The organism is Streptomyces sp. NPDC007875 (assembly GCF_042868035.1).
Lineage (GTDB): Bacteria > Actinomycetota > Actinomycetes > Streptomycetales > Streptomycetaceae > Streptomyces > Streptomyces antimycoticus.
The window spans coordinates 161,406-219,076 of record NZ_JBIADZ010000003.1; the positions used below are offsets into that span (position 1 = coordinate 161,406).

Below are 57,671 nucleotides of genomic sequence, written 5' to 3' on the forward strand. Positions count from 1 at the left end.
CGGGGGCTAACCCCACCTCCCGGGGCCCCCCGCGCCCCCCCCCCGCGCCCCCCCCGCCCCCGCACCCAACCCGCGGGGGGCCCCCCGCCCCCCGCCCCGGGGGGCCCCCCCCCGCCGTCGTATCGGCCGGATCAGCGGATCGACATCAGCCGCCGAACTCCTGCAGACCCTTCAGCGCCTGGTCCAGCAGCGCCTGCCGGCCCTCGAGCTCCTTGGAGAGCTTGTCGGCCTTCGCGTTGTTCCCCGCCGCGCGGGCCGCGTCGATCTGGGCACGCAGCTTGTCGACGGCGTCCTGCAGCTGCCCGGTGAGCCCCTGGGCGCGCGCCCGCGCCTCGGGGTTGGTCCGCCGCCACTCCGCCTCCTCGGCTTCCTGGATGGCGCGCTCCACCGCGTGGATCCGGCCCTCGATCCGGGCCCGGGCGTCCCTCGGCACATGGCCGATGGCCTCCCACCGCTCGTTGACCGACCGGAAGGCCGCGCGGGCCGCCTTCAGGTCCGAGATCGGCAGCAGCTTCTCGGCCTCGACGACGAGCTCCTCCTTACGGGTGAGATTCTCCCGCTGCTCGGCGTCGCGCTCCGCGAAGACCTCGCTGCGCCCCTGGAAGAAGATGTCCTGCGCACCGCGGAAGCGGTTCCACAGGTCCTCCTCGGCCTCGCGCTGCGCACGGCCCGCGGCCTTCCAGTCCGCCATCAGCTCCCGGTACCGGGCGGCGGTCGGACCCCAGTCGGTGGAGCCGGAGAGCGACTCGGCCTCGGCGACCAGCTTCTCCTTGGTCTGACGGGCCTCCTCGCGCTGTGCGTCCAGGGCCGCGAAATGCGCCTTGCGGCGCTTGGAGAACGCCGAGCGGGCGTGCGAGAAGCGGTGCCACAGCTCGTCGTCCGTCTTGCGGTCCAGGCGCGGCAGGCCCTTCCAGGTGTCCACCAGGGCGCGCAGCCGCTCCCCGGCCGCCCGCCACTGCTCGCTGGCCGCCAGCTGCTCGGCCTCGGCGACCAGGTCCTCCTTGGCCCTGCGGGCCTCGTCGGCCTGGACCGCCTTGGCCGCCTTGCGCTGCTCGCGGCGGGCCTCGACGTCCCCGGCGAGCTTGTCGAGCCGCTTCCTCAGCGCGTCCAGATCGCCGACCACGTGATGCTCGTCGACCTGGTGCCGGATGTGGTCGATGGCCGCCGTCGCGTCCTTGGCCGACAGATCGGTGGTCTTGACCCGGCGCTCGAGGAGACCGATCTCGACGACCAGACCGTCGTACTTGCGCTCGAAGTAGGCGAGGGCCTCTTCCGGCGATCCCGCCTGCCACGATCCGACGACCTGCTCACCGTCGGCCGTCCGCACGTATACGGTCCCCGCCTCGTCGACGCGGCCCCAAGGCTCGCTGCTCACAGCGCCTCCTCCACATGATGCCGGGGCGGGCGCGCGGCCCGCCGGCATCGTCCACAGTTTCTTCCGGCCGGGATGCGCCCTGGCCGGTCTCACGGCAGGGTGGCGGCCTCCGGGGCAGGCACCCTACACAACGCCAACATAGGCGACCGGTGCCCCGGCTGTCCGTATCCTGCGCGACCGAAATTTCGCAGTACGCGCGTCGGCGACCTCAGGACTTGCCGACCGTCGCCTTGTTGATCACGACGCTGGCGTTGGGGGCGGTGTTCATCGTCTGGTCCGGGGCTCCCGCCCCGGCGTCGGCGATCTTCTTCAGGACCTTCATCCCCGCCTTGTCCACGGTGCCGAAGGGCGTGTAGTACGGCGGGAGCTCGCTCTCCTTGTAGACCAGGAAGAACTGGCTGCCGCCGGTGTTCTTGCCCTGCTTGGTCTGCGGGTTGTACTGGTTGGCCATGGCTACGGTCCCGGCCGGGTACTTGCCGCTCTTGATCGAGGGGTCCTTCAGGTTCTCGTCCGGCAGGGTGTACCCGGGGCCGCCCGCGCCGGTGCCCTGCGGGTCACCGCACTGCAGCACGTAGATCCCCGAGTTCACCAGCCGGTGGCACTTGGTGTGATCGAAGTAGCCCTTGCCCGCCAGGAAGCCGAAGGAGTTGACCGTGTGCGGAGCCTTGCCGGCGTCCATGGCCACGGAGATGTCCCCGCAGGTCGTCTCCAGCTTCATCGTGTAGGAGGCCGACTTGTCGACCGTGAGCGCCGGCTCCTTCTTCCACGACAGCTTCTTCGGCTTCTTGTCCGCGACCGCCTTCGCCTCCTTGGCACAGGGATCCGGCGCCTTGCTGGTGGGGGCGGCCGAGGGGGTGCCGGACGCGGCGGCGTCGTCCTTCGTCTTGTCCTTGTCGCTCCCGGACAGCGCGCCCGTGGCCGCGATGGCACCGCCACCGGCCAGGACCACGGCCAGTACGGCGGCGATCACGACATTGCGCTGGCGCGTCTTGTGCCGGGCGGATTCGCGCCGCTGCTGCTGGCGAAGGTACTTCTCCCGGGCGAGTTGCCGCCGCCGCTGCTCGTTACTGACCACCGGGTCGTCTCCTCAAGGCGTGTGCCGTCAGTGTCCTGCTGTTGTGCGTGAGGGCTCGGCCGTACCGTATACGGGTTCGCTGTGGTGGGGGCGCCGCCGGTAGGCTCTGAAGCCGCCGACAATCTTCCACCGGACGACTTCTAAGGACGATCGTGCTCATTGCCGGGTTCCCCGCCGGGGCCTGGGGGACCAATTGCTATCTGGTCGCCCCCGCCGCCGGTGAGGAGTGCGTGATCATCGACCCGGGCCATCAGGCGGCCCAAGGCGTCGAGGAGGCGGTCGCCAAGCACCGGCTCAAGCCCGTCGCCGTCGTCCTCACCCACGGCCATATCGACCATGTCGCCTCGGTCGTCCCGGTCTGCGGCGCGCATGACGTACCGGCCTGGATCCACCCGTCCGACCGCTTCATGATGAGCGACCCCGAGAAGGCATTCGGACGCTCCATCGGCATGCCGCTGATGGGTGAACTCACCGTGGGCGAGCCGGACGACGTCAAGGAGCTGGCCGACGGCGCCGAGCTGCAGCTGGCCGGTCTCGAGCTCACCGTCGCGCACGCCCCGGGCCATACCAAGGGGTCGGTGACCTTCCGGATGCCCGAGCAGGCGGACGTCCCGTCCGTCTTCTTCTCGGGCGATCTGCTCTTCGCCGGCTCCATCGGACGCACCGATCTGCCCGGCGGCGATCACGCCGAGATACTCGAGTCGCTGGCCCGTGTGGTCCTGCCGCTCGACGACTCGACCGTGGTGCTGTCCGGCCATGGCCCCCAGACCAGCATCGGCCGTGAGCGCGCCACCAACCCGTATCTGCGCGAGGTGGCCGCCGGCCTGGGAGACGGCGCGCAGCGCCCGGCTCCGCGACGAGGAATGTGACGAGAGACTTCCGTTGAGCACCTTCAAAGCCCCCCGGGGCACGTATGACCTGATCCCGCCGGCCTCCGCGGCGTACCTGGCGGTGCGCGAGGCGATCGCCGCACCGCTCAAGCGCTCCGGCTACGGCTACATCGAGACCCCCGGTTTCGAGAACGTGGAGCTCTTCGCGCGCGGCGTCGGCGAGTCCACCGACATCGTGACCAAGGAGATGTACACCCTCACCACCAAGGGCGGCGACGAGCTCGCGCTCCGCCCCGAGGGCACCGCCTCGGTGCTGCGCGCCGCACTGGAGGCCAATCTGCACAAGGCCGGATCCCTGCCGGTCAAGCTCTGGTACTCGGGCTCGTACTACCGCTACGAACGGCCGCAGAAGGGCCGCTACCGCCACTTCTCGCAGGTCGGCGCGGAGGCGATCGGAGCCGAGGACCCGGCCCTGGACGCCGAGCTGATCATCCTGGCCCACGACGCGTACCGCTCGCTGGGGCTGCGGAACTTCCGCATCCTGCTGAACTCGCTGGGCGACGCCACCTGCCGCCCCGTCTACCGGGCCGCCCTCCAGGACTTCCTGCGCGGCCTCGACCTGGACGAGGACACCCGGGCGCGCGTCGAGATCAACCCGCTGCGGGTGCTGGACGACAAGCGCGAGGCGGTGCGCGAGCAACTGACCGGCGCCCCGCTGCTGCGCGACTACCTGTGCGAGGAGTGCAAGGCGTACCACGCGGAGGTCCGCGAGCTGATCACCGCGCGGGGCGTGGTCTTCGAGGACGATGCGAAGCTGGTGCGCGGCCTGGACTACTACACCCGCACCACCTTCGAGTTCGTCCACGACGGGCTGGGCTCGCAGTCCGCGGTCGGCGGCGGCGGCCGCTACGACGGGCTGTCCGAGATGATCGGCGGCCCGGCGCTGCCCTCGGTGGGCTGGGCGCTCGGCGTGGACCGTACGGTGCTGGCGCTGGAGGCCGAGGGCATCGAGCTGAACCTGCCCGATGCGGTCAGCGTCTTCGCGGTGCCGCTGGGGGACGAGGCCAGGAAGGTCCTGTTCGGCGTGGTCGGCGAGCTCCGCACGGCGGGTGTCGCCACGGACTTCGCCTACGGCGGCAAGGGCCTCAAAGCCGCGATGAAGGCGGCCAACCGCAGCGGTGCGCGCTACGCGATCGTGGCGGGCGAGCGCGACCTCGCCGAGGACGTGGTCCAGCTGAAGGACATGGAGTCCGGCGAGCAGGCGCCGGTGCCCCTGGCCGAGGTCGTCGAGGCGCTCCGCTCGCGCCTCGCCTGAACGACGCTCGAAGGGGGCCCGGCGAATCCCCGGGCCCCCTTTCGCTGCCCCTACAGCAGGCCCAGCCGCATCGCGCTGGTGACCGCCGCGGTGCGGTCGTCCACGCCCAACTTGCCGAAGACCCGCAGCAAATGGGTCTTCACCGTCGATTCGCCGATGAACAGACGTCGTCCGATCTCCGCGTTGGTGCACCCCTGCGCGACCAGCCGCAGCACGGCCGTCTCCCGTTCGGAGAGACGGGGGCGCTCGGGCCGGTCGCGCAGCTGGTCCATGAGCCGGGCAGCGACGGACGGGGCCAGGACCGTCTCGCCGCGAGCGGCGGAGCGTACGGCCTCGGCCAGTTCGGCACGGGCCATGTCCTTGAGCAGATAGCCTGCCGCGCCCGCCTCCACCGCGCGCAGGATGTCCCCGTCCGTCTCGTACGTGGTCAGCACGATCACGCGGGACGGCAGCCCGGCGGCGGTCATCCGGGCGATCGACTCCACGCCGCCCCCGTCCGGCATCCGCAGGTCCATCAGCACCACATCGGGCCGCAGCGAGGCGCACAGTGCCTCCGCCCGCGGCCCGCTGTCCGCCTCGCCGACGACCGTCAGATCGGGTTCGGCGCCGAGCATGCCGCGCAGCCCCTCTCGCACCACCGGGTGGTCGTCCGCGATCAGGATCCGGATCACCGTGTGCTCCTCGTTCATACCGTCGGCGTTCATGGCGCCGGCCGGGTGGGATGGGGGGACGGGGCGGTCGGCCGGACGGGCAGTTCGAGCGCGACCGTCGTGCCCTCACCCGGGGCGGCGGCCACCTCCGCCGTGCCGCCCACCTCGCCCGCCCGTGCGCGCAGCCCGGCCAGGCCGTAGCCCTCGCGCGGGGCGCCCGGATCGAAGCCGCGGCCGGTGTCCCGGACCCGCAGCCGCAGCGCGTCCCCGCCGTAGCCGAGCGCGATGGTGACGGCGGCGCCCGGCCCCGCGTGCCGCCGGGCGTTGGACAGCGCCTCCTGGCAGCCGCGCAGCGCCACCACCTCCACGGCGGCGGGCAGCGGCCGGACCGCCCCCGAGACCTCGACGCGGGCGGGGGAGCCGGTCTGCTCCCCGTGCCGCGCGGCCAGCCGCCGCAGCGCGTCGGGGAGTGAACTGCCGTCCAGGTCGGCCGGGCCCACCCCGGCGACCAGGGCGCGGGCCTCCGCGAGGTTCTCCCGGGCCGTAGCGGCCATGAGGCCCAAGTGGCGGCGGGCCAGCGGCATGTCGTGGTCCAGCTCCGACTCCACGGCCTGAACGAGCATCAGCAGGCTGGTGAAGCCCTGGGCGAGGGTGTCGTGGATCTCCCGGGTCAGCCGCTCCCGCTCCGCGAGGGCGCCGTGCGCGGCCGACAGCCGGGCCACCTCCTCGCGGCTGGCATCCAGTTCGGCGATCAGCCGGGCGCGCTCGGTGCTCTGCTGGAGGACCATGATGATCCAGCTGCCGATGATCAGCGAGAAGGCCCATGAGACCGCCGCGAAGAGGGAGTTGAAGAACAGATCCCCGGAACCCGGTCGCTCCACGAGCGCCCAGACCACCACCGGGACGACGTTGATCACGGTGACGGCGATCAATGCCCTGCGCATCCGCAGCAGCATGAAGCACTGGGGCGTCAGCGCGAAGATGGCGATCCGGGTCTCCCCGACCAGCGCCGCGGGCACCACGAACAGCAGGAACACCCCCACCAGATAGACCAGCGCGCGGGACTGGTCCTCGCCCTCCGTCAGCAGCACCGGCCGGCCCACCAGCACGTACCACGGCGCGGTCGCGGCGAAGAAGGCCGCCGCGACCGCGCGCGGTCCGGTCCCGGGGTCCGATCCGCTCAGGACGAACAGGAACGTGGCCGCGAACACGATCGCGAAATAGACGTCCCAGCGGCGGTAGGTGTGGTTGTACACGTCCGGATCGCGAGGGCCGGCCGGTCCGCTCAGCCGTCCCGGTGGCTCTTCCAACGGAAGGTCAGCAGACACAGCACCAATCCTCCGACGCACCACGCGCCCAGCACCAGGGCGATCCGCCCGTACTCCCAGGAGCCCGCCTGCTCCAGCACGGCCGCCGACTCCGGCAGGAACACCCCGCGGAAACCCTGGCACATCCACTTCAGCGGGAAGAAGGCGGCCACATTCAGCATCCAGCCGGGCAGCGTGTCGATCGAGATGAAGACGCCGGAGACGAACTGCAGCACCAGGAACGGCAGGACCACCACCGAAGTGGCGCTCTTACCGGAGCGCGGCACACTGCTGATCGCGATGCCCAGCAGCGCACAACCGGTCAGCCCGAGGGCGAAGACCCAGGCGAAGGTGAACCACGTGGCCGCGCCCGTGGGCAGATCGAGGTCGAAGAGCGCGGCGCCGACGGCCAGCAGCAGCACCGTCTCGGCGATCCCGGAGACCAGGACCAGCCACAGCTTGCCGAGGAAGTACGCGGCCGGGGGCATCGGCGTACCGCGCAGCCGCCGCAGCACCTTCTCGTCCCGTTCGAGCGCGATGGAGACGCCCAGCGACTGGAAGCTGGTCGACATCACCCCCGACGCGATCATCGCCGCGGCATACAGCTGAGAGGCGGTCACGCCCGCGCCCCGCACATCGTTCCGGAAGATCGAGGCGAACAGGGCCAGGAAGACGACGGGGAAGGCGAAGGTGAAAACCACCTGTTCGCGCTGGCGGAAGAACTGCCTGAGCTCGAGGCCGCCCCGGTGCAGCCCGAGGGTCCAGGCGCCGGGCAGCCGCGCGGGGGCGGCCGCGGCGGTGTGCCGGGCACCGGAGGAGGTGGTGCGCGTGGTGGTCATCGCGTGCCCTCCCCGGGCTGCTCGTCGAGTTGTCCGGTGAGCCGCAGATAGACGTCCTCCAGGGTCGGCCGGGAGATCCGCAGCCCCGGAACCTCCCCGTCGAAGCGGCGCATCAGCTCCGCGACGGTACGGGTCGGGGTCTCCGTCTCCTCCTGGTGCGCCCCGTCGCCGGGCTCGATCCAGTGGACCGTCGGCCGGCTTCCGTGCCGCTCGCGCAGCTCGGCCGGTGCGCCTTCGGCGACGACCTTGCCCTTGGCGATGACCGCGAGCCGGTCGGACAGCGCCTCCGCCTCGTCGAGATAGTGCGTGGTGAGCACGATCGTGGTGCCCTCGTCGGCCAGCCGCCGGATCAGCTCCCAGAACCGCCGCCGCGCCGCCGGATCGAAGCCCGTCGTCGGCTCGTCCAGCAGCAACAGCTCCGGATCGCCGATCACCCCGAGTGCCACGTCCAGCCGGCGCCGCTGGCCACCCGACAGCGCCTTGACCCGGCTGCCCGCCTTGGCCTCCAGTCCGACCAGGCCGATGACCTCGTCGGGGTCGCGCGGGCGCGGGTAGTAGCGGGCGAAATGCCGCACGGTCTCGCGCACCGTCAACTCGGCCGGGGCGGATTCATCCTGCCAAACGATGCCGATCCGGGAACGCCATTCCCGTCCCCCGGAGGCGGGGTCCCGGCCCAGCACCGTGACCTCCCCCGCGTCCCGGCTCCGATGGCCCTGGAGGATCTCCACCGCGGTGCTCTTGCCCGCCCCGTTGGGCCCCAGGACGCCGAGTACCTCGCCCTGCCGGATGCCCAGGTCAACGCCGTCCAGCGCGGTCACGGCGCCATAGCGCTTGCGCAGTCCGCGCACGCGTATCGCTTCGTCTGCCATATCCATGAGCGTGACGGTGCCCCGTCGGTCCCCGGGACGACCGGGAAGCCCGTCTTATGTCCTCCGAACGGGGGACAGGGCACCATGGCATGGCCTGGATGAGCGGGCCGTACGGCGGGGGCGGGTGCGGCACAATGGCCGTGCCCGGCGGGGCTGAACACGGTGGAGAGCGACGGACGGCGAGTATGGCGACGACAGTGGTGGACGACGTGGAGTCCGGCGAGGCGCGGGAGGGCGTGCGGACCGGGACGGGGGGCAGTCGCGCCTTCGCCCTTCTGCTCGTGATCACCGGTGCGCTGGGGCTCCTCGCCGCCTGGGTCATCACGATCGACAAGAACAAGATCCTCGAGTACAAGGCCGACGGTAAGGTCTTCACGCCCGGCTGCAGCCTCAACCCCGTCGTCTCCTGCGGCAACATCATGGAGAGCGACCAGGCGCAGGCGTTCGGCTTCCCGAACCCGATGCTCGGCCTGGTCGCCTACGGCATCGTGATCTGCGTGGGCATGTCCCTGCTGACCGGGGCGCGCTTCCCGCGCTGGTACTGGCTGACCTTCAACGCGGGCACGCTCTTCGGCGTCGGCTTCGTGACCTGGCTGCAGTACGAGTCGCTGTACGTCATCGGCTCGCTGTGCCTGTGGTGTTGCCTCGCCTGGGTCGCCACCATCGTGATGTTCTGCTACGTCACCGGCCACAACCTCAAGCACGGATACCTTCCCGCCCCCGACGGCCTGCGGCGCGGGCTCATGGAGTTCCACTGGGTGGTCCCGGTGATGTGGATCGGGGTCATCGGGATGCTGATCCTGACCCGCTGGTGGGATTTCTGGACGGGCGCTCAGGGCTGAAGCCCGCGCTTTCCGAACCCTGGGCCCGGCGGCTGAACCCCCGGGCCCGGCGGCGGGCCGGCGGCGTTGTCGGAGGGTTGGCATAGGCTTCCCGTCGTGGAGCCAGACCTGTTCACCGCCGCCGCAGAGGACCGCCAGGAGAAAGATCCGGCCAGCAGCCCGCTGGCCGTGCGGATGCGTCCGCGCACCCTCGACGAGGTCGTGGGCCAGCAGCATCTGCTGCGCCCCGGATCGCCGCTGCGCCGGCTCGTGGGCGAGGGCGGTGGAGGTCCGGCCGGGCCGTCGTCGGTGATCCTCTGGGGCCCGCCGGGCATCGGCAAGACGACGCTGGCGTATGTGGTCAGCCAGGCCACCCAGAAGCGTTTCGTCGAGCTGTCGGCCATCACCGCGGGGGTCAAGGAGGTCCGGGCCGTCATCGACGGCGCGCGCCGCTCCTCCGGGGCGTACGGGCGGGACACCGTCCTCTTCCTGGACGAGATCCACCGCTTCAGCAAGGCCCAGCAGGACTCGCTGCTGCCCGCCGTGGAGAACCGCTGGGTGACGCTGATCGCGGCCACCACCGAGAATCCGTACTTCTCCGTGATCTCCCCGCTGCTCTCCCGCTCGCTGCTGCTCACCCTGGAGCCGCTGACCGACGACGATCTGCGCGGGCTGCTGCGGCGCGCGCTCACCGACGAGCGCGGGCTCGGCGGAGCGGTCACCCTCCCCGAGGACGCCGAGGCGCATTTGCTGCGCATAGCGGGCGGCGACGCCCGGCGGGCGCTCACCGCGCTGGAGGCGGGCGCCGGGGCGGCCCTGGACAAGGGCGAGTCCGAGGTCACCCTCACCTCGCTGGAGGAGGCGGTCGACCGGGCCGCGGTGAAGTACGACCGCGCGGGCGACCAGCACTACGACGTGGCCAGCGCCCTCATCAAGTCCATCCGCGGCTCGGACGTGGACGCGGCCCTGCACTATCTGGCCCGGATGATCGAGGCGGGGGAGGACCCGCGGTTCATCGCCCGCCGGCTGATGATCTCGGCCAGCGAGGACATCGGCCTCGCCGATCCGACCGCCCTGCCCACCGCCGTGGCGGCGGCGCAGGCGGTCGCCCTGATCGGCTTCCCGGAGGCCGCGCTCACCCTGAGCCACGCCACGATCGCCCTGGCGCTCGCGCCCAAGTCCAACGCCGCGACCACGGCGATCGGCGCGGCGCTGGCGGATGTGCGGGCGGGCCTGGCCGGGCCGGTGCCGCCGCATCTGCGCGACGGCCACTACCAGGGCGCCAAGAAACTCGGCCACGCACAGGGCTATCTCTACCCGCACGATCTGCCGGGCGGCATCGCGGCGCAGCAGTACGCACCGGACACGATCCACGGCAAGCGGTACTACGAGCCCACGCGGTACGGCGCCGAGGCGCGGTACGCGGATGTGGTGGAGCGGGTGCGGGCGCGGCTGCGGGGCGACCCGCCGCCGTCCGCCGACGGTCCGGCCCCGGCCTCGTCGTAGCGAACCGCCCGGCGGCCGCCGCACCCGCTCACCCCGCCGATCACCTCACTTGCAGGCTCAGCTCGTCGCCGCGTCGAACAGGGCGTGCATCGCGTACCGCAGCTCGGACACGTTGCGCACCGGCTCGGGGAAGTCGAAGCGCGCGTCGAACGGCCGGTCCGCCTCGTCCGTGAAGCGCACCCGCAGGCCGAAGCGGTCCAGCGCCACCGGGGTGGCCGCGCCCCGGGTGCAGACCACGTCGGAGCGGTCGCCGAGCAGTGCGCACAGCCCGCGCACCTGCTCGCTGTGGGCGGCGTGCAGATGCTGGAGCAGATCGGCCTCGTGCCGCACGAGCGGATCGGGGTCGGCGGTCGTGAAGTCGTCCGGCTCGACGCCGTCCGCACCCCACAGGTCGTCCACGCACGCCTCGCCGACCTCCAGCCGCAGCAGCGTCCAGGCGGCTCTCCCGGCGGGCCCCACACCGGCGGCCGGCCCACCGGACCGCCGGGGCCGGGGAGCCTGGTCGAGGCCGAGCAGCTCGCCCACCGGATGCCGCTCGGCCAGCAGCGCCGCCGCGGCGCGCGTGCGCTCACCGCAGGGGACGGGGGAGAGCCAGCCGGCCACCCAGGCGCGGCCGCGGATCCGCTGGGGCATCGCGACGGGGGCGACGTCGGTGATCTCCATCACGCAGGTCAGCTCGTCGTCCTGGGCGTGTGCGGCGGCCCGGGCGGCGGGGGAGCCGCTGGGGACCAGCAGCAGCACATCTCCGTCCGGGGCGACCGTCCGGGCGGCCGGACAGTCGGCCCCCAGGTCATCCGGGGCCTCGATTCCGGGAATCGTCAACGAAGCCGTAGCCTTGGATTCAACGAGAGTACGTACGCGCTCTGCCGGCGACGGCCGCAGGGCGTCTTCCATGGGACGCGGCTGACCCTCCTCGGGGCTCTGACCAGTGCTGGGCAGGGGGATCCCAGGTCGAAACATGCGTCCTCCTCGGCTAAGGTAAGGCTCACCTAACTTACATGGAGGTTCGTTCCCCGTGAACCAGTCGCGTCCCAAGGTCAAGAAGTCGCGGGCGCTGGGCATTGCTCTGACCCCGAAGGCCGTCAAGTACTTCGAGGCCCGCCCGTACCCGCCGGGCGAGCACGGCCGTGGCCGCAAGCAGACCAGTGACTACAAGGTCCGGCTGCTGGAGAAGCAGCGCCTGCGCGCCCAGTACGACATCAGCGAGCGCCAGATGGCCCGTGCCTACGACCGCGCTCGGAAGGCCGGAGGCAAGACGGGCGAGGCACTGGTCATCGAGCTCGAGCGCCGTCTGGACGCGCTCGTCCTGCGGTCGGGCATCGCCCGCACCATCTACCAGTCCCGCCAGATGGTCACCCACGGCCACATCGAGGTCAACGGCCGTAAGGTCGACAAGCCGTCCTTCCGGGTCCGCCCGGACGACGTGGTGATGGTCCGCGAGCGCAGCCGCGACAAGCACCCCTTCCAGGTGGCGCGCGAGGGTGGTTACGCCCCCGACGGCGAGACCCCGCGCTACCTCCAGGTCAACCTGATGGCGCTCGCCTTCCGCCTCGACCGGGACCCCAACCGCAAGGAGATTCCGGTCATCTGCGACGAGCAGCTCGTCGTCGAGTACTACGCCCGCTGATACGGCGGAGCGGACAGTACCCAGCCAAGCCCGCGGGTTCCCCTCGACACCGGTCGACGGGGAACCCGCGGGCTTGTCCGGTGGCGGGTCCGGGAGCGCGCCCGGCGGCCGTTATCCGTTTCGGGTGCGCGTCCGTGGCGCGATAAGGTCGATACCTGCCGCCCGCGCCCGGATACCGCCCGAGAGCGGCGGGCGACGAACGACGAGCACGACCAACACGACCAACGACGACGAGCGGCGACAGGGAGCGGTGCGACGTGTCCGGTGGAGAGGTGGCCGGGATCCTCGTGGCCGTCTTCTGGGCGATCCTGGTGTCCTTCCTCGCCCTGGCGCTGGTGAGGCTGGCCCAGACGCTCAAGGCGGCCACCAGGCTGCTGGCGGAGGTCACCGATCAGGCGGTCCCGCTGCTCAGCGAGGCGTCCGCGACCGTGCGCGAGGCGAACACCCAGCTCGCCCGGGTGGACTCGATCGCCTCCGACGTCCAGGAGGTCACCTCCAACGCCTCCGCGCTCTCCTCGACCGTCTCCACCGCCTTCGGCGGTCCGCTGGTCAAGGTGGCCGCGTTCGGCTACGGCGTCCGGCGGGCGATCGGCCGCAAGGGGCGGGCGCAGGACGAGCCCGCGCCCGCGCGCACCGTCGTCATCGGCAAGACCCTGCCGTCCGCCCGCTGGGGCGGCCGCCGCAACCGTGGATCGAAGGGCTGACAGACCGGATGTTCCGCCGCACATTCTGGTTCACCACCGGCGTCGCCGCCGGAGTGTGGGCCACCACCAAGGTCAACCGCAAGCTCAACCAGCTCACCCCGGAGAGTCTGGCGGCGCAGGCCGCCGACCGCGCGGTGCTGGCAGGCCGGCGGATCAAGGTCTTCGCCCTCGACGTGCGGGACGGCATGGCCGACCGCGAGGCCGCGCTCAAGGACGCGCTCGGGCTCTCGGCGCCACCGCCGGACGACCGCAAGCAGCTCCCGGCCCAGCGCGGCCGGGCCCAGCTCACCCACACCACTCCCCACAAGCTCCACAAAGCCGGAAATGAGGACCACTGATGGAGTCGGCTGAAATCCGCCGCCGCTGGCTGCGCTTCTTCGAGGAGCGCGGGCACACCGTCGTGCCGTCGGCGTCGCTCATCGCGGACGACCCGACGCTGCTGCTGGTCCCCGCGGGCATGGTCCCCTTCAAGCCGTACTTCCTCGGCGAGGTCAAGCCGCCCTTCGACCGCGCCGTCAGCGTGCAGAAGTGCGTGCGCACCCCGGACATCGAAGAGGTCGGCAAGACCACCCGCCACGGCACCTTCTTCCAGATGTGCGGGAACTTCTCGTTCGGCGACTACTTCAAGGAAGGCGCCATCACGTACGCCTGGGAGCTGTTGACCAGCTCCCAGGAGGAGGGCGGCTACGGCCTCGACCCCGAGCGGCTGTGGATCACCGTCTATGAGCAGGACGACGAGGCCGAGCGCATCTGGCGCGAGGTGATCGGCGTCCCCGCCGAGCGCATCCAGCGCCTGGGCATGGGCCCGAACTACTGGTCCATGGGCGTCCCCGGCCCCTGCGGCCCCTGCTCCGAGATCAACTACGACCGTGGTCCGGAGTTCGGCGAGGAGGGCGGCCCGGCCGTCAACGACGAGCGCTACGTGGAGATCTGGAACCTGGTCTTCATGCAGTACGAGCGCGGTCCGGGCGAGGGCAAGGAGAACTTCCCGATCCTCGGCGAGCTGCCCAGCAAGAACATCGACACCGGCCTCGGCCTCGAACGCCTCGCGATGATCCTGCAGGGCGTGCAGAACATGTACGAGACCGACACCCTGCGCGTCGTCATGGACAAGGCCACCGAGCTGACCGGGGTCGCCTACGGCGCCGCCCATGACACCGACGTCGCGCTGCGCGTGGTCGCCGACCATATGCGCACCTCCGTCATGCTCATCGGCGACGGCGTCACCCCCGGCAACGAGGGCCGCGGCTATGTGCTGCGCCGCATCATGCGCCGCGCCATCCGCAACATGCGCATCCTCGGCGCCACCCAGCCGGTCGTCGGCGAGTTGGTCGACGTCGTCCTCAAGACGATGGGTCAGCAGTACCCGGAGCTGCTGACCGACCGCAAGCGCATCGAGACCGTAGCCCTCGCCGAGGAGTCGGCCTTCCTCAAGACGCTCAAGGCCGGCACCAACATCCTCGACACCGCCGTCACCGACACCAAGGCCGCCGGTGGCAGCGTGCTCGCCGGCGACAAGGCGTTCCTGCTCCATGACACCTGGGGCTTCCCGATCGACCTCACCCTCGAGATGGCCGCCGAACAGGGCCTCTCGGTGGACGAGGCGGGCTTCCGCCGGCTGATGAAGGAGCAGCGGGAGCGCGCCAAGGCCGATGCCAAGGCCAAGAAGACCGGCCACGCCGACCTGTCCGCCTACCGCGAGGTGGCCGACAGCTCCGGCCTGACCGAGTTCACCGGCTACAGCCACACCGAGGGCGAGTCCACCATCGTCGGTCTGCTGGTCGACGGGGTGTCCTCGCCCGCCGCCACCGAGGGCGACGAGGTCGAGGTCGTCCTGGACCGCACTCCGTTCTACGCCGAGGGCGGCGGCCAGCTCGCCGACACCGGCCGGATCAAGCTGGACACCGGCGCCGTGGTGGAGGTCCGGGACGTCCAGCAGCCGGTGCCCGGCGTCAGCGTGCACAAGGGTGTCGTCCAGGTCGGCGAGGTGACGGTCGGCGCCGGTGTCCATGCCCGGATCGACGTCACCCGCCGCCGCGCCATCGCCCGCGCCCACAGCGCCACCCACCTCACCCACCAGGCGCTGCGCGACGCCCTGGGCCCGACCGCCGCCCAGGCCGGTTCGGAGAACTCGCCCGGCCGCTTCCGCTTCGACTTCGGCTCGCCGGCCGCCGTGCCCGGCGGGGTCCTCATGGACGTCGAGCAGAAGATCAACGAAGTGCTCTCGCGTGAACTCGACGTCTCCGCCGAGGTGATGAGCATGGACGAGGCCAAGAAGCAGGGCGCCATCGCCGAGTTCGGCGAGAAGTACGGCGACCGGGTGCGCGTGGTGACCATCGGCGACTTCTCCAAGGAGCTGTGCGGTGGCACGCATGTGCACAACACCGCCCAGCTGGGTCTGGTGAAGCTGCTCGGCGAATCCTCCATCGGCTCCGGTGTGCGCCGGGTCGAGGCCCTGGTGGGCGTGGACGCCTACAACTTCCTCGCCCGTGAGCACACGGTCGTCTCCCAGCTCACCGACCTGGTCAAGGGCCGCCCCGAGGAGCTTCCGGAGAAGATCTCCGGCATGCTGAGCAAGCTCAAGGAGGCCGAGAAGGAGATCGAGCGGTTCCGCGCCGAGAAGGTGCTGCAGGCCGCCGCCGGTCTCGCCCGGGGCGCCAAGGACGTCCGGGGCACGGCCCTGGTCGCCGCCAAGGTGCCGGACGGCACCTCCGCCGACGATCTGCGCAAGCTGGTCCTGGACGTGCGCGGGCGCATCCCGGGTGATCGCCCGGCCGTCGTCGCCCTCTTCACCGTGGCGGGCGGCCGTCCGCTGACCGTGATCGCCACCAACGAGGCCGCCCGTGAGCGCGGTCTCAAGGCCGGTGACCTGGTCCGCACCGCCGCCAAGACGCTCGGCGGCGGAGGCGGCGGCAAGCCGGACGTGGCCCAGGGCGGCGGCCAGAACCCGGACGCCGTCGGCGAGGCCATCGAGGCCGTCGAGCGGCTCGTCGCGGATTCGGACCGGTAGTCGTGCGACGCGGCAGGCGGATCGCCATCGACGTCGGGGACGCCCGGATCGGGGTCGCCTCGTGCGACCCCGACGGGATCCTCGCCACCCCCGTGGAGACCGTGCCGGGACGCGACATCCCGGCGGCTCACAAGCGGCTCGCGGCGCTCGTCGAGGAGTACGAACCGCTCGAGGTGGTGGTCGGCCTGCCGCGCTCGCTCAGCGGGCGCGAGGGGCCGGCGGCGGCCAAAGTGCGCACCTTCGCACGCGAGTTGGCGCGTCGGGTCGCCCCGGTGCCGGTACGGCTCGTCGACGAGCGTATGACCACTGTCACAGCCTCCCAGGGGCTGCGCGCCTCCGGGGTGACGTCGAAGAAGGGCCGCTCGGTCGTTGACCAGGCAGCCGCCGTGGTGATCCTGCAGAGCGCGCTGGAGACCGAGCGGGTCTCGGGCAGGGCCCCCGGAGAAGCCGTCGAAGTGGTCATCTGATCGCGGTACGGTAACGTTCCGCGCGACATGGCCGCCGCCACCCGTGCCACGAACACACCGAGCGGTGGCCACCTCCGTCGCTAGGGGATCGATGACTGAGTACGGCCGGGGACCCGGCTCCCAACCGTGGCATCCCGAGGATCCGCTGTACGGGGACCGAGAGTGGACCGGCCACCCCACGGTGGCCGGTCAGGATCCCTATGCGCAGGCCCCCTACGCTCAGGAGCCGTACGCGCAGGACCCCTATGCGCAGGAGGCATACGCCCAGGATCCGTACGGTCAGGGCTCCTACGGGCAGGACCCGTACGCCCAGGATCCCTACGGGCACCAGCAGTATCCGCACGGATATCAGCAGGACCCCCAGCAGCACCAGCAGCACCAGCAGCCCCAGTGGGACGGCCAGGACGCCGGCTACCCGCATCAGCGGCACCCGCAGGAGTACGCCGGCCAGGGTGTCCCCTACCCGCCCCAGGACGGGTCGTACGGAGGCATGGACCCGCAGGACCCCTATGGGGGCCAGGGCGCTTCCTACCCGGCCCAGGACGCCTACCAGGGACAACAGCAGTCACCGCAGGCCCCGTCGGGGCCTCGGGGCGCTCATGTGCCCCCGCAGACACAGCAGATGCCCACGGTGTCCGCGGAGCACCAGGTGCCGCGCCAGCGTGAGGCCCCGGAGGAGTCGTCCGCCCGGGCGGACGGCGAGGACGACCACCCGTTCTTCACGGACGGCGGCGGCCGGGGCCTGGACGACGCGGCGGACGACGACGATGACGACGACGAGCCCGGCGCGCGCGGCGGGAAGAAGGGCAAGGGCAAGCCCAAGAAGCGCCGCAGCGGCGTGGCGTGCCTCTTCGTCACCGTCGTCCTGGTGGGCGCCGTCGGCGGAGGCGGCTACTACGCCTACGACTTCTGGCAGACCCGCTTCGGCCCCGCACCCGACTACTCGGGCGACGGCACCGGCCGGATCGAGGTGGAGGTTCCCTCCGGGTCCGGCAATGCCGAGATCGGCTCGATCCTCGCCGACAAGGGCGTCGTCAAGAGCAGTGGCGCCTTCGTCGAGGCGGTGGAGGACAGCGGCAAGTTCGTCCAGCCGGGCACCTACAGTCTGCGCAAGGAGATGTCCGGCGCGGCGGCGGTCAAGCTGATGCTCGACCCCACCAGCAGCAACGCCCTGATCGTCACCGAGGGCATGCGCGACGCCGCGATCTACGCGGCGATCGACAAGAAGGTCGGCGTCAAGGCGGGGACCACCGCGGACATCGCCAAGAAGGAGGCGAAGAACCTCGGGCTGCCCTCCTGGGCCGACGACAACAGCAAGATCAAGGATCCGCTGGAAGGGTTCCTGTACCCGTCCCGCTACAGCGTGGGCAAGGGTGCCAAGCCCGAGGACGTGCTGCGGAAGATGGTCGCCGAGGCCAACCGGAACTACGGCAGCCAGGACCTGGAGGGCAAGGCGAAGGAACTGGGCCTCAACTCCCCGCTCCAGCTGATCAGCGTGGCCAGCCTGGTCCAGGCGGAGGGCGTTACCCACGACGACTTCCGGAAGATGGCCGAGGTCATCTACAACCGGCTCAAGCCCGCGAATCCCGAGACGTACGGCAAGCTGGAATTCGACTCCACGTACAACTACATCAAGAACCAGAGCAAGATCGATATCCCGATCAATGAGATCAAGCAGTACAACAACCCGTACAACACGTACTTCTACAAGGGGCTGCCGCCCGGTCCGATCGGAAATCCGGGCCACGACGCGCTGAAGGCGGCGATGACCCCGACCAGCGACGGCTGGTATTACTTCATCTCGCTCGACGGCAAGACGAGCCAGTTCTCCAAGACCTACGCGGATCACCAGAAGTGGGTCAACAAGTTCAATAAGCAGCGCACGAACAACGGCTGAGGAAAGATGTCGGAAAACCGCAGGGCAGCGGTGCTCGGTTCGCCGATCGCCCACTCCCTGTCACCGGTGCTGCACCGCGCCGCCTACCGCGAGCTGGGCCTGACCGGCTGGACGTACGACCGCTTCGAGGTGGACGAGACCGCACTGCCGGACTTCTTCAAACACCTCGGCGAGGACGGCGGACCGGCCTGGGCCGGGCTGTCCCTGACCATGCCGCTCAAGCGCGCCGTCATCCCGCTGCTGGACGAGATCACCGACACCGCGGCCTCGGTGGAGGCCGTCAACACGGTCGTCTTCACCGACGACGGCCGCAGCCACGGCGACAACACCGATATCCCGGGCATGCTGGCGGCGCTGCGGGAGCGCGGTGTCGGGCGCGTGGCGCGCGCCGCCGTGCTGGGCGCCGGCGCCACGGCCTCCTCGGCGCTGGCCGCGCTCTCCCGGATCTGCGACGGCGAGGTCACCGCGTACGTCCGCAGCGAGGCCCGCGCCGCCGAGATGCGGCAGTGGGGCGAGCGGCTGGGCGTCGCGGTGCGCACGGCGGACTGGGGCGACGCGGCCGAGGCGCTCGGCACGCCCCTGGTGATCGCCACCACCCCCGCGGGCACCACCGACGCGCTCGCCGCGTCCGTACCGGACCGCCCCGGCGCGCTCTTCGACGTCCTCTACGAGCCCTGGCCGACCCCGCTCGCCGCCGCCTGGGCGGCGCGCGGCGGCTCGGTCGTCGGCGGCCTGGACCTCCTGGTCCACCAGGCGGTGCTCCAGGTCGAGCAGATGACGGGCCGCGCCCCCGCGCCCCTGGCCGCGATGCGCGAGGCGCTGGCGGCCCGCTGACCCGCCTCACGGGCCCCTCGTCGGCCCCTGCCCGGCCGTCCGCGTCCGTCCCCCGGCCCGTCCCCGGCCGTCCGCGACCGTCCACCCCATGGACCATGCACCGATGAGACTCCCGGGTCGTGGGAGGATCGGAGGTGCGGGCCGGAGTCGCGCGGACCGGGTCGCGCCGCAAGACGTCGAGGCACGCGCATGAGGGAGCACCGTTGAGCAGGTTGCGCTGGCTGACCGCGGGGGAGTCGCACGGCCCCGCACTCGTGGCGACGCTGGAGGGGCTGCCCGCCGGGGTGCCGATCACCACCGACATGGTGGCGGACGCCCTGGCCCGACGGCGGCTCGGCTATGGCCGCGGTGCCCGGATGAAGTTCGAGCGTGACGAGGTCACCTTCATCGGCGGCGTACGGCACGGGCTGACCCTCGGCTCCCCGGTCGCGATCATGGTCGGCAACACGGAGTGGCCGAAGTGGGAGCAGGTCATGGCCGCCGACCCGGTGGACCCCGAGATCCTCGAGGGACTCGCCCGTAACGCTCCGCTCACCCGCCCCCGCCCCGGCCACGCGGACCTGGCCGGTATGCAGAAGTACGGCTTCGACGAGGCACGGCCGATCCTGGAGCGCGCCAGCGCCCGCGAGACCGCCGCCCGGGTGGCGCTGGGCACCGTCGCCCGCTCCTACCTCAAGGAGACGGCCGGGATCGAGATCGTCTCGCATGTCGTGGAGCTGGCCGCCGCGAGGGCGCCGTACGGCGTCTACCCCAAGCCCTCCGACGTCGAGAAGCTGGACGCCGACCCGGTGCGCTGCCTGGACGCCGACGCGAGCAAGGCGATGGTGGCCGAGATCGACCAGGCCCACAAGGACGGCGACACCCTCGGCGGTGTCGTCGAGGTGCTTGCGTACGGCGTGCCGGTGGGCCTCGGCTCCCATGTGCACTGGGACCGCCGGCTCGACGCACGGCTGGCCGGTGCGCTGATGGGCATCCAGGCCATCAAGGGCGTCGAGGTCGGCGATGGCTTCGACCTCGCGCGGGTGCCCGGCTCCAAGGCCCATGACGAGATCGTCTCCACGGACGAGGGCATCCGGCGCTCCTCGGGCCGCTCCGGCGGCACCGAGGGCGGGCTGACCACCGGCGAGCTGCTGCGCGTCCGGGCCGCGATGAAGCCGATCGCGACCGTGCCGAAGGCGCTGGCCACGATCGATGTGACCACCGGCGAGCCGACCAAGGCCCACCACCAGCGCTCCGACGTCTGCGCCGTCCCGGCGGCCGGGATCGTCGCCGAGGCGATGGTCGCGCTGGTCCTGGCGGACGCGGTCGCCGAGAAGTTCGGCGGCGACTCGGTCACCGAGACGCACCGCAATGTGCAGGGCTTCCTCGAGAACCTGGCCATTCGGTGAGCGGGCAGGTGAGCCCGGGCCCCGTCGTCGTGCTGGTCGGGCCCATGGGCGTCGGGAAGACCACCGTCGGGCAGGTGCTCGCGCAGCGGCTGGGCACCACCTTCCGCGACAGCGACACCGACATCGTCGCGACGGCGGGCAAGGAGATCTCGGAGATCTTCATCGACGAGGGCGAACCGCACTTCCGTGAGCTGGAGCGGCAGGCCGTACGGACCGCCGTCGCCGAGCACCGGGGTGTGCTCGCGCTGGGCGGCGGCGCCGTCCTCGACGAGGGCACCCGCGAGCTGCTCGTCGGCCTCCCCGTCGTCTTCCTGGAGATGGGCGTCGCCGAGGCCGTCAAGCGCACCGGTCTTGACGCCCCGCGCCCGCTGCTCACGGTCAACCCGCGCCAGCGCTGGCGCGAGCTGATGGAGCAGCGCCGCCCGCTGTACACCGAGGTCGCCCGCGCCGTCGTGTCGACCGAGGACCGCACCCCCGAGGACGTCGCCGAGGCCGTCCTGGACGTACTGGAGCTGAAGAACGCATGACACCCCCTGTGGCCGAGACCCCTACGCGCATCCAGGTCGGAGGCACCGCGGGCACCGCGCCGTACGAGGTGCTGATCGGCCGGCAGCTGCTCGGCGAGCTCCCCGGGCTGATCGGCGCGGGAGCCAAGCGCGTCGCCGTCCTGCACCCCGAGGCGCTGTCCGAGACCGGCGAGGCCATCCGCCAGGACCTCGCCGAGCAGGGGTACGACGCCGTCGCGATCCAGCTGCCCAACGGCGAGGAGGCCAAGACCGCCGAGGTCGCCGCGTACTGCTGGAAGGCGCTCGGGCAGACCGGCTTCACCCGCACCGATGTGATCGTCGGCGTCGGCGGCGGCGCGACCACCGACGTCGCCGGATTCGTCGCCGCGACCTGGCTGCGCGGAGTGCGCTGGATCGCCGTCCCCACGACCGTGCTCGCCATGGTCGACGCCGCCGTCGGCGGCAAGACCGGGATCAACACCGCCGAGGGCAAGAACCTCGTCGGCGCCTTCCACCCCCCGGCCGGGGTGCTGTGCGATCTGGCCGCGCTGGACTCGCTGCCGGTCAACGACTACATCAGCGGGCTCGCCGAGATCATCAAGGCGGGCTTCATCGCCGACCCGGAGATCCTGGAGCTGATCGAGCGGGACCCGGCCGCCGCCCGCACCCCCGCCGGTCCGCACACCGCCGAGCTCATCGAGCGCTCCATCCGGGTCAAGGCCGAGGTCGTCTCCAGCGACCTCAAGGAGTCCGGGCTGCGGGAGATCCTCAACTACGGGCATACGCTAGCCCACGCCATCGAGAAGAACGAGCGCTACAACTGGCGCCATGGCGCGGCCGTTTCCGTGGGCATGGTCTTCGCCGCCGAGCTGGGGCGGCTGGCGGGCCGTCTGGACGACGCCACGGCCGACCGCCACCGCGCCGTCCTGGAGTCCGTGGGCCTGCCGCTCACCTACCGCGGCGACCAGTGGCCCAAGCTGCTGGAGACCATGAGGGTCGACAAGAAGTCCCGCGGTGACCTGCTGCGCTTCATCGTCCTGGACGGTCTCGCCAAACCCACCGTCCTGGAGGGCCCGGACCCGGCGGTGCTGCTCGCCGCGTACGCCGAGATCTCCCGCTGACCCGGGGCGTATCCGTCGTCGCCGTAGTCGTCGCGTCACAACTCTGTCATCGCCTTCGAAGCCCGCGGCACCGCCGCGGGCTTCGAACAGCTCCCCAGCCCCTCGCAGTTGCGGCCCTTGCCGGACGAATTGCCTGGCCGGCAAGGGGTGGCGGGCACACAACGGGTTTGCGGGGCGTTCACACAGCGGCGCTCTGGGCAGGTACCGTTCGGTAGGAGCGGCCTCACCGCCGTATCACACGTGACAGTTGTCGGATGAGAACTGCCTGTACGAGACGGAGTGCCACCGGATGCAGCATGCAGTGGGAGCTCCGCTGCCACCGCCCCACCAGCCGGGGCCGGTGCCCGGTCCGCAGGGTGCGGGCTGGGCCCAGGGCGCGAGTGCGAACCATCACCCGGGACCTCACCCCAATCCCCCCGCCCCGCCCGCGCCTCCGGTGCCCGGGCACCCCGCCCCGCCCGCGCAACATCCGGTATCGCCTCCGCCGGCCCCGCCCGCGCCCCCCGGGGCCCCGCTGGAGACGGTGAACACCACCGGCCATATCCAGCTGCCGCCCGGCGGTCCGGTGCCGCTGCCACACCCCCCGGCCGACCCGTCGGTCGCCGATGTCTCGCAGGCGGCGGTGGCGGTACTGCTGATCGGACCGGCCGGGGCGGGCAAGACGACGGTCGCGCGCCACTGGGCCGACCGCCGCCGGGTGCCGACCGCGCACATCAGCCTGGACGATGTGCGGGAGTGGGTCCGGTCCGGTTTCGCCAACCCCCAGTCGGGGTGGAACGAGAACTCCGAGGCGCAGTATCGTCTCGCCCGCCGCACCTGCGGCTTCGCCGCCCGTAACTTCCTGGCCAACGGGATCTCCTGCATCCTCGACGACGCCGTCTTCCCCGACCGCCCGGTCGTCGGCCTCGGCGGCTGGAAGCGCCATGTGGGCCCAGGTCTGCTGCCGGTGGTGGTCCTTCCGGGCCTGGAGATCGTCCTGGAGCGGAACGCGGCCCGCACCGGCAACCGCCGCCTCAGCGACGAGGAGGTGGCGCGGATCCACGGCCGGATGGCCGGGTGGTACGGCTCCGGCCTGCCGATCATCGACAACTCCACGTATGACGTGGAGACCACGGCTCGCATGCTCGACGAGGTGGTCACCCGCTCCATCGCGAGCCCGCCCAGCTGGTAGCACGCCCCCATCCGGACCCGTTCGACCGGCCGTCCTCCCCGAGCGTGCGTACGCTCGGGGACATGTCCGAGGTGTACGCGGCCCGACGTGCCCGTTTGCACGATCAGTGCACCGCGGCCGGGAGCGCGGCGGCGCTGGTGTCCCGGCCCGCCAATGTGCGCTACCTGTGCGGCGCCGTGCCGCCCGGGGCGGTACTGCTGCTCGGGCCCGTCCAGGATGTGCTGGTGGCCACCGAGGTGCCGTCCGCCCCACCGCTCTCCCCACACCTCTCCTCGGGCCCGACGCGTTCGGAGGAGCCGCGGCTGCTCGTCATGCCCGGCGCGGACGGCGATCCGGCGGTGGCGGCCGCCGATCTGGCCGCGGCGGACGGCGCCGATTCGCTGGCCGTCGAGGAGCACGATCTGACCGTCGCCCGCCATCGGGCGCTCGGCGCCGCCGCCCCCCGGCTCCGCCTGGCCGATCTGGACCGCGCCGTAGAGCAGTTGCGGCTCGTCAAGGACGACGAGGAGATCTCCTGTATGCGGATCGCCGGGGAGCTGGCCGACCAGGCGCTCGGCGAGCTGCTGGAGTCGATCCTGGTGGGCCGCACCGAGCGTCATCTGGCGCTGGAGCTGGAGCGCCGGCTGGTGGACCACGGCGCGGACGGCCCGGCCTTCCCCACCGTCGTCGCGGCCGGGCCCAACGCGGGGCGGCCCGGCCATCTGCCCACCGACCGGCGGGTCGAGGAGGGCGACTTCCTCACCATCTGCCTGGGCGCCGACTACCGCGGCTACCGGTGCCAGGTGGGCCGTACCTTCGTCATCGGACCCTCGCCCGCGGACTGGCAGGTCGAGCTGTACGACGCCGTCTTCGCCGCCCAGCGGGCCGGTCGGGAGGCGCTGTTGCCGGGCCGGGCCTACTGCGATGTGGACCGGGTGACCCGCCAGGTGCTGACCGCGGCGGGCTACGGAGACGCCCTCGAACCGTGCACCGGACACGGTGTGGGCCTGGAAATCGACGAGGACCCTCGGCTCACACCGTCGGCCATGGGTAAACTGGACGCTTGTGTGCCGGTCACCGTCGAGCCGGGGGTCCACCTCCCGGGACGGGGCGGTGTCCGGATCGATGACACGCTCGTCGTCCGCCCAGAGGCGGACGGCGGACCCGAGCTACTCACCATCACGACCAAAGAGCTGCTCGCGCTCTGAAGAACAGGGCGTACCGACGGCTTTCTGGTCTCCGCCAGCTGTAGTCCAGGAGATCCCGCAACCGTGGCATCCACGAACGACCTCAAGAACGGCTTGGTGCTCAAGCTCGAAGGCGGCCAGCTGTGGTCCGTCGTCGAGTTCCAGCACGTCAAGCCCGGCAAGGGCCCTGCCTTCGTGCGCACCAAGCTCAAGAACGTGCTGTCCGGCAAGGTGGTCGACAAGACCTTCAACGCCGGCGTGAAGGTCGAGACGGCCAATGTCGACAAGCGCGGCATGCAGTTCTCGTACAAGGACGGCGAGAGCTTTGTGTTCATGGACATGGACACTTTCGACCAGATCTACATCACCCCCGAGGTCGTGGGCGACAACGCCCGCTATCTGCTGGAGGGCTTCGAGGCCGTCGTGGCGATGTACGAGGGCAACCCGCTGTACGTCGAGCTCCCCGCCGCCGTCGAGCTGGTGATCGAGTACACCGAGCCGGGCGTCCAGGGCGACCGCTCCACCGGTGGCACCAAGCCCGCCAAGCTGGAGACCGGCTACGAGATCGGCGTGCCGCTGTTCATCACCACCGGTGAGAAGATCAAGGTCGACACCCGCTCCGGCGAGTACCTCGGTCGGGTGAACAACTAACCGTGGCTGCCCGCAACAAGGCCCGTAAGCGTGCCTTTCAGATCCTTTTCGAGGCCGATCAGCGCGGCACCACCGTGCAGATCGTGCTCGCGGACTGGATCCGGCTCGCCCGGACCGACGACCGGCAGCCGCCGGTCAGCGAATACACGATGCAGCTCGTCGAGGGATATGCGCAGCACATCGACCGGATCGACGAGCTGATCGCCACCTATGCGGTGGGCTGGACGCTGGACCGGATGCCGGTCGTCGACCGGAATATCCTGCGGCTGGGCGCGTATGAGCTGGTGTGGGAGGACGAGACCCCGGACGCGGTGGTGATCGACGAGGCGGTGCAGCTCGCCAAGGAGTTCTCCACCGACGACTCGCCGGCCTTTGTCAACGGTCTGCTGGGCCGTATCAAGGAGCTGAAGCCGAGTCTGCGTCGCGATCAGGAGCACCCGGAGCACCGGGCATAACCGCGACGGGGCCGTCACGCCGGACTACGAGCCGGACCGCCGGGCCACACGACGGACGCCACACAGGCGCGTCAGACGCCGCACAGGCGCGTCATACGACAAAGCCGCCGGGGGCGGTGGAGGACCCAGAAGGGCTCCACCGCCCCCGGCGGCACGTTTCTGCTGGTGAAGAGGGAAAAGGGGACGGAGACTCAGACGTCTTCGTGCTGGACCGCGCGGCGGGCGTCGGCGCCCAGCACGCCCCAGCTGATCAGCTGTTCGGTCAGCACGGACGGCGACTGGTCGTAGATAACGGCGAGGGTGCGCAGGTCGTCCTGGCGGATCGAGAGCACCTTGCCGTTGTAATCGCCACGCTGGCTCTGGATCGTCGCGGCATACCGCTGCAGCGGGCCTGCCTTCTCGACCGGCACATGGGCCAGTCGCTCAAGGTCCAGTACCAGCTTCGGCGGCGGCTCGGCGGCCCCGGCCGGGCTTGTGCCCGGAAGCAGCTCCTGCACCGGGACGCCGTAGAAGTCGGCCAGCTCGGCGAGACGCTGCACGGTCACGGCGCGGTCGCCGCGCTCGTACGATCCCACCACCACGGCCTTCCAGCGGCCCTGGGACTTCTCCTCGACACCGTGGAGGGAGAGGCCCTGCTGGGTGCGGATGGCGCGGAGCTTGGCCCCGAGCTGTTTGGCGTATTCGCTGGACATAAAGCTCCCCGGACGCTGTATCGACGTGCGGCTGTGCCGCGCGGCTGGTCACTCACTGTGAGGTTACGCAGCGTAATTTCCATTCGTCAAGCCGAACGGAGCGGAGGGGCTCCGGCCAGGGGTGATGGTGGGAGTGCCCCGGACCCCTGCTAGTGTGAATGGCGCAAATCCGACCGTCCTTTAAGGTCCGTCCCGTGAGGCGGAGAAGGAGGTCCGTTTCGTATGGACGCCCGTACCTCGGACGCCGCGCGCTCCGTGCTGGAAGCACCGGATATCGCGCGCGTTCTCACCCGCATCGCCCACGAGATCGTCGAACGCGCCAAAGGCGCCGATGACGTGGTGCTGCTCGGCATTCCCACCCGTGGTGTCTTTCTCGCCCGGCGGCTGGCCGCCCGGCTCGAAGAGATCACCGGCAAGCCCGGCCGGATCCCGGTCGGCTCGCTCGACATCACGATGTACCGCGACGACCTGAGGCTGCGCCCGGCCCGCGCACTCGCCCGCACCGAGATCCCCGACGACGGCATCGACGGCCGTCTGGTGGTCCTCGTCGACGATGTGCTCTTCTCCGGCCGCACCATCCGCGCCGCGCTCGACGCCCTCGGTGACATCGGGCGGCCGCGCGCGGTCCAGCTCGCGGTCCTCGTCGACCGTGGTCACCGTGAACTGCCGATCCGCGCCGACTATGTCGGTAAAAACCTCCCCACGTCGCTGCGGGAGACGGTCAAGGTCCAGCTCACCGAGGAGGACGGCCGCGACAGCGTGCTCCTCGGGTTGCGCGAGACCACCCCCGCGGACGGGAAGTAGCGCCCCTCACCGACGGCGAGCGCCGCCCCGGCGACCCCGGGGGACCCGCCCGACGGACCACCGGTGCCGCCAGGACACCGGTCCCCGCGCCTGCCCGCCCGCACGCCCGCACACCTCCTTCACCCACGGAGCAACCGGATGAAGCGCCACCTCATCTCGGCCGCCGACCTCTCGCGCGACGACGCCGTCCTGATCCTCGACACCGCCGAGGAACTGGCCCGGCTCGCCGACCGGCCGATCAAGAAACTGCCGACCCTGCGCGGCCGTACCGTCGTCAACCTCTTCTTCGAGGACTCCACCCGCACCCGCATCTCCTTCGAGGCGGCCGCCAAGCGGCTGTCCGCCGACGTCATCAACTTCTCCGCCAAGGGCTCCTCGGTCTCCAAGGGCGAGTCCCTGAAGGACACCGCGCTCACCCTGGAGGCGATGGGCGCCGACGCCGTAGTGATCCGCCACCACGCCTCCGGCGCCCCGCACCGGCTCGCCACCTCCGGCTGGATCAACGGCGCCGTGGTGAACGCGGGCGACGGCACCCATGAGCACCCCACCCAGGCGCTGCTCGACGCCTTCACCATGCGCCGCCATCTGATCCCGGACGCCTCCGGCGTCGGACAGGACCTGGCCGGGCGCCGGGTCACGATCGTCGGCGACATCCTGCACAGCCGGGTGGCCCGCTCCAACGTCCATCTGCTGGCCACCCTGGGCGCCGAGGTCACGCTCGTCGCCCCGCCGACGCTGGTCCCCTTCGGCGTGGAGAGCTGGCCCTGCGAGGTCTCCTACGACCTGGACGCGGTGGTCGGCAAGACCGACGCCGTGATGATGCTGCGCGTCCAGCGCGAGCGGATGAACGCCGCGTTCTTCCCCACCGAGCGGGAGTACGCCCGCCGCTACGGCCTGGACGGCGACCGCATGGCGCGGATGCCGGAGCACGCCATCGTGATGCACCCCGGCCCCATGAACCGCGGTATGGAGATCACCGCGGAGGTCGCGGACTCCGACCGCTGCACCGCCGTCGAGCAGGTCGCCAACGGTGTCTCGATCCGCATGGCCGTCCTGTATCTGCTGCTCGGCGGGAACGAGTCCGCCGTCGCCACCGCCCGCACCGAGGAGAGCAAGTAACCATGAGCGACACCCACAAGACGCTGCTTCGCGGGGCGAAGGTGCTCGGCGGTGAGCCGCGGGACGTGCTGATCGAGGGGGAGCGCATCGCCGCGGTCGGCACCGGCCTGGACGCCGACGGCGCCACCGTGATCGACGTCGCCGGGCAGATCCTGCTGCCGGGCCTGGTCGACCTCCACACCCATCTGCGCGAGCCCGGCCGTGAGGACTCCGAGACGGTCCTCACCGGCACCCGGGCCGCCGCGGTCGGTGGCTTCACCGCGGTCCACGCCATGGCCAACACCTTCCCGGTCGCGGACACCGCGGGCGTCGTGGAGCAGGTGTGGCGGCTGGGCAGGGAGTCCGGCTACTGCGACGTCCAGCCCGTGGGCGCGGTGACCGTGGGCCTGGAGGGCAAGAAGCTCGCCGAGCTGGGCGCGATGCACGACTCCGCCGCCGGGGTGCGGGTCTTCTCCGACGACGGCAAATGCGTGGACGACGCGGTGATCATGCGCCGCGCGCTGGAGTATGTGAAGGCGTTCGACGGCCTCATCGCCCAGCACGCCCAGGAGCCCCGGCTCACCGAGGGCGCCCAGATGAACGAGGGCATCGTCTCCGCCGAGCTGGGCCTGGGCGGCTGGCCGGCCGTCGCCGAGGAGTCGATCATCGCCCGCGATGTGCTGCTCGCCGCGCACGTCGGCTCCCGGGTGCACATCTGCCATCTGTCCACCGCGGGCTCGGTCGAGATCGTCCGCTGGGCCAAGTCCAAGGGCTGGAACGTCACCGCCGAGGTCACCCCGCACCATCTGCTGCTGACCGACGAGCTCGTACGCTCCTACGACCCCGTCTACAAGGTGAACCCGCCGCTGCGCACCGAGGCCGATGTGCTGGCGCTGCGCGAGGCGCTCGCCGACGGCACCATCGACTGCGTGGCCACCGACCACGCCCCGCATCCGCATGAGGACAAGGACTGCGAGTGGGGCGCCGCGGCCATGGGCATGGTGGGTCTGGAGACGGCGCTGTCCGTGGTCCAGCACACCATGGTCGACACCGGGCTGCTGGACTGGACGGGCATCGCCGACCGGATGTCGGTGCGGCCCTCGGCGATCGGCCGCCTCACCGGCCACGGCCGTCCCATCGCCGCCGGGGAGCCCGCCAACCTCACCCTGCTCGACTCCGCTTACCGTGGTGTGGTGAACCCCGCGGGCTTCGCCTCCCGCAGCCGCAACACCCCCTACGAGGGCCGCGAACTGCCGGGCCGCGTGACGCACACCTTCCTGCGGGGCCGGGCGACGGTTGTGGACGGGAAGCTGGCGTGACATCTGTGAACCATCCGGTGGCGGGATTCGCGGGATTCGCGGGCCTCGCGGCCGAGCAGAAATCGCAGGACGTGACGGACTGGGCCGCCCGGATCGGCTGGGTCGTCGGGCTGCTGCTGGTCATCGCGCTGGTCTACTGGCTGATGCGCGAGGGCTGGAAGTGGCGCGGCACCCTGCAGGGCGACCTCCCCGAGCTGCCCCAGGCCCCGTCCGAGCCCGGTGACCCGCGGTTTACGATGAGCGGCCGCTATCACGGCTCCACCACCGCCGGGCAGTGGCTGGACCGGATCGTCGCCCACGGCCTCGGCACCCGCAGCCGGGTCGAGCTCACCCTCACCGACCAGGGCGTGAGCGTCGTACGGCCGGGCGCCCAGGACTTCTTCATCCCCGCCGCCCAGCTGCGCGGCGCCCGGCTCGACAAGGGCATCGCCGGCAAGGTCCTCGCCGAGGGCGGGCTGCTGGTGATCACCTGGCAGCTGGGCGAGAAGCTGATCGACTCGGGCTTCCGCTCCGACCACGCGGCCGAGCACCCGGCCTGGGTCGACGCCCTCACCACCTTTGACAGCGACCAGAACAACCCCAGCAACCAGACGGAAGGCGCCGAACGATGACGACCTCCACCCGGGGCGCCAGCGCCCCTGCCGTACTCGTCCTGGAGGACGGCCGCACCTTCCGCGGCCGGGCCTACGGGGCCGTGGGGGAGACCTTCGGCGAGGCCGTGTTCTCCACCGGAATGACCGGCTACCAGGAGACCCTGACCGACCCCTCCTACCACCGCCAGGTCGTCGTGATGACCGCCCCGCACATCGGGAACACCGGCGTCAACGACGAGGACCCGGAGTCCCGGCGCATCTGGGTCTCCGGCTATGTGGTGCGCGACCCGGCCCGTACGCCCTCCAACTGGCGCTCCCGCCGCTCGCTCGACGAGGAGCTCACCGCCCAGGGCGTCGTCGGCATCAGCGGGATCGACACCCGCGCCCTCACCCGCCATCTGCGCGAGCGCGGCGCCATGCGCGTGGGCATCTTCTCCGGCGCGGCTGTCGCCGACGAGGCCACACTGCTCGCCAAGGTGCAGGCCGCCCCGCAGATGAAGGGCGCCGACCTCAGCGGCGAGGTCGCCACCGCCGAGACCTACGTCGTCCCGGCGATCGGCACCAAGCGGTTCACCGTCGCCGCGATCGACCTCGGCATCAAGGGCATGACCCCGCACCGGATGGCCGAACGCGGCATCGAGGTGCACGTCCTGCCCGCGACCGCCACCGCCGAGGACATCTATGCGGTGGGCCCGGACGGGGTCTTCTTCTCCAACGGCCCGGGCGACCCGGCCACCGCCGACCACCCGGTTTCCCTGATGCGGGCCGTGCTGGAGCGCTCCACGCCGCTGTTCGGCATCTGCTTCGGCAACCAGATCCTCGGCCGCGCGCTCGGCTTCGGCACCTTCAAGCTGAAGTACGGGCACCGCGGGATCAACCAGCCGGTGCAGGACCGCACCACCGGCAAGGTGGAGGTCACCGCCCACAACCACGGCTTCGCCGTGGACGCCCCGCTCGACGCGCCGTCCGACACCCCCTTCGGCCGCGCCGAGGTCTCCCATGTCTGCCTCAACGACAACGTGGTCGAGGGGCTTCGGCTGCTCGACCGCCCCGCGTTCAGCGTCCAGTACCACCCCGAAGCCGCCGCAGGTCCGCATGACGCCGCGTACCTTTTCGACCGCTTCGTGTCCCTGATGGAGGGCCAGCGTGCCTAAGCGCACCGACATCCAGTCCGTCCTGGTCATCGGCTCCGGCCCGATCGTCATCGGCCAGGCCGCCGAGTTCGACTACTCCGGCACCCAGGCCTGCCGGGTGCTGAAGTCCGAGGGCCTGCGGGTCATCCTGGTCAACTCCAACCCGGCCACGATCATGACCGACCCGGAGATCGCCGACGCCACCTATGTCGAGCCGATCACCCCGGAGTACGTCGAGAAGATCATTGCCAAGGAGCGCCCCGACGCGCTGCTGCCCACCCTCGGCGGCCAGACCGCGCTCAACACCGCCATCTCCCTGCACCAGGCGGGCACCCTCGACGAGTACGGGGTCGAGCTGATCGGCGCCAATGTCGAGGCGATCCACAAGGGCGAGGACCGCGACCAGTTCAAGACGGTCGTCGAGGCCGTCCACGCCAAGATCGGCCACGGTGAGTCCGCCCGCTCGGTCATCTGCCACTCCATGGACGACGTCCTCGCGGGCGTCGAGCGGCTCGGCGGCTACCCCGTCGTGGTCCGCCCCTCCTTCACCATGGGCGGCGCGGGCTCCGGCTTCGCCCACGACGAGGACGAGCTGCGCCGTATCGCCGGCCAGGGCCTGGCCCTCTCGCCGACCACCGAGGTGCTCCTGGAGGAGTCCATCCTCGGCTGGAAGGAGTACGAGCTGGAGCTGATGCGCGACCGCAACGACAACGTCGTGGTCGTCTGCTCCATCGAGAACTTCGACCCCATGGGCGTGCACACCGGTGACTCGATCACCGTCGCCCCGGCGATGACGCTCACCGACCGCGAGTACCAGATCCTGCGGGACATCGGCATCGCCGTCATCCGCGAGGTCGGCGTCGACACCGGCGGCTGCAACATCCAGTTCGCGGTCAACCCCGAGGACGGCCGGGTCATCGTCATCGAGATGAACCCGCGCGTCTCCCGCTCCTCGGCGCTCGCCTCCAAGGCCACCGGCTTCCCGATCGCCAAGATCGCCGCCCGGCTGGCCGTCGGCTACACCCTCGACGAGATCCCCAACGACATCACCGAGCAGACCCCGGCGTCCTTCGAGCCCACGCTCGACTACGTCGTGGTCAAGGTGCCGCGCTTCGCCTTCGAGAAGTTCCCGGCCGCCGACGCCCGGCTCACCACCACCATGAAGTCGGTCGGCGAGGCCATGGCCATCGGCCGCAACTTCACCGAGGCGCTGCAGAAGGCGCTGCGCTCGATGGAGAAGAAGGGCAGCCAGTTCGACTTCACCGGGGAGCCCGGGAGCAAGGCCGAGCTGCTGACCGAGGCCGCCGTCCCGACCGACGGGCGGATCAACACCGTGATGCGGGCGATCCGCGCCGGGGCCACCCAGCAGGAGGTCTTCGACGCCACCCGGATCGACCCGTGGTTCGTGGACCAGCTCTTCCTGATCAACGAGATCGCGGACGAGGTCGCCGCCGCCGACAAGCTCGGCCCCGAGCTGCTCGCCGAGGCCAAGCGGCACGGCTTCTCCGACGCCCAGATCGCGGGAATCCGCTCGCTGCGCGAGGACGTGGTCCGCGAGGTGCGGCACGCGCTGGGCATCCGGCCCGTCTACAAGACGGTCGACACCTGCGCCGCCGAGTTCGCCGCCAGGACCCCGTACTTCTACTCCTCCTACGACGAGGAGTCCGAGGTCGCCCCGCGCGAGACCCCCGCGGTGATCATCCTCGGCTCGGGCCCCAACCGCATCGGCCAGGGCATCGAGTTCGACTACTCCTGCGTCCACGCCTCCTTCGCGCTGCATGACGCGGGCTATGAGACCGTCATGGTCAACTGCAACCCGGAGACCGTCTCCACCGACTACGACACCTCCGACCGGCTCTACTTCGAGCCGCTCACCCTGGAGGACGTGCTGGAGATCGTCCACGCCGAGCAGCAGGCGGGCCCGGTCGCCGGTGTGATCGTCCAGCTCGGCGGCCAGACCCCGCTGGGCCTCGCCCAGGCGCTCAAGGACAACGGCGTGCCGATCGTCGGCACCTCGCCCGAGGCGATCAACCTCGCCGAGGAGCGCGGGGCCTTCGGCCGGGTGCTCACCGAGGCCGGGCTGCCCGCGCCCAAGTACGGCACCGCCTTCTCCTTCGCGCAGGCCAAGGGCATCGCCGCCGAGATCGGCTACCCGGTCATGGTCCGCCCCTCCTACGTCCTCGGCGGCCGCGGCATGGAGATCGTCTACGACGAGCCCTCGCTCGCCGCCTACCTGGAGCGGCACGCCGGGCTGATCTCCGAGCACCCGGTGCTCATCGACCGCTTCCTCGACGACGCCATAGAGATCGACGTGGACGCGCTCTACGACGGCGAGGAGCTCTACCTCGGCGGCGTCATGGAGCACATCGAGGAGGCCGGGATCCACTCCGGCGACTCGGCCTGCGCCCTGCCTCCGATCACCCTCGGCGGCTTCGACATCAAGCGGCTGCGCGCCTCGACCGAGGCCATCGCGCGCGGGGTGGGCGTCCGCGGGCTGATCAACATCCAGTTCGCGCTGGCCGGGGACATCCTGTACGTGCTGGAGGCCAACCCGCGCGCCTCCCGTACCGTCCCCTTCACCTCCAAGGCCACCGCCGTACCGCTGGCCAAGGCCGCCGCCCGGATCTCGCTGGGCGCCACCGTCGCCGAGCTGCGCACCGAGGGGCTGCTGCCCTCCAGCGGCGACGGCGGCACGCTGCCGCTGGACGCGCCGATCTCCGTCAAGGAGGCCGTGATGCCGTGGTCGCGGTTCCGGGACGCCTCCGGGCGCGGGGTGGACACCATCCTCGGCCCGGAGATGCGCTCGACCGGTGAGGTCATGGGCATCGACTCGGTTTTCGGCGCGGCCTACGCCAAGTCGCAGGCCGGGGCGTACGGCGCGCTGCCGACCAAGGGGCGCGCGTTCGTCTCCGTCGCCAACCGCGACAAGCGTTCGATGATCTTCCCGGCCCGGGAGCTGGTCGGCCTCGGCTTCGAGCTGCTGGCCACCTCGGGCACGGCGGAGGTGCTCAAGCGCAACGGGATCAGCGCGACCGTGGTGCGCAAGCACAGCGAGGGCGAGGGCCCGAACGGCGAGAAGACCATCGTCCAGCTCATCCACGAGGGCGAGGTCGACCTGATCGTCAACACCCCGTACGGCACCGGCGGGCGGCTGGACGGCTATGACATCCGTACGGCGTCCGTCGCCCGCGGGGTGCCCTGCCTGACCACCGTCCAGGCGCTCGCCGCCGCCGTCCAGGGCATCGAGGCGCTGGGCCGGGGCGCGGTCGGCGTCCGATCGCTCCAGGAACACGCGGAACATCTGACCGCCGCCCGCGAGGAGTGAGGCGAGGGAGGGGGACACCGGATGGTGTCCCCCTCTTCATGAGCCCACCCTTCTCTTGAGCCCTTGAGCTCTTCATGAGCCCACCCCTTCGCTCCCGCGCAGAAAGCCCTCCATGTACGCGCTCCTGTTCAACCTGATCTTTCGGCGCATGGACCCGGAGAAGGCCCATCACCTGGCCTTCTCCTGGATCCGTCTGGCCGCCCGCGTCCCCGTCCTGCGGACGTTCGCCGCCGCCGTCCTCGCCCCTCGCCACCTGGCGCTGCGCACCGAGGCGCTGGGCCTGCGGATGCACGGGCCCTTCGGGCTCGCCGCCGGATTCGACAAGAACGCCGCCGGAATCGACGGTATGGCCATGCTGGGCTTCGACCATGTCGAGATCGGCACGGTCACCGCCCAGCCGCAGCCCGGCAACCCCAAGCGGCGGCTCTTCCGGTTGGTCGCCGACCGCGCCCTGATCAACCGGATGGGCTTCAACAACGAGGGCTCGGCGGCGGTCGCGGCCCGCCTCGCGGCCCGGCGCCCGGCCTTCGCCACGACGGTCGGCGTCAACATCGGCAAGACCAAGGTCGTCCCGGAGGCGGAAGCCGTCGCCGACTATGTGACCTCCACCGAGCGGCTCGCCGCCCATGCCGACTACCTCGTCGTCAACGTCTCCTCGCCCAATACCCCCGGACTGCGGAATCTCCAGGCCGTGGACCATCTGCGGCCGCTGCTGACCGCGGTCCGCGAGGCCGCGGACCGCACGGTCACCGATCGCCGGGTGCCACTTCTGGTCAAAATCGCGCCGGATCTCGCCGACGAGGACGTGGACGCGGTCGCCGATCTGGCGGTCGAGCTCGGCCTGGACGGCATCATCGCCACGAACACGACGATCGCGCGCGACGGCCTCGGCCTCACGTCCGGCTCGCGGCTCACCGCCGAGACCGGCGGCCTGTCCGGCGCCCCCCTGAAGGCACGCTCCCTGGAGGTGCTGAGCCGCCTGTACGCCCGTGTGGGGGACCGGCTGACCCTGGTAGGGGTCGGCGGGATCGAGACCGCGGAGGACGCCTGGGAGCGGATTCTGGCCGGTGCCACGCTGGTGCAGGGCTACAGCGCCTTCATCTACCGGGGCCCGTTCTGGTGCCGTGAGATCCACCGCGGCCTCGCGGACCGCCTGGCCGCGAGCCCGTACGCCACCCTCGCCGAGGCCGTCGGCGCGAAGGCCCGTAAGGAGAACGCATGACGACCCCCTTCGGTACGCGCCTGCGTGCCGCCATGGACGCGCGTGGCCCGCTGTGCGTCGGCATCGACCCGCACGCCTCCCTGCTCGCCGACTGGGGCCTGGGGGACGACGTCGCGGGGCTCGAGCGGTTCACGAGGACCGTCGTGGACGCCCTCGCCGAGCGGGTCGCCGTCCTCAAGCCGCAGTCGGCCTTCTTCGAGCGGTTCGGCTCCCGCGGCATCGCGGTGCTGGAGCGGGCCGTCGCCGACGCCCGGGCCGCCGGGGCGCTGGTGCTGATGGACGCCAAGCGCGGCGACATCGGATCGACCATGGCCGCTTACGCCTCCGCCTATCTGGATCCGGCCGGCCCGCTGTTCTCGGACGCGGTCACCGTCAGCCCCTACCTCGGCTTCGGCTCGCTGCGCCCGGCGCTGGACGCGGCGCGGGCGGCGGGGGCGGGCGTCTTCGTGCTGGCGCTGACCTCCAACCCGGAGGGCACCGAGGTGCAGCACGCGGTACGGCCCGACGGTTCGACCGTCGCGGCCACCGTGATGAGGGCGCTCAAGGCCGAGAACGCGGCCGAGGCCGCCGAGGGCCGCCTCGGTTCGTACGGGGCGGTCGTCGGCGCGACGCTGGGCCGGGCGCCCGAGGAGGCGTGCGTCGATCTGACGATCGACGGGCCGCTGCTGGCCCCCGGCATCGGCGCCCAGGGCGCGACCCCCGCCGATCTTCCGGCGGTCTTCGGCCCGGCGATCAAAAATGTCGTTCCGAGCGTCAGCCGGGGGGTGCTCCGGCACGGTCCGGACGCCGCGTCGCTGGTCGCGGCGGCCTCCCGAATGGCTGAGGAAGTGCGTGCTGTGGCCGAATAACCCGGCTATTTTGTCCGCAAATGTCCGAGTCGAGCGAGTCTGACCAGGACTTTTCGTCTGTTCTCGCTGACTGGAGCGGGATCGGCCGCTAGTCTCCGACGAGAGCGAACGCGCTGCTGCGTTGCGCGTTGCTCCCCAGGTGAGGGGCGACTAGGTTCCTCACCGGTCCATATCCGACAGTTCGACATCCGAGGTGACGTAGGCGTGGCTCTTCCGCCCCTTACCCCTGAACAGCGCGCAGCCGCGCTCGAAAAGGCCGCCGCGGCTCGCCGGGAGCGCGCCGAGGTCAAGAATCGACTCAAGCACTCCGGCGCGTCCTTGCACGAGGTCATCAAGCAGGGCCAGGAGAACGACGTCATCGGCAAGATGAAGGTGTCCGCTCTCCTCGAGTCCCTGCCCGGCGTCGGCAAGGTCCGCGCCAAGCAGATCATGGAGCGGCTCGGCATCTCCGAGAGCCGTCGTGTGCGGGGTCTGGGCTCCAACCAGATCGCGTCACTCGAGCGTGAGTTCGGCGGCGCCGCCGGCTGACGAGGCCCGGCGTTTCCAGGCGCTCCCGGGAACCTGGATAATCGCTCCATGGCAGCACACTCCGCACGACCGCGACTGACCGTGCTCTCCGGCCCCTCAGGGGTCGGTAAGAGCACGGTCGTCGCCCATATGCGCAAAGAACACCCCGAGGTCTGGCTCTCGGTCTCCGCCACGACCCGCCGACCGCGCCCCGGCGAGCGGGACGGCGTCCACTATTTCTTCGTGGACGACGGGGAGTTCGACAAGCTCATAGCCAATGGTGAGCTGCTGGAGTGGGCCGAATTCGCGGGCAACCGCTACGGCACCCCGCGCGAGGCGGTCATGGACCGGCTCGGCGCGGGCGAGCCGGTGCTGCTGGAGATCGATCTGCAGGGCGCACGGCAGATCCGCGAGTCCATGCCGGAGGCGCAGCTGGTCTTCCTCGCACCGCCGAGCTGGGAGGAGCTGGTGCGCCGGCTCACCGGCCGGGGCACCGAGGCGCCCGAGGTCATCGAGCGGCGTCTGGAGGCCGCTCGGACCGAGTTGGCGGCCGAGTCCGAGTTCGATACGACCTTGGTCAATACCTCCGTCGAGGACGTGGCGAATGAGCTGCTAGCCTTGATGCGAGTGGCTTGATCTTCGATTCACTCTTGCCATGAGGCGTAATAAGGAAGGCTAGAGAGTGTCCTCTCCCATGACCGCGCCCGAGGGGATCATCAACCCTCCGATTGATGAGCTGCTCGAGGCCACCGACTCCAAGTACAGCCTGGTGATCTACGCGGCCAAGCGCGCGCGGCAGATCAACGCGTACTACTCCCAGCTTGGTGAGGGCCTGCTCGAGTACGTCGGTCCCCTCGTGGACACCCACGTCCACGAGAAGCCCCTCTCGATCGCGCTCCGCGAGATCAACGCGGGCCTGCTGACCTCCGAGGCCATCGAGGGCCCGGCCCAGTAGGTTTCGATCGCTTCACCCACGGCCCGGCAGTGACTGCCGGGCTCGTGGTGTGTCATGGGTACGTGATGTGACCCGGCGTACCGTGACTGGACGTACGACAGACGACGTACCCGGTGGGGAGCCGAGCGATGGACAAGCCCAAAGTGGTCCTGGGCGTCAGTGGCGGGATCGCCGCCTACAAGGCGTGCGAGCTGCTGCGCCGCCTCACCGAGTCCGGCCATGACGTACGCGTCGTGCCGACCGCCTCGGCGCTGCACTTCGTCGGCGAGGCGACCTGGTCGGCGCTGTCCGGACATCCGGCGGCGACCGAGGTGTGGGACTCCGTCCACGAGGTGCCGCACGTCCGCATCGGCCAGTCCGCCGATCTGGTCGTGATCGCCCCCGCCACCACCGATCTGCTCGCCAAGGCCGCCCATGGCCTCGCGGACGATCTGCTCACCAATACGCTGCTCACCGCTCGCTGCCCGGTCGTCTTCGCGCCCGCGATGCACACCGAGATGTGGGAGCACCCCGCCACCCAGGAGAACGTGGCGACGCTGCGCCGCCGCGGTGCGATCGTCATCGAACCCGCCGTGGGGCGGCTCACCGGTGTGGACACCGGCAAGGGGCGGCTGCCGGACCCCGGGGAGATCTTCGAGGTCTGCCGCCGGGTGCTGGCCCGCGGCGCCGAGGCGCACACCACCGATCTGGCCGGCCGCCATGTCGTGGTGAGCGCCGGGGGCACCCGCGAGCCGCTGGACCCGGTGCGCTTCCTCGGTAACCGCTCCACCGGCCGGCAGGGGTACGCCCTGGCCCGTGCCGCCGTCGCCCGGGGCGCGCGCGTGACTCTTGTCTCGGCCAACAGCGAGCTGCCCGACCCGGCCGGTGCCGATGTGGTGCGTGCGGGCACCGCCGCACAGCTGCGGGAGGCCGTGCTCAAGGCCGCCGCGGACGCCGACGCCGTGGTGATGGCCGCCGCCGTCGCCGACTTCCGGCCCGCGCACTACGCCGAGGGGAAGATCAAGAAGCGCGACGGCCAGGAGCCCGAGCCGATCGCCCTCGTACGGAATCCGGACATCCTCGCGGAGATCTCCGCGGAGCGCGCCCGCCCCGGCCAGATCGTGGTCGGCTTCGCCGCCGAAACCGACGATGTGCTCGCCAACGGCCGAGCCAAGCTCGCCCGCAAGGGCTGCGATCTGCTGGTGGTGAACGAGGTCGGGGAGCACAAGACCTTCGGCGCCGAGACCAACGAGGCCGTGGTGCTCGGCGCCGACGGCACCGAGACGCCCGTGCCGTACGGCCCCAAGGGCGCGCTCGCCGACACCGTCTGGGACCTGGTCGCCCGCCGCCTGGGATGAGCCCGGCCCGGGCCTCGGGCGGGGCCCGGCGGGCCTCATGCGGGGCCCGGCGGACACCCCCCGGCGGGGGCCGTACTGCGGCCGATCGGGCTCATGACACGTTCCTGCCACGGCGAGGTGGGGCTGTATTTCGGCTTGAGGCAAGGTATGTTCCCGGTCACGGGCCTGCCCGTTCTGTGGGACGGGGATGCTTGACCGGTGGACGTGCCGGATAAACTGGCCCAGGAACCGCACCGGGCGCAGCTCCCGAGCGGTCCGACCATGATCAGCCAGCAGCCGCTGCAACCCCAGGGAGCGATGTGTCCCGCCGCCTGTTCACCTCGGAATCCGTGACCGAGGGTCACCCCGACAAGATCGCTGACCAGATCAGCGACACCATCCTCGACGCCCTCCTCAAGGAGGACCCGACCTCCCGGGTCGCCGTCGAGACGTTGATCACCACCGGCCTGGTGCACGTGGCCGGCGAGGTGACCACCAAGGCGTACGCCCCGATCGCGACGCTCGTGCGGAACAAGATCCTCGACATCGGCTACGACTCGTCGAAGAAGGGCTTCGACGGCGCCTCCTGCGGCGTCTCGGTGTCGATCGGCTCACAGTCCCCCGACATCGCCCAGGGTGTGGACTCCGCCTACGAGCTCCGGGTCGAGGGCGACGAGGACGAGCTGGACAAGCAGGGCGCGGGCGACCAGGGCCTGATGTTCGGATACGCCTGCGACGAGACGCCCGAGCTGATGCCGCTGCCGATCAACCTGGCGCACCGGCTCTCCCGCCGGCTGTCCGACGTCCGCAAGAACGGGACCATCCCCTACCTGCGCCCCGACGGCAAGACCCAGGTCACCATCGAGTACGACGGTCACAAGGCGGTCCGCCTGGACACCGTCGTCGTCTCCTCGCAGCACGCCTCCGACATCGACCTGGACTCGCTGCTGGCGCCCGACATCCGGGAATTCGTGGTCGAGCACGTGCTGAACGAGCTGGTCGAGGACGGCATCAAGCTCGACACCGAGGGCTACCGCCTGCTGGTCAACCCGACCGGGCGCTTTGAGATCGGCGGCCCGATGGGCGACGCCGGCCTCACCGGCCGCAAGATCATCATCGACACCTACGGCGGCATGTCCCGCCACGGCGGCGGCGCCTTCTCCGGCAAGGACCCCTCCAAGGTCGACCGCTCCGCCGCCTACGCCATGCGCTGGGTCGCCAAGAACGTGGTTGCCGCCGGCCTCGCCCAGCGCTGCGAGGTGCAGGTCGCGTACGCCATCGGCAAGGCCGAGCCGGTCGGCCTCTTCGTGGAGACCTTCGGCACCGCCGCGGTCGACGCCGAGAAGATCGAGAAGGCCATCTCCGAGGTCTTCGACCTCCGCCCGGCCGCGATCATCCGCGACCTCGACCTGCTGCGCCCGATCTACGCCCAGACCGCGGCGTACGGCCACTTCGGCCGTGAGATCCCCGACTTCACCTGGGAGCGCACCGACCGCGTCGACGCCCTCCGCGCGGCGGCTGGCCTGTAGGACCCCCGCTCAGGCCATGGTTTCGGCGAAGGCCCGGACGCCCCTCGGCGTCCGGGCCTTCGCGTCCGTCGCTGTCCGTGCGGTCTGCTAAGACTTGATCTGTGGGCAGGGACAACGAGCGGCCGAAGGATCCGGCGGAGGCGTCGGAGGGGGAGCAGCTCGCGCTCATCCGGGAGACCGTGCGCAAGGCCAAGGGGGAGCGGGCCAGGCCGCGGACCTGGCGGGGGGCCAAGCTGGCCGGGGAGCTGCCCGTGGCGCGGGTGCTGGTCGACAAGGGGCCGGTCCACCTCGACAAGCTGTGGGATTACGCGGTGCCGGCCGAGATGGACGCCGAGGCCCGGCCCGGGGTGCGGGTGCGGGTGCGGTTCGGGGCCGGGACGGGGAAGGTGCGCGAGGGGCGGCGCGAGGGCGGCGGGCTGCTCGACGGGTACATCATCGAGCGCGTCGCCGAGTCCGACTACCGGGGCCCGCTGGCCGCCCTCGCACAGGTGGTCTCCCCGGAGCCGGTGCTGGGGCCGGGGCTGCTGGCGCTGTGCCGGGCGGTCGCCGACCGGTACGCCGGATCGCTCGCCGATGTGCTGCAACTGGCCATGCCCAAGCGCAACGCCCGCGCCGAGGGTGAGCCGTCACCGCCGCCGCTGCCCCCGCCGGAACCGCCCGTGCCCGGGAGCTGGGCGCGCTATCCGGCCGGGCCCGGGTTCCTGGAGGCGCTTGCCCGCGGTGACCGGCCGCGGGCCGTATGGACCGCGCTGCCCGGGCCGCACTGGCCCCGGGAGTGGGCCACCGCCGTGGCCGCCACGCTCGCGTCCGGGCGCGGGGCGCTCGTCGTCGTCCCGGACGGGCGGACCGCCGAGCGGGTGGACGTGGCGCTCGCGGAGGCGCTCGGCGGCCCGGGGCGGCATGTGCTGCTCACCGCCGACCTCGGGCCCGAGGAGCGCTACCGCCGCTGGCTGGCCGTCAGCCGGGGCTCGGTCCGGGCAGTGGTGGGCACCCGGGCGGCGATGTTCGCACCGGTCCGGGACCTCGGGCTGGTGGGGATCTGGGACGACGGGGACCGCAGCCACAGCGACGACCGGCTGCCTCAGCCGCACGCCCGCGATGTGCTGCTGCTGCGCGCCGTCCATGAGAAGACCGGCTTTCTGCTGGGCGACCTCGGCCGCACCGTCGAGGCCGCCCAGCTGGTGGAGAACGGCTGGGCCCGGCCGCTCGAAGCCGACCGTGAGCAGGTCCGGGCGGCTGCCCCGCTGATCCGTACGGTCGACGAGGGCGAGGTGGCCCGGGACGCGGAGGCCCGTGCCGCCCGGCTGCCCACACTCGCCTGGCAGACCGTACGGGAGGCGCTGACCCGGGGCCCGGTGCTGGTGCAGGTGCCGCGCCGGGGCTATGTGCCGAAGCTGGCCTGTGAGCGCTGCCGGGAGCCCGCGCGCTGTGCGCACTGCTCGGGTCCGCTGGAGGCGCGGGACGCGGACCATCTGGTGTGCGGATGGTGCGGGCGGGACGAACCCGCCTGGCACTGCCGCGAATGCGGGGGCGTCCGGCTGCGGGCGTCCATAGTCGGCGCCCGGCGCACCGCCGAGGAGCTGGGCCGCGCCTTTCCGGCCGTGCCCGTGCGCACCTCCGGCCGCGACCATGTGCTGACGTCCGTCCCCGACCGTCCGGCGCTCGTCGTGAGCACGCCGGGCGCCGAGCCGGTCGCCGAGGGCGGTTACGCCGCGGCGCTGCTGCTCGACGGCTGGGCCCTGCTCGGCCGCCCCGATCTGCGCGCCGGTGAGGACGCGCTGCGCCACTGGCTGGAGGCGGCCTCGCTGGTCCGCGGCCACGGGGACGAGGGGAGTGACGGCCGCGGCGGCACTGTGGTGATCATGGCCGAGCCGACGCAGCGGCCCGTCCAGGCGCTGGTGCGCTGGGACCCGGCCGGTTATGCGGCGCGCGAGCTGGCCGAGCGGTCCCAGCTGGGTTTTCCGCCGATCTCACGGATGGCGGCGGTGACCGGCCCCGCGGAGGCGGTGGCCGAGCTGATCGCCTCGGCCGGGCTGCCCGAGGGAGCCGAGACACTGGGCCCGGTCCCGCTGCCCCCGGCGCCTCCCGGACGTCCGCGCCGCCCCGGAGACCCGCCGCCGGGCGAGGTCTGGGAGCGCGCGCTGCTGCGGGTACGCCCCGGCCAGGGCAGCGCCCTCGCGGCGGCCCTCAAGGAGGCGAAGGCGGGCCGTTTGGCGAGGGGGGAGAAGGACCCCGCGGTGCGGGTGGATCCCCTGGATATTGGCTGACCTCGGCTGAGTCGGGTCTGGGCATTGGCCGGCCTCGGCCCCGGTCTGGGCCCCGGTCTGGGCATTGGCTGACCTCGGCTGCTCCCCGGCTGGGGGTGCGCTCCGGCTGGGGGTGCGCTCCGGGTGGCGCGGGGTGTCCGGGTGCCGCAGGGCCTCCGGGCGCTGAGGCTTACTGGCCGGGGGCGCCTCTCCGGGGTGACCGGGTAAGCCCGTAGGTGCCGTAGTGCCTCCGGGTGCCGCAGGCCGGAGGCTGGCGTCTTCCGGCGCTCGGTTCTTCTGGCCTGGGGCCGCGCCCGGCGGCAGCCAGGGCGGGTGGCAGGGTGCCGCAGAGTCTCCGGGGGCTTGGGCCTACCGGCGAGTGAGCCGAAGGGGCGCGTCGTTGTCGAAAGGGAGAGCGCGCAGGGCCCGAGGAACGAGGGCCCGAGCACGGTCGACCGTCGGCAGGGGTACCTCCCAGCGGTAGCTGGGGGAGACTGAAGCGCCCCGGAGGCGAACCGAGCCTCAAAAAAGGCGAGGCCGTCAGCCTTGGCGGGGGCTGGGGAAGGGGCTGGGGCTGGGGCGGGGGTCCTCGCGGAGTGACGGCGTCGACTGCGGCGGGACCGTGCGCGCTGCGGGCACCGAGGGTACGGCGGCGGGCTCGGCCGGGCGGCCCGGGGACGGTTCGCCGCCCTCGGGGGCGTTCTGCGCGGCGGCCCGGCGGGCGCCGTAACGGCGGTGCACCGCCTGCTTGGTGACGCCGAGCGCGGAGCCCACCGCGTCCCAGGAGAAGCCCAGCGAGCGGTCGAAGTCGACGGCGGCCGTGACCAGCGTCTCGACGCTGTCGCGCAGTTCCTGGGCGAGCCGCACGGTGGGGGCCGGAGCGCGTCCGTAGACCACGAAACCGGCGGATGGGCCGGTGCGCCGGGGGCGGTAGACATTGCCGAGCTGGGCGGTGAGCGTGCGCAGCGCGTCCACCTGCCGGCGGACCCGCTCGATGTCCCGGACCAGGAGGTGCAGGCTGGCCCGTGCCTGGGCGTCATGAGTTGCGTGGTCGGCCATGGAGAAGCCTCTCGAACCGGCGTTGACGGGGGATGGGGTGAGGGGGCTGATGCTGGATGGGGGGAGTCGAGCGGGCGGCGGGAAACGCATCGGGCCGCGGCAGCGGCCCGATGCGGTCAATCTGCCTTGACCAACGCGGCACCCGCCCGTCGGTCACGGTCCGGGGCGTGCGGGAGTCCGCCCGTACGCCCCCTCGGCCGGCGGACCATAGACTTCAGAGGCTGTCCGACGTTCCGCCGTATCCGCTGTGTGAGAGGTAGTTCGCCACCCATGAGGCTCGTCTTCGCCGGTACCCCCGAGGTCGCCCTGCCCGCTCTGGACGCGCTGATCGCGTCGGAGAAGCACGAGGTGGTGGCCGTGGTGACGCGTCCCGACGCGCCCGCCGGGCGCGGTCGCCGGATGGTGGCCAGCCCGGTCGCCGAGCGGGCCGAGGAGGCGGGTATCGAGGTGCTCAAGCCCGCCAAGCCGCGCGATCCGGAGTTCCTCGCCCGGCTCGGCGAGATCGCACCCGACTGCTGCCCGGTGGTGGCCTACGGTGCGCTGCTGCCCAAGGCCGCGCTGGAGATCCCGGCGCACGGCTGGGTCAATCTGCACTTCTCGCTGCTTCCGGCGTGGCGGGGCGCGGCACCCGTGCAGCACTCCGTGCTCGCGGGCGACGAGATGACCGGCGCCTCGACCTTCCAGATCGAGGAAGGGCTGGACTCCGGGCCGGTGTTCGGGGTGGTGACGGAGGAGGTGCGGGCCACCGACACCAGCGGCGATCTGCTGACCCGGCTCGCCTTCGCCGGTGCGGGGCTGCTCGAGGCGACCATGGACGGCATCGAGAACGGCACCCTGCTCCCGGTGCCACAGCCCGCCGAGGGCATCTCGCTCGCCCCGAAGATCACCGTCGAGGACGCGGAGATCGACTGGACGGCGCCCGCACTGCGCGTCGACCGGCTGGTGCGGGCGTGCACCCCCGCCCCGGGCGCGTGGACCACCTTCCGTGAGGAGCGGTTGAAGGTCGTCTCGGCGCGGCCGGTGGCGGACCGTACGGATCTGGAGCCCGGCCGGCTGGTCGCGACGAAGAAGGCCGTGTACGTGGGCACCGGCAGCCATGCCGTCGAGCTGACCTGGGTGCGGCCGCAGGGCAAGAAGCCGATGCTCGCGGCGGATTGGGCGCGCGGGGTGCGGATCGCGGAGGGCGAGCGGCTCGGGGCCTGAGCGGAGCCACGGGGCCGAGGCCGACCCAGCGGCACGGGGATCCCCAGCAGGTCCCCAGGGCAGAAGCCCGAGCAGGTTCACAGGGCAGAGACCTGAGCAGGCCAACAGGGCAGAGACCTGAGCAGGCCAACAGGGCAGAGACCTGAGCAGGCCAACAGGGCAGAGACCTGAGCAGGCCAACAGGGCTGACACCCGAGCAGGTCCACAGGGCTGAAAGGCGGCCACCGGCGCGCCGGGGCGGCGGATGTTGACTTCAACCTCTGTTGAAGTCCTACGTTCCTCACGAGACCTCGGAGGTACGTGATGGACATCGAAGTGACCGCCTGGCATTCCCTGTATCAGGCGTCCAATGCCAGCGACGACCGGCGACCCTTCTCCCGCGAGACACTGCGCCGCATCGGCGCCTTTGCCCGTCCGCACCGCCGTCGGCTGCAGCTGTTCCTGCTACTGAGCACGGTCACGGCGGTGCTCGCGGTGGCGACGCCGCTGCTGGCCGGCCAGGTGGTGGACGCGATCGTCCATCATTCGGGACAGGACACGGTGCTCGGGCTGGCCGGGCTCATCGCCGCGATCGCCGTGGCGGAGGCGGCCCTCGGGCTGCTGACCCGCTGGCTGTCGGCGAACATCGGCGAGGGGCTGATCCTCGATCTGCGCACCTCCGTCTTCGACCACGTCCAGCGGATGCCGGTCGCGTTCTTCACCCGGACCCGCACCGGTGCGCTGGTCAGCCGGCTCAACAACGACGTCATCGGGGCGCAGCGGGCGTTCAGCGACACCCTCTCGGGGGTGGTCGGCAATATGGTGACGCTGCTGCTCACCCTGGTCGTCATGATCGGGATCTCGTGGCAGATCACCCTGCTGACGCTGGTGCTCCTGCCCCTCTTCCTGCTGCCCGCGCGCCGGGTGGGCGGGCGGCTGGCGAAGCTGCGGCGCGAGGCGGCCGCGCACAACGCCGCGATGAGCACCCAGATGACCGAGCGCTTCTCCGCGCCCGGAGCCACCCTGGTCAAGCTCTTCGGCCGGCCCGCCGACGAGTCGGCCGAGTTCGCCGCGCGGACCCGGCGGGTGCGGGACATCGGGGTGCGGACCGCGATGGTCCAGGTCTCCTTCGTCACCGCCCTGACCCTCGTCTCCGCCCTGGCCCTCGCCCTGGTCTACGGCCTCGGCGGCTGGTTCGCGCTGCACGGGCGGCTCGACCCCGGCGCCGTCGTCGCGCTCGCGCTGCTCCTCACCCGCCTCTACGCGCCGCTGACCGCGCTGGCCGGGGCGCGGGTCGAGGTGATGAGCGCGCTCGTCAGCTTCGAGCGGGTCTTCGAGGTGCTCGACCTCGAGCCGCTGATCAAGGAGAAGCCGGACGCCCGGGAGGTGCCGGACGGGCCCGTGTCCGTCGAGTTCGACCGCGTCGACTTCGGCTACCCGGCCGCGGACAAGGTCTCCCTCGCCTCCCTGGAGGAGGTCGCCACCCTGGACACCCGCGGTGGCGTCGAAGTCCTGCACCAGCTGTCCTTCCGCGCCGAACCGGGCCAGATGGTCGCGCTGGTGGGCTCCTCCGGCGCCGGGAAGTCGACCATCGCGCAGCTGCTGCCGAGGCTCTACGACGCCGACGGCGGCGCCGTACGGCTCTCCGGGGTGGACGTCCGCGATCTGACCGCCGATTCGATCCGCGGCACCCTCGGCATGGTCACGCAGGACGGCCATCTCTTCCATGACTCGATCCGCGCCAATCTGCTGCTGGCCCGGCCGGAGGCCACCGACGAGGAGCTGTGGGAGGTGCTGCGCCGGGCCCGCCTGGAGGGGCTGATCGCGTCCCTGCCGGACGGTCTTGACACCGTCGTGGGCGAGCGCGGCTACCGGCTCTCCGGCGGTGAGCGTCAGCGGCTGACCATCGCCCGGCTGCTGCTGGCCCGGCCCCGGGTGGTGATCCTCGACGAGGCCACCGCGCATCTGGACTCCACCTCGGAGGCGGATGTGCAGGAGGCGCTCGGCGAGGCGTTGGAGGGGCGCACCGCGGTGGTGATCGCCCACCGGCTGTCCACAGTTCGGGCGGCGGATCTCATTCTCGTCGTCGAGGGCGGGCGGATCGTGGAACGCGGTACGCACACCGCGCTGCTGGCCGCCGGAGGCCGCTACGAGGAGCTGTACCGCACCCAGTTCGAGCAGCCGACGGCGATGGGCGACGGATGCGCCGTGGACGCGGTGAGCGCCCCCGGCACCGGCCCGAAGGCGGCGGCCGTGGACGGAACGGCCCTGGACGGCGGCCCCACGGCCGCCGGGGCCCCGGCGACGTAGGCTGGTCTCTTCGAGCCCGATCCGTCCCCCGGAGCACATTTCCCGTGACCGACCAGCCCCGTCGTCGCCGTCCCCACGCCCCGAACCGGCCAGGCAAGCCCTACCGCCGCCCGCAGAAGGACCCCGTGCGGATCCTCGCCTTGGAGGCGCTGCGGGCGGTCGACGAGCGGGACGCGTACGCCAACCTCGTTCTCCCGCCCCTGCTGCGCAAGGCGCGGGAGAGCGCGGAGGCCGGCGGGCCGCGGTTCGACGCGCGGGACGCGGCGCTCGCCACCGAGCTGGTCTACGGCACCCTGCGCCATCAGGGCACCTACGACGCGATCATCGCCGAATGCGTGGACCGCCCGCTGCGCGAGGTGGATCCGCCCGTGCTCGACGTGCTGAACCTCGGCGCCCATCAGCTGCTGGGGACCCGTATCCCCACCCACGCCGCCGTCTCGGCGAGTGTCGAGCTGGCCCGGGTGGTGCTGGGCGACGGACGGGCCAAGTTCGTGAACGCCGTGCTGCGCAGGATCGCCGCCCATGACCTCGACGGCTGGCTGGAGCGGGTCGCCCCGCCCTACGACGAGGACCCCGAGCAGCATCTGGGCGTCCGCCACTCGCATCCGCGCTGGGTCGTCTCCGCCCTGTGGGACGCGCTCGGCGGCGGCAGCTCCGGGATCGAGGAGCTGCTGGCCGCCGACAACGAACGGCCCGAGGTCACCCTCGTCGCCCGGCCCGGCCGGTCCACGGCCGGGGAGCTGCTGGACGCGGTCGGCGAGGGGGCCGCGGTGCAGGGCCGCTGGTCCCCGTACGCGGTGCGGCTCACCGAGGGCGGGGAGCCCGGGGCGCTGGAGGCCGTGCGCGAGGGGCGCGCCGGGGTCCAGGACGAGGGCAGTCAGCTGGTGGCCCTCGCGCTGGCGAACGCGCCGCTGGAGGGGGAGGACCGGCGCTGGCTGGACGGCTGCGCGGGCCCCGGCGGCAAGGCCGCGCTGCTCGCCGCGCTCGCCGCGGAGCGCGGCGCCGCGCTGCTGGCCGCCGAGAAGCAGCCGCACCGGGCCCGGCTGGTGGCCAGGGCCCTGGCCGGCAACCCCGGCCCGTACCAGGTGATCGCCGCGGACGGCACCCGCCCGCCGTGGCGGCCGGGCGCCTTCGACCGGGTGCTGGTGGATGTGCCGTGCACCGGGCTCGGTGCGCTGCGCCGCCGCCCCGAGGCGCGCTGGCGGCGCCGCCCCGAGGACCTCGACGGCTTCGCCCCGCTGCAACGCGGGCTGCTGCGGGAGGCCTTGGCCTCGGCGCGGATCGGCGGCGTGGTCGGCTATGCGACCTGTTCCCCGCATCCGGCCGAGACCAGGGCCGTGGTCGAGGACGTCCTCAAGGGGCGTGGCGGCCCGGCCGTCGCCGCGGAGTGGATCGACGCCCGTCCGCTGCTGCCCGGGGTGCCCGAGCTGGGTGATGGCCCGGACATCCAGCTGTGGCCGCACCGGCACGGCACGGACGCCATGTATCTGGCCCTGCTGCGCCGCACCGGCTGACCGCGCGCGTTCTTCTCACGGGTTCCCGGAGTGACAGCGGCTCCGGGGCATCGCACGACCGCGCTGAGCGGCGCGTCAGTCCTTCGGGACCGCCGGAAGCGCTTCCTGGGGCCGGTCGGTCGGGGCGTAGACGGTGGCCGCGTGGGCGGCGGGGTTGAGGTCCTTGTGCACCGCGCGCGCCACCGCCTCGATGGTGGCCACGCCCGCCTTCATGGTGCGGTTGTCCTGGGTGAGCACGGTGAGGGTGTAGTCGTGGCCGCCGCCGGTGAAGGCGCCGATGCTGTGCACCCGCCAGCCGTGGGTGGACCGCTCCAGCCAGCCGTTCTTCACCTGGATCCGCACCCCGCCCGGGGCACCGGCCGGGGTGCCCCAGCGCTGTTCGCGGATGACCTTGCCCATCAACGAGAGGATGTAGCGGCGGGAGGCGTCGGTCAGCACCGTGTTCGGGTGGGTGATCAGGTCCAGGAGCCGCTCCTGGTCGTTCGCGGTGATCCGGGTGAGACCCCAGTAGCCGTTCTTGCCGGGCACGGTGGCGTCCATGCCCGCCGCCCGCAGGAACGCCTTGACCCGGGAGGCTTTGAGCTTCTTCCACAGCTTGCTGGTCGAGGCGTTGTCCGACTTGGTGATCATGGCCTTGGCGAGGGTCTTCTCGCCCTTGGTCAGCGGCCGGTGGTGCCGCTGCGCGTCCCACAACAGCGTCCCCAGGACCGTCGCCTTCACCACGCTCGCGGAGTCGAACCGCTGGTTCGCGCGCAGCGTGCAGCGGGTGTGGGTGGCGTGGTCGCGGAGGCTGATCGCGGTGGTGCCGGACCGGCCGCGCAGCGCCGCGGCGATGTCCTTGGACAGCTTGCCGGCCAGCCCGGACTGGTGCGAGACGCAGACCGGTCGCGGCGCCGCGGCCGCGGCGGAGGCGGGTCCGGTCCCGGCGACCGGCGATACGACGACGGCCGCGGTCAGCGCCGCGCACACCGCGGTGCGGGAATGCCGGGGTATTCGGTCTCTCGTCATGGTGGGTTGCCTGTGTGCACGTGATGTCTAGGGGTTTCATTCGACTTCTTCATGGTCCTGGCTCCGTCGCCGTGCGTCGATCGGAGCGGAACCAAGTGATCACGGCGGTGCGGGCCGTTGCGCTGATCCCGGCTCCATGGACCGGCGCGGACCGTGGGAGGCTTGGTGGCATGGCCTTGCAGATCAACCCCAGCATCCTGTCCGCAGACTTCTCCCGCCTCGCGGATGAGGCGAAGGCGGTCGAGGGTGCCGACTGGCTCCACGTCGACGTCATGGACAACCACTTCGTCCCCAACCTCACCCTCGGGGTTCCGGTGGTCGAGTCGCTGGGCAAGGCCACGGACACCCCGCTGGACTGCCATCTCATGATCGACGATCCGGACCGCTGGGCGCCGCAGTACATCGAGGCGGGTGCCGGTTCCGTCACCTTCCATGTGGAGGCCGCGGCCGCGCCGGTGCGGCTGGCGCGCGAGATCCGGGCCCAGGGGGCGCGGGCCTCGATGGCGCTCAAGCCGGCCACGCCCATCGAGCCGTACGAGGATCTGCTGCCCGAGTTGGACATGCTGCTGGTGATGACCGTGGAACCGGGCTTCGGCGGCCAGGCGTTCCTTGACATCATGCTGCCGAAGATTCGCCGCACCCGGCAGTTGATCGACAAGCATGGGCTTCAGATGTGGCTCCAGGTGGACGGCGGGGTCTCGGCCGCCACCATCGAGCGGTGCGCCGAGGCGGGCGCCGATGTGTTCGTGGCGGGCTCGGCCGTCTACGGCGCCGACGACCCGGCCAAGGCCGTACAGGCACTGCGCAACCTCGCCGAGAAGGCAACCGGCACCCCCGGAACATGAGGCGACGTAGCTACCGGTCGGTGAACTCAAGGGTGAAGGGCGAACCAACTCCGCCGTTTCTGACAGGATGAACGGTGAGTCCGGACAGTGAATAGTGAGGAGACCGCGGTGTCGACGGGCCGTTCAGCCACGCGGATGGGACCCGCCGAACTGGTGCAGGCGGCGGCCATGGCGCGCCGCTTCTACCTCGAGGGCAAGTCCAAGATCCAGATTGCCGAGGAGTTCGGCGTCAGCCGCTTCAAGGTCGCGCGGGTGCTGGAGACGGCGCTCGAGCGCGATCTGGTGCGCATCGAGATCCGGGTTCCCGCCGAGCTCGACGCGGAGCGCTCCGACGCCCTGCGCGCCCGCTACGGGCTGCGCCACGCGGTCGTCGTGGAGTCCCCGGCCGACGCCGAGGCGGACACCCCGGACCCGGAGAACCTCGGCGAGGTCGCCGCGGACCTGCTGGGCGAGCTGGTGACCGAGGGGGATGTGCTGGGGCTGGCCTGGGGGCGGTCCACGATCCACATGGCGGCCGCGCTGCACCGGCTGCCCCCGTGCACCGTCGTCCAGCTCACCGGCGTCTACGACGCGGGCACGGCCGAGCGCGGCTCGGTCGAGGCGGTGCGCCGCGCCGCCGCCGTCTCGGGTGGGGAGGCGCACCCCATCTACGCGCCGATGCTGCTGCCGGACACGGCCACCGCGGACGCCCTGCGCGGCCAGACCGGTATCGCCCGCGCCTTCGAGTACTTCGACAAGGTCACCGTGGCCTGCGTCTCCATCGGCTCCTGGGAGGCCGGGATCTCCACGGTCTACGACATGCTGACGGAGAAGGAGCGGGCCCACTACGAGAGCCTGGGCGCCGCCGCCGAGATGTCGGCCCACCTCTTCGACGCCGAGGGCCGCCGCATCGGCCGCGACCTGGGCGAGCGCTGCATCACCGTGGAGGCCGACCGGCTGCGCCGGATCCCCGAGGTGGTGGCCATCGCGGGTGGCCGCCGCAAGGCCGAGGCGATCGGGGCGGTGCTGAGGTCCGGTCTGGTCACCAGCCTGGTCACGGACACCGCCGCCGCGGACTACCTGCTCGCCGAAACCACCCCCGCCGCCCACCCCGCCCTGGACCGCGCCGACCCGGACGGCGCGTAGCGGGCCGGCCGCCGCGGGCAAGGGGGAAGACGGCGAGTGGCCTGCCGCTCGCCACATCGGATCACGCAGAAGCAGGGCGGCGTCCCACGGCACTCACCGCCGGCGGTCCCGGCGGGCGGCGCGCTCCCGCCGAGCAGAACGAGGGCGACGCCCGCCGCGCCCTCCAGGAACGTCGGCGCGTCCAGCGGCTCCGGCCGCGCACAGTCAGTGATTCCGGTGCTCCGGAGAGCTGAAGCGGTTGGCTCAGAAAGTCGCGGGCGGTGGAACGAGCGGCCGTCATCGCAGCTCTCTTACGGCTCCTGGCCGGGCCCCGACCGCTCGCGGACGCGCCGAGCGGTGCTGCGCCGCATGGGGCCACTCGCCCTGGGGCGGGCGCTCGGGTAGCGTTTCGATGTAAGGCAGGTTGCCTGTCGGCACCGGAGCAGCCCCCGCAGCGCCTCTTTGGAGGACTCTACGAATGCGGGGGTCTTTTGTTGTGTCGCTGTGGGAGTGACCTGCGTCGTTTCGCGTGAAAATGTGAGGCTCATGCGTTTCCTCGAGCCCGGTACGGGGCGCCACGTGGAATCTTCCCCGGTTCCCTACGACCTGACGTACGACGATGTGTTCATGGTGCCGAGCCGCTCCGCGGTCGGCTCCCGCCAGGGGGTGGACCTGGCCGCACCCGACGGCACCGGCACCACCATTCCGCTCGTCGTCGCCAACATGACCGCGATCGCCGGCCGCCGCATGGCCGAGACGGTCGCCCGTCGCGGTGGCCTCGTCGTCATTCCGCAGGACATCCCGATCGACGTCGTCACCGACGTGATCCGCTGGGTCAAGAGCCGCGATCTGGTGCTGGACACCCCGATCGTCCTCGCCCCGACCGGCACCGTCGCCGACGCGCTGTCGCTGCTGCCCAAGCGGGCACACGGCGCGGGCGTGGTGGTCGAGGACGGGCGTCCGGTGGGCGTGGTGACCGAGTCCGACCTGACCGGTGTGGACCGCTTCACCCAGCTGTCCGAGGTGATGTCGCGCGAGCTGATGGTGCTCGACGCCGACATCGACCCCCAGGAGGCGTTCAACCGCCTCGACGCCGCCCACCGCAAGCTCGCCCCCGCCGTCGACGCGGACGGGAAGCTGGCGGGCATCCTGACCCGCAAGGGCGCGCTGCGGGCGACGCTCTACAAGCCCGCGGTGGACGCGGGCGGCCGGCTGCGGATCGCGGCCGCCGTCGGGGTCAACGGCGATGTGGAGGGCCGTACGAAGGCGCTTCTGGACGCCGGGGTGGACGCCCTCGTCGTGGACACCGCCCACGGCCACCAGGAGTCGATGATCAGCACGCTCAAGGTGGTCCGGGGCCTGGGCCCGCGGGTGCCGGTGGTGGCGGGCAACGTGGTCGCCGCCGAGGGGGTGCGCGACCTCATCGAGGCCGGTGCCGACATCATCAAGGTCGGCGTCGGGCCGGGCGCCATGTGCACCACCCGCATGATGACCGGCGTGGGCCGGCCGCAGTTCTCCGCGGTTCTGGAATGCGCCGCCGAGGCGCGGAAGTTCGGCAAGCACATCTGGGCCGACGGTGGCATCCGGCACCCCCGCGACGTCGCCATGGCGCTCGCCGCCGGGGCGTCCAACGTCATGGTCGGTTCCTGGTTCGCGGGGACCTACGAGTCGCCCGGCGACCTCCAGCACACCGCCGACGGCCGACCGTACAAGGAGAGCTTCGGCATGGCGTCGGCACGCGCGGTGCGCAACCGCACCAGCGACGAGTCGGCGTACGAGCGGGCCCGCAAGGGGCTGTTCGAGGAGGGCATCTCCACCTCACGGATGTTCCTGGACCCGGCCCGGCCAGGAGTCGAGGACCTGATCGACTCGATCATCGCGGGCGTGCGCAGCTCCTGCACCTACGCGGGCGCCGGGTCGCTGGAGGAGTTCCACGAGCGGGCCGTGGTCGGCGTGCAGAGCGCCGCGGGCTACGCGGAGGGCAAGCCGCTCCACGCAAGCTGGGACTGAGGTCCAGGAGTTCGGCTCGCCCCGAGGCGCATCGAGCCCCCGCCACCACAACCCCACTCGGCTCGGGTGAGTGGGGTTGTGGTGGTGTGCCGCGGCGGGGTCTCACCTGGGCACTCCGCGCTCACCCCGGGTGCGGGGCAGCGCGTGGCGCGGCGGGCTGGTGAGGGTGATCTGCCGGACCAGCTGGTGGAACGAGACCAGCGCGGCGACCGGGGGAAGGCCGGCCACGGCCATGCTGGGCGCGTTCCTCGGGGCGTGTGCGACGCACAGGAACACCGCGATGGTGGAGAAGAGCACCACCACGGCCCATGAGTGCGCCGCGCCCCGGCGGTGCAGGGCGGCCCGCAGTACCGACAGCGAGGCGACCAGCCAGGGTCCGTAGACCAGCAGGGGCCACCATGCCGCCATGGACTCCGAGGTGCTCGGGGAGGCCAGATAGCGCAGCGGGCGGTAGGAGATCATTCCGCCGAGCACGCTCAGCATGGCGACGATGACCGTGGTGACCGCCGCGAAGATCAGGCTGATCACATGCAGCCACGGCAGCGTCGGCAGCCGGAAGCGGACCCGGCGGCGCTTGCCGCGCCCCCGCACATGCGTGGGGGAGGGGGCGTGGAGGGGGGCGACCGGTCCGATGGGGCCGGTGGTGTGCAGCGGCTCCTCGGGGGAGGTCGTCTGCAGCAGCCGGGCCAGGTCTCCCTCCAGGTCCCAGCGGCCCTCGATGGTCTCCGGGTCGGGCAGGGGGAAAGGATTCATCTCATAATCGGCTGCCGCCTCGTACCGCTCCCCGGGAGGGGGCGCGGGGGCGTGCCGGTGGCCGGTGGGTGGGGGCCCGTAGCCGCCCGGCCTCGGCTCGGTGTACGTCATGCCTTGACGCCCGGTTCCGGCGCGTCGGACCGCTGGAGGAAGTCCGCCTCGATCCGGCCCAGTGCCCGGATGAAGTCCTCCCAGACTCTCGCGCAGTATTCGAGCGGGTAGCGCTCGCTGTCACCCCCCTGGTCTCGGGGCCGGAACACGGGTTCGGCACTGAGCTGGGAGTGATCGGGTGGTTGCAGGCTGTCAGTGGTCACGTCCCCACCAACGACCGCTAAAATGGTGCAGTATCGCGGCATTCGGGTGAAACGAGCGCTGACTCGCGCAGTGTCTCGCAACGATTCCCCGCCGAGCGCCCCCGCGCGCAACGTTGCCACGGGGATGCGCAACCATGGTCCATTACGGCCGTCGGCGGACGGCTCATAGGGTCTTGCGCTGACGTGGAGTGGCGGGGACCGACTGCTCGGCGATTCCCACCTGCGGGTTTGCTCTTCGGGCACCCGTATGTCCGCAGTCGGTCGCCACCACCTGATGGCAGCGATTAAGGAGCCACCCCTGTGTTGGAGCACGGCGCAGCACCGCCCGCCACCCAGCAACCGGAACCAGACCCTCCGGTCGGCGGGCTGGGCGCCCGGCTGATGCGGCGCAAGCCCGTCGAGCGGCTGGTCGCCGAGGGCGGCCAGGGCGAGGGCGGCAGCCTGCGGCGCTCGATGGGCATGTGGCAGCTCACCATGATCAGCATCGGGGCCACCCTGGGCACCGGCATCTTCGTGGTGCTCGGCGAGGCCGTACCGGACGCCGGTCCCGCCGTCATCGTGTCGTTCGTCATCGCCGGGCTCACCGCGCTGTTCTCCGCGCTGTCCTACGCCGAGCTGGCGGGCACCATCCCCGTCTCCGGCTCCTCCTACTCCTACGCCTACGCCACCATGGGCGAGCTGATCGCCTGGGTCTGCGGCTGGTGTCTGATCCTCGAGTACGGCGTCTCGGTGGCCGCCGTCGCCGTCGGCTGGGGCGAGTACCTCAACGAACTGCTCGACGGCACCCTCGGCGTCACCATCCCCGACGCCCTGGCCGCCCCGCCCGGGGACGGCGGGATCTTCAATCTGCCCGCCCTGCTCGTGGTGCTGCTGGCGATGGCGTTTCTGCTGGGCGGCGCCAAGGAGAGCGCCCGCGCCAACGCGGTCATGGTGGCCGTGAAGATCGCGGCGCTGATCCTCTTCTGTGCCGTCGCCTTCACCGGCATCCGGGCCGGCAACTACACCCCGTTCATGCCGCTGGGCATGGCGGGCGTCAGCGCCGCCGGCGCCACCCTCTTCTTCTCCTACATCGGCTTCGACGCCGCCTCCACGGCCGGTGAGGAGGCCAAGAACCCCCAGCGCGACCTGCCCCGCGCGATCATGCTCTCGCTGATCATCGTCACCGCGCTGTACTGCCTGGTCGCCGCCGTCGCGGTGGGCGCCCTGCCGTGGAAGCAGTTCTCGGGCTCCGAGGCCGCGCTCGCCTCGATCATGAAGGATGTCACCGGACAGGACGCCTGGGCCGTGCTGCTGGCCGCCGGAGCGGTCGTCGCGATCGCCTCCGTGGTGCTGACCGTGCTCTACGGCCAGACCCGCATCCTCTTCGCGATGTCCCGGGACGGGATGGTGCCCAAGGTCTTCTCCACGGTGCACGCCAGGACTGGGGTGCCCCGCGCCAACACCGTGATCGTCTCGCTCTTCTGCGGGGTCCTGGCCGCCGCGATCCCGCTCGGCCAGCTCGCCGACGCCACCAGCATCGGCACCCTCTTCGCCTTCGCGCTGGTCAACATCGCCGTGATCGTGCTGCGCCGCACCCGGCCCGATATGACCCGCACCTTCCGGGTGCCGTTGTCCCCGCTCTTCCCGGTGATCGGCTTCGCGCTGTGTCTGTGGATGATGGGCAGCCTGCAGTTCGTGACCTGGGTGGTGTTCGGCTGCTGGATGGCCGTCGGCCTTGTGCTGTACTTCGCATACGGCTTGCGCCGATCCCGACTGGCCACAGCAGAGAAGTGATTGCCCCCCAGTGCGACTGAATGATCTCGACGAACGCATCGTCCACGCCCTCGCCGAGGACGCCCGCCGCTCCTACGCCGACATCGGCGAGCTGGTCGGACTGTCCGCGCCCGCCGTCAAACGGCGGGTGGACCGGCTGCGCGCGGAGGGAGCCATCACCGGCTTCACGGTGCGGGTCGACCCGGTGGCGCTGGGATGGGAGACCGAGGGCTTCATCGAGCTCTACTGCCGCCACAACACCTCGCCGGACGCCATCCGCCGGGGCCTGTCGCGCTATCCCGAGGTGGTGTCCGCGTCGACCGTCACCGGCGACGCGGACGCCGTCGTCCAGGTCTTCGCCTCCGATATGCGCCACTTCGAGCGGGTGCTGGAGCGGATCGCGGGGGAGGCGTTCGTGGAGCGCACCAAGTCCGTGCTGGTGCTGTCGCCCCTGCTGCGGCGGTTCAGTTCGGGTGCGCCCACGTAGGCGCTCCGCCGGGTGTGCCCTGATCGAGGTGCCCCGACCTGCCGGTGAGCGTCCGCGGCGGAGTTGTGGCTGGGCGCGCCCACGCGGTGGAGCCGCACATCGACACGGCCCCGCGCCCTTTCGGGGCTCGTCCGAGCAGCCCCCCGCCCAGGCATGGCCCCG

Annotated in this window: 52 protein-coding genes; 40 read left to right on the forward strand and 12 right to left on the reverse strand. The window is 71.6% G+C overall.

From position 1 onward, the window contains the following. Nucleotides 1-145: 145 nt before the first annotated feature. Nucleotides 146-1,375 (reverse strand): DUF349 domain-containing protein, encoded by a 1,230-nt coding sequence (locus tag ACFYOY_RS07695; RefSeq protein ID WP_351897609.1) that lies wholly within the window; start codon nt 1,373-1,375, stop codon nt 146-148. Nucleotides 1,376-1,583: 208 nt separating this feature from the next. After that, nucleotides 1,584-2,450: a peptidylprolyl isomerase gene (locus ACFYOY_RS07700; RefSeq protein ID WP_351897612.1), complete on the reverse strand. Its 867-nt coding sequence runs from the start codon at nt 2,448-2,450 to the stop codon at nt 1,584-1,586. Between the two features lie 152 nt (nt 2,451-2,602). On the opposite strand from ACFYOY_RS07700, the gene ACFYOY_RS07705 reads away from it, so the two are divergent. Then, nucleotides 2,603-3,319, forward strand: a complete 717-nt coding sequence (locus ACFYOY_RS07705) for an MBL fold metallo-hydrolase (RefSeq protein WP_137968318.1) — start codon at nt 2,603-2,605, stop codon at nt 3,317-3,319. A gap of 13 nt (nt 3,320-3,332) precedes the next feature. Next, nucleotides 3,333-4,595, forward strand: coding sequence for a histidine--tRNA ligase (gene hisS, locus ACFYOY_RS07710; RefSeq protein WP_388585479.1), 1,263 nt, complete (start codon nt 3,333-3,335; stop codon nt 4,593-4,595). Nucleotides 4,596-4,645: 50 nt separating this feature from the next. On the opposite strand, the gene ACFYOY_RS07715 is transcribed toward hisS, so the two are convergent. From ACFYOY_RS07715 to ACFYOY_RS07730, 4 genes are read right to left on the reverse strand one after another with little or no spacing between them, the layout of a single operon-like run. Beyond that, on the reverse strand, nt 4,646-5,266 hold the full coding sequence (locus ACFYOY_RS07715) for a response regulator transcription factor (protein WP_351898233.1): 621 nt from the start codon (nt 5,264-5,266) through the stop codon (nt 4,646-4,648). Between the two features lie 29 nt (nt 5,267-5,295). Next, nucleotides 5,296-6,573: a sensor histidine kinase gene (locus ACFYOY_RS07720; protein WP_351897620.1), complete on the reverse strand. Its 1,278-nt coding sequence runs from the start codon at nt 6,571-6,573 to the stop codon at nt 5,296-5,298. Next, on the reverse strand, nt 6,531-7,391 hold the full coding sequence (locus ACFYOY_RS07725) for an ABC transporter permease (protein ID WP_388585483.1): 861 nt from the start codon (nt 7,389-7,391) through the stop codon (nt 6,531-6,533). Before ACFYOY_RS07725 ends, ACFYOY_RS07720 begins: the two co-directional genes overlap by 43 nt. Next, nucleotides 7,388-8,266, reverse strand: a complete 879-nt coding sequence (locus ACFYOY_RS07730) for an ABC transporter ATP-binding protein (RefSeq protein WP_388585486.1) — start codon at nt 8,264-8,266, stop codon at nt 7,388-7,390. Before ACFYOY_RS07730 ends, ACFYOY_RS07725 begins: the two co-directional genes overlap by 4 nt. Before the next feature lie 179 nt (nt 8,267-8,445). Here ACFYOY_RS07730 and ACFYOY_RS07735 point away from each other — a divergent pair, with 179 nt between their 5' ends. Together ACFYOY_RS07735 and ACFYOY_RS07740 are read left to right on the forward strand one after the other, a co-directional pair. Beyond that, the gene (locus ACFYOY_RS07735) at nt 8,446-9,102 is read left to right on the forward strand and encodes a vitamin K epoxide reductase family protein (RefSeq protein WP_351897637.1); all 657 of its coding nucleotides are present in this window, start codon (nt 8,446-8,448) and stop codon (nt 9,100-9,102) included. Between the two features lie 96 nt (nt 9,103-9,198). After that, complete coding sequence (locus ACFYOY_RS07740; RefSeq protein ID WP_388585490.1) at nt 9,199-10,587, forward strand: replication-associated recombination protein A; 1,389 nt, start codon at nt 9,199-9,201, stop codon at nt 10,585-10,587. Nucleotides 10,588-10,644: 57 nt separating this feature from the next. On the opposite strand, the gene ACFYOY_RS07745 is transcribed toward ACFYOY_RS07740, so the two are convergent. Then, nucleotides 10,645-11,409 carry a DUF2470 domain-containing protein gene (locus ACFYOY_RS07745; protein WP_351897646.1) on the reverse strand — a complete coding sequence of 255 codons (765 nt, stop codon included), beginning with the start codon at nt 11,407-11,409 and terminating at the stop codon, nt 10,645-10,647. 193 nt (nt 11,410-11,602) lie between these two features. On the opposite strand from ACFYOY_RS07745, the gene rpsD reads away from it, so the two are divergent. The 14 genes from rpsD to nusB all read left to right on the forward strand — a co-directional run bounded on the left by rpsD (nt 11,603) and on the right by nusB (nt 25,584). After that, complete coding sequence (gene rpsD, locus ACFYOY_RS07750; protein ID WP_014056245.1) at nt 11,603-12,214, forward strand: 30S ribosomal protein S4; 612 nt, start codon at nt 11,603-11,605, stop codon at nt 12,212-12,214. Between the two features lie 257 nt (nt 12,215-12,471). Next, entirely contained in the window at nt 12,472-12,918 is a 447-nt protein-coding gene (locus tag ACFYOY_RS07755) for a DUF948 domain-containing protein (RefSeq protein WP_059146791.1), read from the forward strand. Between the two features lie 8 nt (nt 12,919-12,926). Continuing rightward, on the forward strand, nt 12,927-13,256 hold the full coding sequence (locus tag ACFYOY_RS07760; protein WP_093466156.1) for a DUF6167 family protein: 330 nt from the start codon (nt 12,927-12,929) through the stop codon (nt 13,254-13,256). Continuing rightward, nucleotides 13,256-15,928, forward strand: coding sequence for an alanine--tRNA ligase (gene alaS, locus ACFYOY_RS07765; protein WP_351897659.1), 2,673 nt, complete (start codon nt 13,256-13,258; stop codon nt 15,926-15,928). Before ACFYOY_RS07760 ends, alaS begins: the two co-directional genes overlap by 1 nt. 2 nt (nt 15,929-15,930) lie before the next feature. Beyond that, nucleotides 15,931-16,395 (forward strand): Holliday junction resolvase RuvX, encoded by a 465-nt coding sequence (ruvX, locus tag ACFYOY_RS07770; RefSeq protein WP_014056249.1) that lies wholly within the window; start codon nt 15,931-15,933, stop codon nt 16,393-16,395. 91 nt (nt 16,396-16,486) lie between these two features. Beyond that, nucleotides 16,487-18,292 carry an endolytic transglycosylase MltG gene (mltG, locus tag ACFYOY_RS07775; protein WP_351897669.1) on the forward strand — a complete coding sequence of 602 codons (1,806 nt, stop codon included), beginning with the start codon at nt 16,487-16,489 and terminating at the stop codon, nt 18,290-18,292. A 6-nt stretch (nt 18,293-18,298) separates the two neighbouring features. Continuing rightward, entirely contained in the window at nt 18,299-19,126 is an 828-nt protein-coding gene (locus tag ACFYOY_RS07780; protein ID WP_351897675.1) for a shikimate dehydrogenase, read from the forward strand. A 203-nt stretch (nt 19,127-19,329) separates the two neighbouring features. Next, a complete protein-coding gene (gene aroC, locus ACFYOY_RS07785; protein ID WP_351897680.1) occupies nt 19,330-20,514 on the forward strand; it encodes a chorismate synthase in 1,185 nt (394 codons plus the stop codon). Between the two features lie 8 nt (nt 20,515-20,522). Then, nucleotides 20,523-21,041 carry a shikimate kinase gene (locus tag ACFYOY_RS07790; protein ID WP_388585497.1) on the forward strand — a complete coding sequence of 173 codons (519 nt, stop codon included), beginning with the start codon at nt 20,523-20,525 and terminating at the stop codon, nt 21,039-21,041. Beyond that, nucleotides 21,038-22,141 (forward strand): 3-dehydroquinate synthase, encoded by a 1,104-nt coding sequence (gene aroB / locus ACFYOY_RS07795; protein WP_351897686.1) that lies wholly within the window; start codon nt 21,038-21,040, stop codon nt 22,139-22,141. Before ACFYOY_RS07790 ends, aroB begins: the two co-directional genes overlap by 4 nt. A 289-nt stretch (nt 22,142-22,430) precedes the next feature. Further along, nucleotides 22,431-23,312 (forward strand): Pro-rich N-terminal domain-containing protein, encoded by an 882-nt coding sequence (locus ACFYOY_RS07800; protein WP_351897692.1) that lies wholly within the window; start codon nt 22,431-22,433, stop codon nt 23,310-23,312. A gap of 62 nt (nt 23,313-23,374) precedes the next feature. Beyond that, nucleotides 23,375-24,499 carry an aminopeptidase P family protein gene (locus tag ACFYOY_RS07805; RefSeq protein ID WP_351897698.1) on the forward strand — a complete coding sequence of 375 codons (1,125 nt, stop codon included), beginning with the start codon at nt 23,375-23,377 and terminating at the stop codon, nt 24,497-24,499. Between the two features lie 63 nt (nt 24,500-24,562). Then, nucleotides 24,563-25,129 carry an elongation factor P gene (gene efp, locus ACFYOY_RS07810; RefSeq protein ID WP_059146782.1) on the forward strand — a complete coding sequence of 189 codons (567 nt, stop codon included), beginning with the start codon at nt 24,563-24,565 and terminating at the stop codon, nt 25,127-25,129. A 2-nt stretch (nt 25,130-25,131) separates the two neighbouring features. After that, nucleotides 25,132-25,584, forward strand: coding sequence for a transcription antitermination factor NusB (gene nusB, locus ACFYOY_RS07815; protein WP_137968331.1), 453 nt, complete (start codon nt 25,132-25,134; stop codon nt 25,582-25,584). A 191-nt stretch (nt 25,585-25,775) separates the two neighbouring features. Here nusB and bldD read toward each other — a convergent pair whose 3' ends face one another. Next, nucleotides 25,776-26,276, reverse strand: coding sequence for a transcriptional regulator BldD (gene bldD, locus ACFYOY_RS07820; protein ID WP_014056259.1), 501 nt, complete (start codon nt 26,274-26,276; stop codon nt 25,776-25,778). Nucleotides 26,277-26,498: 222 nt separating this feature from the next. Here bldD and pyrR point away from each other — a divergent pair, with 222 nt between their 5' ends. The 14 genes from pyrR to ACFYOY_RS07890 all read left to right on the forward strand — a co-directional run bounded on the left by pyrR (nt 26,499) and on the right by ACFYOY_RS07890 (nt 43,192). Beyond that, a complete protein-coding gene (gene pyrR, locus ACFYOY_RS07825) occupies nt 26,499-27,080 on the forward strand; it encodes a bifunctional pyr operon transcriptional regulator/uracil phosphoribosyltransferase PyrR (protein WP_037951650.1) in 582 nt (193 codons plus the stop codon). A 138-nt stretch (nt 27,081-27,218) separates the two neighbouring features. Beyond that, on the forward strand, nt 27,219-28,199 hold the full coding sequence (locus ACFYOY_RS07830; protein ID WP_351897734.1) for an aspartate carbamoyltransferase catalytic subunit: 981 nt from the start codon (nt 27,219-27,221) through the stop codon (nt 28,197-28,199). A 2-nt stretch (nt 28,200-28,201) separates the two neighbouring features. Next, nucleotides 28,202-29,497, forward strand: coding sequence for a dihydroorotase (locus tag ACFYOY_RS07835; protein ID WP_351897740.1), 1,296 nt, complete (start codon nt 28,202-28,204; stop codon nt 29,495-29,497). Further along, on the forward strand, nt 29,494-30,108 hold the full coding sequence (locus ACFYOY_RS07840; RefSeq protein ID WP_388585505.1) for a hypothetical protein: 615 nt from the start codon (nt 29,494-29,496) through the stop codon (nt 30,106-30,108). Before ACFYOY_RS07835 ends, ACFYOY_RS07840 begins: the two co-directional genes overlap by 4 nt. Then, nucleotides 30,105-31,244 carry a glutamine-hydrolyzing carbamoyl-phosphate synthase small subunit gene (gene carA / locus ACFYOY_RS07845; protein WP_351897753.1) on the forward strand — a complete coding sequence of 380 codons (1,140 nt, stop codon included), beginning with the start codon at nt 30,105-30,107 and terminating at the stop codon, nt 31,242-31,244. The genes ACFYOY_RS07840 and carA overlap by 4 nt, the downstream gene beginning before the upstream one ends. After that, a complete protein-coding gene (carB, locus tag ACFYOY_RS07850; RefSeq protein ID WP_351897758.1) occupies nt 31,237-34,548 on the forward strand; it encodes a carbamoyl-phosphate synthase large subunit in 3,312 nt (1,103 codons plus the stop codon). The genes carA and carB overlap by 8 nt, the downstream gene beginning before the upstream one ends. A 112-nt stretch (nt 34,549-34,660) precedes the next feature. Next, complete coding sequence (locus tag ACFYOY_RS07855; RefSeq protein WP_351897765.1) at nt 34,661-35,770, forward strand: quinone-dependent dihydroorotate dehydrogenase; 1,110 nt, start codon at nt 34,661-34,663, stop codon at nt 35,768-35,770. Next, nucleotides 35,767-36,618 (forward strand): orotidine-5'-phosphate decarboxylase, encoded by an 852-nt coding sequence (gene pyrF, locus ACFYOY_RS07860; protein WP_351897770.1) that lies wholly within the window; start codon nt 35,767-35,769, stop codon nt 36,616-36,618. The genes ACFYOY_RS07855 and pyrF overlap by 4 nt, the downstream gene beginning before the upstream one ends. Nucleotides 36,619-36,822: 204 nt before the next feature. Then, nucleotides 36,823-37,146 (forward strand): integration host factor, encoded by a 324-nt coding sequence (locus tag ACFYOY_RS07865; protein ID WP_009713618.1) that lies wholly within the window; start codon nt 36,823-36,825, stop codon nt 37,144-37,146. A 48-nt stretch (nt 37,147-37,194) separates the two neighbouring features. Beyond that, the gene (gene gmk / locus ACFYOY_RS07870; protein ID WP_078639846.1) at nt 37,195-37,761 is read left to right on the forward strand and encodes a guanylate kinase; all 567 of its coding nucleotides are present in this window, start codon (nt 37,195-37,197) and stop codon (nt 37,759-37,761) included. A 58-nt stretch (nt 37,762-37,819) separates the two neighbouring features. Beyond that, nucleotides 37,820-38,080, forward strand: coding sequence for a DNA-directed RNA polymerase subunit omega (gene rpoZ / locus ACFYOY_RS07875; RefSeq protein WP_020867048.1), 261 nt, complete (start codon nt 37,820-37,822; stop codon nt 38,078-38,080). A gap of 128 nt (nt 38,081-38,208) precedes the next feature. Then, nucleotides 38,209-39,417: a bifunctional phosphopantothenoylcysteine decarboxylase/phosphopantothenate--cysteine ligase CoaBC gene (coaBC, locus tag ACFYOY_RS07880; RefSeq protein ID WP_351897786.1), complete on the forward strand. Its 1,209-nt coding sequence runs from the start codon at nt 38,209-38,211 to the stop codon at nt 39,415-39,417. Nucleotides 39,418-39,716: 299 nt separating this feature from the next. Beyond that, on the forward strand, nt 39,717-40,925 hold the full coding sequence (gene metK, locus ACFYOY_RS07885) for a methionine adenosyltransferase (protein ID WP_059146770.1): 1,209 nt from the start codon (nt 39,717-39,719) through the stop codon (nt 40,923-40,925). A 101-nt stretch (nt 40,926-41,026) separates the two neighbouring features. Continuing rightward, nucleotides 41,027-43,192: a primosomal protein N' gene (locus ACFYOY_RS07890; RefSeq protein ID WP_351897796.1), complete on the forward strand. Its 2,166-nt coding sequence runs from the start codon at nt 41,027-41,029 to the stop codon at nt 43,190-43,192. 519 nt (nt 43,193-43,711) lie between these two features. Here the strand turns inward: ACFYOY_RS07890 and ACFYOY_RS07895 are convergent. Then, complete coding sequence (locus tag ACFYOY_RS07895) at nt 43,712-44,230, reverse strand: hypothetical protein (protein WP_351897802.1); 519 nt, start codon at nt 44,228-44,230, stop codon at nt 43,712-43,714. A 270-nt stretch (nt 44,231-44,500) separates the two neighbouring features. On the opposite strand from ACFYOY_RS07895, the gene fmt reads away from it, so the two are divergent. The 3 genes from fmt to ACFYOY_RS07910 all read left to right on the forward strand — a co-directional run bounded on the left by fmt (nt 44,501) and on the right by ACFYOY_RS07910 (nt 49,236). After that, nucleotides 44,501-45,433, forward strand: coding sequence for a methionyl-tRNA formyltransferase (gene fmt, locus ACFYOY_RS07900; protein ID WP_351897809.1), 933 nt, complete (start codon nt 44,501-44,503; stop codon nt 45,431-45,433). A 303-nt stretch (nt 45,434-45,736) separates the two neighbouring features. Next, entirely contained in the window at nt 45,737-47,722 is a 1,986-nt protein-coding gene (locus tag ACFYOY_RS07905; protein WP_388585515.1) for an ABC transporter ATP-binding protein, read from the forward strand. A gap of 44 nt (nt 47,723-47,766) precedes the next feature. After that, entirely contained in the window at nt 47,767-49,236 is a 1,470-nt protein-coding gene (locus ACFYOY_RS07910; protein WP_388585517.1) for an RsmB/NOP family class I SAM-dependent RNA methyltransferase, read from the forward strand. A 75-nt stretch (nt 49,237-49,311) separates the two neighbouring features. Here ACFYOY_RS07910 and ACFYOY_RS07915 read toward each other — a convergent pair whose 3' ends face one another. Then, the gene (locus ACFYOY_RS07915) at nt 49,312-50,244 is read right to left on the reverse strand and encodes a serine hydrolase (RefSeq protein WP_388585520.1); all 933 of its coding nucleotides are present in this window, start codon (nt 50,242-50,244) and stop codon (nt 49,312-49,314) included. A gap of 170 nt (nt 50,245-50,414) precedes the next feature. Between ACFYOY_RS07915 and rpe the strand changes: the two genes are divergently transcribed. From rpe to ACFYOY_RS07930, 3 genes are all read left to right on the forward strand, one after another. Further along, nucleotides 50,415-51,089 (forward strand): ribulose-phosphate 3-epimerase, encoded by a 675-nt coding sequence (rpe, locus tag ACFYOY_RS07920; protein ID WP_351897832.1) that lies wholly within the window; start codon nt 50,415-50,417, stop codon nt 51,087-51,089. A 135-nt stretch (nt 51,090-51,224) separates the two neighbouring features. After that, nucleotides 51,225-52,214 (forward strand): sugar-binding transcriptional regulator, encoded by a 990-nt coding sequence (locus ACFYOY_RS07925; protein WP_185930076.1) that lies wholly within the window; start codon nt 51,225-51,227, stop codon nt 52,212-52,214. Between the two features lie 525 nt (nt 52,215-52,739). Beyond that, nucleotides 52,740-54,203, forward strand: coding sequence for a GuaB1 family IMP dehydrogenase-related protein (locus ACFYOY_RS07930; protein ID WP_351897844.1), 1,464 nt, complete (start codon nt 52,740-52,742; stop codon nt 54,201-54,203). Nucleotides 54,204-54,305: 102 nt separating this feature from the next. On the opposite strand, the gene ACFYOY_RS07935 is transcribed toward ACFYOY_RS07930, so the two are convergent. Continuing rightward, nucleotides 54,306-54,956, reverse strand: coding sequence for a DUF2637 domain-containing protein (locus ACFYOY_RS07935; protein ID WP_388585524.1), 651 nt, complete (start codon nt 54,954-54,956; stop codon nt 54,306-54,308). Between the two features lie 107 nt (nt 54,957-55,063). After that, a complete protein-coding gene (locus ACFYOY_RS07940) occupies nt 55,064-55,270 on the reverse strand; it encodes a hypothetical protein (protein WP_351897860.1) in 207 nt (68 codons plus the stop codon). A gap of 300 nt (nt 55,271-55,570) precedes the next feature. Here ACFYOY_RS07940 and ACFYOY_RS07945 point away from each other — a divergent pair, with 300 nt between their 5' ends. Continuing rightward, nucleotides 55,571-57,043 (forward strand): amino acid permease, encoded by a 1,473-nt coding sequence (locus ACFYOY_RS07945; protein WP_351897866.1) that lies wholly within the window; start codon nt 55,571-55,573, stop codon nt 57,041-57,043. A 10-nt stretch (nt 57,044-57,053) separates the two neighbouring features. Beyond that, nucleotides 57,054-57,509 carry an Lrp/AsnC family transcriptional regulator gene (locus ACFYOY_RS07950; protein ID WP_059145749.1) on the forward strand — a complete coding sequence of 152 codons (456 nt, stop codon included), beginning with the start codon at nt 57,054-57,056 and terminating at the stop codon, nt 57,507-57,509. Nucleotides 57,510-57,671: the final 162 nt, after the last annotated feature.

Excerpts from the sequence above, each read along its gene's own strand:
- rpoZ (WP_020867048.1), top strand. The coding sequence starts at position 37,820 with ATGACCGCGCCCGAGGGGATCATCAACCCTCCGATTGATGAGCTGCTC.
- ACFYOY_RS07915 (WP_388585520.1), bottom strand. The coding sequence starts at position 50,244 with ATGACGAGAGACCGAATACCCCGGCATTCCCGCACCGCGGTGTGCGCG.
- mltG (WP_351897669.1), top strand. The coding sequence starts at position 16,487 with ATGACTGAGTACGGCCGGGGACCCGGCTCCCAACCGTGGCATCCCGAG.
- ACFYOY_RS07805 (WP_351897698.1), top strand. The coding sequence starts at position 23,375 with ATGTCCGAGGTGTACGCGGCCCGACGTGCCCGTTTGCACGATCAGTGC.
- ACFYOY_RS07925 (WP_185930076.1), top strand. The coding sequence starts at position 51,225 with ATGGGACCCGCCGAACTGGTGCAGGCGGCGGCCATGGCGCGCCGCTTC.
- ACFYOY_RS07735 (WP_351897637.1), top strand. The coding sequence starts at position 8,446 with ATGGCGACGACAGTGGTGGACGACGTGGAGTCCGGCGAGGCGCGGGAG.
- rpe (WP_351897832.1), top strand. The coding sequence starts at position 50,415 with ATGGCCTTGCAGATCAACCCCAGCATCCTGTCCGCAGACTTCTCCCGC.
- ACFYOY_RS07730 (WP_388585486.1), bottom strand. The coding sequence starts at position 8,266 with ATGGATATGGCAGACGAAGCGATACGCGTGCGCGGACTGCGCAAGCGC.
- alaS (WP_351897659.1), top strand. The coding sequence starts at position 13,256 with ATGGAGTCGGCTGAAATCCGCCGCCGCTGGCTGCGCTTCTTCGAGGAG.
- ACFYOY_RS07930 (WP_351897844.1), top strand. The coding sequence starts at position 52,740 with ATGCGTTTCCTCGAGCCCGGTACGGGGCGCCACGTGGAATCTTCCCCG.
- ACFYOY_RS07780 (WP_351897675.1), top strand. The coding sequence starts at position 18,299 with ATGTCGGAAAACCGCAGGGCAGCGGTGCTCGGTTCGCCGATCGCCCAC.
- ACFYOY_RS07905 (WP_388585515.1), top strand. The coding sequence starts at position 45,737 with ATGGACATCGAAGTGACCGCCTGGCATTCCCTGTATCAGGCGTCCAAT.
- ACFYOY_RS07855 (WP_351897765.1), top strand. The coding sequence starts at position 34,661 with ATGTACGCGCTCCTGTTCAACCTGATCTTTCGGCGCATGGACCCGGAG.
- gmk (WP_078639846.1), top strand. The coding sequence starts at position 37,195 with ATGGCAGCACACTCCGCACGACCGCGACTGACCGTGCTCTCCGGCCCC.
- ACFYOY_RS07835 (WP_351897740.1), top strand. The coding sequence starts at position 28,202 with ATGAGCGACACCCACAAGACGCTGCTTCGCGGGGCGAAGGTGCTCGGC.
- ACFYOY_RS07725 (WP_388585483.1), bottom strand. The coding sequence starts at position 7,391 with ATGACCACCACGCGCACCACCTCCTCCGGTGCCCGGCACACCGCCGCG.
- pyrR (WP_037951650.1), top strand. The coding sequence starts at position 26,499 with ATGGACGCCCGTACCTCGGACGCCGCGCGCTCCGTGCTGGAAGCACCG.
- ACFYOY_RS07760 (WP_093466156.1), top strand. The coding sequence starts at position 12,927 with ATGTTCCGCCGCACATTCTGGTTCACCACCGGCGTCGCCGCCGGAGTG.
- aroB (WP_351897686.1), top strand. The coding sequence starts at position 21,038 with ATGACACCCCCTGTGGCCGAGACCCCTACGCGCATCCAGGTCGGAGGC.
- carA (WP_351897753.1), top strand. The coding sequence starts at position 30,105 with ATGACGACCTCCACCCGGGGCGCCAGCGCCCCTGCCGTACTCGTCCTG.
- fmt (WP_351897809.1), top strand. The coding sequence starts at position 44,501 with ATGAGGCTCGTCTTCGCCGGTACCCCCGAGGTCGCCCTGCCCGCTCTG.
- ACFYOY_RS07830 (WP_351897734.1), top strand. The coding sequence starts at position 27,219 with ATGAAGCGCCACCTCATCTCGGCCGCCGACCTCTCGCGCGACGACGCC.
- ACFYOY_RS07935 (WP_388585524.1), bottom strand. The coding sequence starts at position 54,956 with ATGAATCCTTTCCCCCTGCCCGACCCGGAGACCATCGAGGGCCGCTGG.
- ACFYOY_RS07800 (WP_351897692.1), top strand. The coding sequence starts at position 22,431 with ATGCAGCATGCAGTGGGAGCTCCGCTGCCACCGCCCCACCAGCCGGGG.
- coaBC (WP_351897786.1), top strand. The coding sequence starts at position 38,209 with ATGGACAAGCCCAAAGTGGTCCTGGGCGTCAGTGGCGGGATCGCCGCC.
- ACFYOY_RS07895 (WP_351897802.1), bottom strand. The coding sequence starts at position 44,230 with ATGGCCGACCACGCAACTCATGACGCCCAGGCACGGGCCAGCCTGCAC.
- pyrF (WP_351897770.1), top strand. The coding sequence starts at position 35,767 with ATGACGACCCCCTTCGGTACGCGCCTGCGTGCCGCCATGGACGCGCGT.
- bldD (WP_014056259.1), bottom strand. The coding sequence starts at position 26,276 with ATGTCCAGCGAATACGCCAAACAGCTCGGGGCCAAGCTCCGCGCCATC.